General features: G+C 35.0%; 48 protein-coding genes and 3 pseudogenes (2 of these 51 cut by a window edge). 35 read left to right on the top strand and 16 right to left on the bottom strand.

The window, feature by feature from the left end:
* The 7 genes from U860_RS0119185 to U860_RS0119220 form a co-directional block, all read left to right on the top strand.
* On the top strand, window positions 1–478 hold the 3' portion of the coding sequence (locus tag U860_RS0119185) for a DUF1641 domain-containing protein (RefSeq protein WP_025149763.1). It extends 5 nt beyond the left edge of the window; 478 of the gene's 483 nt are visible here — the last part of the coding sequence; its start codon lies off the left edge, out of view; its stop codon occupies window positions 476–478.
* Window positions 479–636: 158 nt separating this feature from the next.
* Window positions 637–2,508 carry a glycerophosphodiester phosphodiesterase gene (locus U860_RS0119190; protein ID WP_025149764.1) on the top strand — a complete coding sequence of 624 codons (1,872 nt, stop codon included), beginning with the start codon at window positions 637–639 and terminating at the stop codon, window positions 2,506–2,508.
* Window positions 2,509–2,877: 369 nt separating this feature from the next.
* Entirely contained in the window at window positions 2,878–4,011 is a 1,134-nt protein-coding gene (ald, locus tag U860_RS0119195; protein ID WP_025149765.1) for an alanine dehydrogenase, read from the top strand.
* 103 nt (window positions 4,012–4,114) lie between these two features.
* Window positions 4,115–5,530, top strand: coding sequence for an amino acid permease (locus U860_RS0119200; protein ID WP_025149766.1), 1,416 nt, complete (start codon window positions 4,115–4,117; stop codon window positions 5,528–5,530).
* Window positions 5,531–5,654: 124 nt separating this feature from the next.
* A complete protein-coding gene (locus tag U860_RS0119205) occupies window positions 5,655–6,206 on the top strand; it encodes a hypothetical protein (protein ID WP_025149767.1) in 552 nt (183 codons plus the stop codon).
* A gap of 367 nt (window positions 6,207–6,573) precedes the next feature.
* On the top strand, window positions 6,574–6,951 hold the full coding sequence (locus U860_RS0119215) for a metalloregulator ArsR/SmtB family transcription factor (protein WP_002174816.1): 378 nt from the start codon (window positions 6,574–6,576) through the stop codon (window positions 6,949–6,951).
* A 20-nt stretch (window positions 6,952–6,971) separates the two neighbouring features.
* Window positions 6,972–9,332 carry a heavy metal translocating P-type ATPase gene (locus U860_RS0119220; protein WP_025149768.1) on the top strand — a complete coding sequence of 787 codons (2,361 nt, stop codon included), beginning with the start codon at window positions 6,972–6,974 and terminating at the stop codon, window positions 9,330–9,332.
* Between the two features lie 146 nt (window positions 9,333–9,478).
* Here U860_RS0119220 and U860_RS0119225 read toward each other — a convergent pair whose 3' ends face one another.
* A complete protein-coding gene (locus U860_RS0119225) occupies window positions 9,479–10,942 on the bottom strand; it encodes a nicotinate phosphoribosyltransferase (protein WP_025149769.1) in 1,464 nt (487 codons plus the stop codon).
* Between the two features lie 199 nt (window positions 10,943–11,141).
* Here U860_RS0119225 and U860_RS0119230 point away from each other — a divergent pair, with 199 nt between their 5' ends.
* The 3 genes from U860_RS0119230 (at window position 11,142) to U860_RS0119240 (ending at window position 14,416) form a co-directional block, all read left to right on the top strand.
* The gene (locus tag U860_RS0119230) at window positions 11,142–12,413 is read left to right on the top strand and encodes a helix-turn-helix transcriptional regulator (protein ID WP_025149770.1); all 1,272 of its coding nucleotides are present in this window, start codon (window positions 11,142–11,144) and stop codon (window positions 12,411–12,413) included.
* Between the two features lie 2 nt (window positions 12,414–12,415).
* Window positions 12,416–12,547, top strand: a complete 132-nt coding sequence (gene nprX, locus U860_RS35670) for a quorum-signaling peptide NprX (RefSeq protein ID WP_002174820.1) — start codon at window positions 12,416–12,418, stop codon at window positions 12,545–12,547.
* A gap of 168 nt (window positions 12,548–12,715) precedes the next feature.
* The gene (locus tag U860_RS0119240) at window positions 12,716–14,416 is read left to right on the top strand and encodes a M4 family metallopeptidase (RefSeq protein ID WP_025149771.1); all 1,701 of its coding nucleotides are present in this window, start codon (window positions 12,716–12,718) and stop codon (window positions 14,414–14,416) included.
* 76 nt (window positions 14,417–14,492) lie between these two features.
* Here U860_RS0119240 and U860_RS0119245 read toward each other — a convergent pair whose 3' ends face one another.
* Window positions 14,493–15,041: a VTT domain-containing protein gene (locus U860_RS0119245; protein WP_025149772.1), complete on the bottom strand. Its 549-nt coding sequence runs from the start codon at window positions 15,039–15,041 to the stop codon at window positions 14,493–14,495.
* A gap of 463 nt (window positions 15,042–15,504) precedes the next feature.
* Here U860_RS0119245 and U860_RS0119250 point away from each other — a divergent pair, with 463 nt between their 5' ends.
* Both U860_RS0119250 and U860_RS0119255 read left to right on the top strand, forming a co-directional pair.
* Window positions 15,505–16,023 (top strand): RNase A-like domain-containing lipoprotein, encoded by a 519-nt coding sequence (locus U860_RS0119250; protein WP_025149773.1) that lies wholly within the window; start codon window positions 15,505–15,507, stop codon window positions 16,021–16,023.
* Window positions 16,024–16,039: 16 nt separating this feature from the next.
* A complete protein-coding gene (locus U860_RS0119255; RefSeq protein ID WP_025149774.1) occupies window positions 16,040–16,312 on the top strand; it encodes a hypothetical protein in 273 nt (90 codons plus the stop codon).
* A 4-nt stretch (window positions 16,313–16,316) separates the two neighbouring features.
* Here the strand turns inward: U860_RS0119255 and U860_RS0119260 are convergent, their stop codons facing one another.
* The 3 genes from U860_RS0119260 to U860_RS0119270 form a co-directional block, all read right to left on the bottom strand.
* Window positions 16,317–17,570 carry a VanW family protein gene (locus tag U860_RS0119260; protein WP_025149775.1) on the bottom strand — a complete coding sequence of 418 codons (1,254 nt, stop codon included), beginning with the start codon at window positions 17,568–17,570 and terminating at the stop codon, window positions 16,317–16,319.
* Between the two features lie 234 nt (window positions 17,571–17,804).
* On the bottom strand, window positions 17,805–18,821 hold the full coding sequence (locus U860_RS0119265; protein WP_025149776.1) for an LCP family protein: 1,017 nt from the start codon (window positions 18,819–18,821) through the stop codon (window positions 17,805–17,807).
* Between the two features lie 186 nt (window positions 18,822–19,007).
* Window positions 19,008–20,186, bottom strand: a complete 1,179-nt coding sequence (locus U860_RS0119270; RefSeq protein WP_025149777.1) for a nucleoside transporter C-terminal domain-containing protein — start codon at window positions 20,184–20,186, stop codon at window positions 19,008–19,010.
* Window positions 20,187–20,277: 91 nt separating this feature from the next.
* Here U860_RS0119270 and U860_RS0119275 point away from each other — a divergent pair, with 91 nt between their 5' ends.
* The 3 genes from U860_RS0119275 (at window position 20,278) to aspA (ending at window position 23,686) form a co-directional block, all read left to right on the top strand.
* A complete protein-coding gene (locus U860_RS0119275) occupies window positions 20,278–20,664 on the top strand; it encodes a VOC family protein (RefSeq protein ID WP_025149778.1) in 387 nt (128 codons plus the stop codon).
* A gap of 108 nt (window positions 20,665–20,772) precedes the next feature.
* Window positions 20,773–22,071 carry a hemolysin family protein gene (locus U860_RS0119280; RefSeq protein ID WP_025149779.1) on the top strand — a complete coding sequence of 433 codons (1,299 nt, stop codon included), beginning with the start codon at window positions 20,773–20,775 and terminating at the stop codon, window positions 22,069–22,071.
* A gap of 181 nt (window positions 22,072–22,252) precedes the next feature.
* Entirely contained in the window at window positions 22,253–23,686 is a 1,434-nt protein-coding gene (gene aspA, locus U860_RS0119285; RefSeq protein WP_002174830.1) for an aspartate ammonia-lyase, read from the top strand.
* A gap of 39 nt (window positions 23,687–23,725) precedes the next feature.
* Here the strand turns inward: aspA and U860_RS0119290 are convergent, their stop codons facing one another.
* Together U860_RS0119290 and U860_RS0119295 are read right to left on the bottom strand one after the other, a co-directional pair.
* Window positions 23,726–25,345 carry a lactate permease LctP family transporter gene (locus U860_RS0119290; protein WP_025149780.1) on the bottom strand — a complete coding sequence of 540 codons (1,620 nt, stop codon included), beginning with the start codon at window positions 25,343–25,345 and terminating at the stop codon, window positions 23,726–23,728.
* Window positions 25,346–25,548: 203 nt separating this feature from the next.
* Entirely contained in the window at window positions 25,549–26,088 is a 540-nt protein-coding gene (locus U860_RS0119295) for a redoxin domain-containing protein (protein ID WP_321203011.1), read from the bottom strand.
* A gap of 386 nt (window positions 26,089–26,474) precedes the next feature.
* On the opposite strand from U860_RS0119295, the gene U860_RS0119300 reads away from it, so the two are divergent.
* Both U860_RS0119300 and U860_RS0119305 read left to right on the top strand, forming a co-directional pair.
* Window positions 26,475–26,762 (top strand): metalloregulator ArsR/SmtB family transcription factor, encoded by a 288-nt coding sequence (locus tag U860_RS0119300; protein ID WP_001075217.1) that lies wholly within the window; start codon window positions 26,475–26,477, stop codon window positions 26,760–26,762.
* A gap of 201 nt (window positions 26,763–26,963) precedes the next feature.
* A complete protein-coding gene (locus tag U860_RS0119305) occupies window positions 26,964–27,143 on the top strand; it encodes an acid-soluble spore protein H (protein ID WP_025149782.1) in 180 nt (59 codons plus the stop codon).
* 41 nt (window positions 27,144–27,184) lie between these two features.
* On the opposite strand, the gene U860_RS0119310 is transcribed toward U860_RS0119305, so the two are convergent.
* Both U860_RS0119310 and U860_RS0119315 read right to left on the bottom strand, forming a co-directional pair.
* Window positions 27,185–28,570, bottom strand: a complete 1,386-nt coding sequence (locus tag U860_RS0119310) for a peptide MFS transporter (protein ID WP_025149783.1) — start codon at window positions 28,568–28,570, stop codon at window positions 27,185–27,187.
* 377 nt (window positions 28,571–28,947) lie between these two features.
* Window positions 28,948–29,913 (bottom strand): iron-siderophore ABC transporter substrate-binding protein, encoded by a 966-nt coding sequence (locus tag U860_RS0119315; protein ID WP_025149784.1) that lies wholly within the window; start codon window positions 29,911–29,913, stop codon window positions 28,948–28,950.
* Between the two features lie 171 nt (window positions 29,914–30,084).
* Between U860_RS0119315 and U860_RS0119320 the strand changes: the two genes are divergently transcribed.
* From U860_RS0119320 to U860_RS0119330, 3 genes are read left to right on the top strand one after another with little or no spacing between them, the layout of a single operon-like run.
* On the top strand, window positions 30,085–31,089 hold the full coding sequence (locus tag U860_RS0119320; RefSeq protein ID WP_025149785.1) for an iron ABC transporter permease: 1,005 nt from the start codon (window positions 30,085–30,087) through the stop codon (window positions 31,087–31,089).
* Entirely contained in the window at window positions 31,086–32,144 is a 1,059-nt protein-coding gene (locus U860_RS0119325; protein WP_025149786.1) for an iron ABC transporter permease, read from the top strand. Before U860_RS0119320 ends, U860_RS0119325 begins: the two co-directional genes overlap by 4 nt.
* 12 nt (window positions 32,145–32,156) lie before the next feature.
* On the top strand, window positions 32,157–32,978 hold the full coding sequence (locus U860_RS0119330; protein WP_025149787.1) for an ABC transporter ATP-binding protein: 822 nt from the start codon (window positions 32,157–32,159) through the stop codon (window positions 32,976–32,978).
* A 30-nt stretch (window positions 32,979–33,008) separates the two neighbouring features.
* On the opposite strand, the gene U860_RS0119335 is transcribed toward U860_RS0119330, so the two are convergent.
* Window positions 33,009–33,740: a class I SAM-dependent methyltransferase gene (locus U860_RS0119335; RefSeq protein ID WP_025149788.1), complete on the bottom strand. Its 732-nt coding sequence runs from the start codon at window positions 33,738–33,740 to the stop codon at window positions 33,009–33,011.
* A gap of 213 nt (window positions 33,741–33,953) precedes the next feature.
* Here U860_RS0119335 and U860_RS0119340 point away from each other — a divergent pair, with 213 nt between their 5' ends.
* From U860_RS0119340 to U860_RS0119350, 3 genes are all read left to right on the top strand, one after another.
* On the top strand, window positions 33,954–35,144 hold the full coding sequence (locus tag U860_RS0119340) for a glycine C-acetyltransferase (protein WP_025149789.1): 1,191 nt from the start codon (window positions 33,954–33,956) through the stop codon (window positions 35,142–35,144).
* Window positions 35,145–35,188: 44 nt separating this feature from the next.
* Window positions 35,189–36,154 (top strand): L-threonine 3-dehydrogenase, encoded by a 966-nt coding sequence (locus tag U860_RS0119345; protein ID WP_025149790.1) that lies wholly within the window; start codon window positions 35,189–35,191, stop codon window positions 36,152–36,154.
* A 63-nt stretch (window positions 36,155–36,217) separates the two neighbouring features.
* Window positions 36,218–36,640 carry an NUDIX hydrolase gene (locus tag U860_RS0119350; RefSeq protein WP_002174839.1) on the top strand — a complete coding sequence of 141 codons (423 nt, stop codon included), beginning with the start codon at window positions 36,218–36,220 and terminating at the stop codon, window positions 36,638–36,640.
* Between the two features lie 38 nt (window positions 36,641–36,678).
* Here the strand turns inward: U860_RS0119350 and U860_RS0119355 are convergent, their stop codons facing one another.
* The 3 genes from U860_RS0119355 to U860_RS0119365 form a co-directional block, all read right to left on the bottom strand.
* Entirely contained in the window at window positions 36,679–38,562 is a 1,884-nt protein-coding gene (locus U860_RS0119355) for a VWA domain-containing protein (protein WP_025149791.1), read from the bottom strand.
* Between the two features lie 3 nt (window positions 38,563–38,565).
* Complete coding sequence (locus U860_RS0119360) at window positions 38,566–39,459, bottom strand: MoxR family ATPase (protein WP_025149792.1); 894 nt, start codon at window positions 39,457–39,459, stop codon at window positions 38,566–38,568.
* Window positions 39,460–39,586: 127 nt separating this feature from the next.
* Entirely contained in the window at window positions 39,587–41,116 is a 1,530-nt protein-coding gene (locus tag U860_RS0119365; protein WP_025149793.1) for a cardiolipin synthase, read from the bottom strand.
* A gap of 358 nt (window positions 41,117–41,474) precedes the next feature.
* On the opposite strand from U860_RS0119365, the gene U860_RS0119370 reads away from it, so the two are divergent.
* Window positions 41,475–41,813: a hypothetical protein gene (locus tag U860_RS0119370; RefSeq protein ID WP_025149794.1), complete on the top strand. Its 339-nt coding sequence runs from the start codon at window positions 41,475–41,477 to the stop codon at window positions 41,811–41,813.
* A gap of 547 nt (window positions 41,814–42,360) precedes the next feature.
* Entirely contained in the window at window positions 42,361–44,064 is a 1,704-nt protein-coding gene (locus tag U860_RS0119375) for an EAL domain-containing protein (RefSeq protein ID WP_025149795.1), read from the top strand.
* A gap of 34 nt (window positions 44,065–44,098) precedes the next feature.
* Here U860_RS0119375 and U860_RS0119380 read toward each other — a convergent pair whose 3' ends face one another.
* Complete coding sequence (locus U860_RS0119380) at window positions 44,099–45,493, bottom strand: amino acid permease (RefSeq protein ID WP_025149796.1); 1,395 nt, start codon at window positions 45,491–45,493, stop codon at window positions 44,099–44,101.
* Between the two features lie 449 nt (window positions 45,494–45,942).
* Between U860_RS0119380 and treR the strand changes: the two genes are divergently transcribed.
* The 3 genes from treR (at window position 45,943) to treC (ending at window position 49,895) form a co-directional block, all read left to right on the top strand.
* Window positions 45,943–46,653, top strand: a complete 711-nt coding sequence (gene treR / locus U860_RS0119385; RefSeq protein WP_025149797.1) for a trehalose operon repressor — start codon at window positions 45,943–45,945, stop codon at window positions 46,651–46,653.
* Window positions 46,654–46,792: 139 nt separating this feature from the next.
* Window positions 46,793–48,220 (top strand): PTS system trehalose-specific EIIBC component, encoded by a 1,428-nt coding sequence (gene treP / locus U860_RS0119390; protein ID WP_025149798.1) that lies wholly within the window; start codon window positions 46,793–46,795, stop codon window positions 48,218–48,220.
* A 13-nt stretch (window positions 48,221–48,233) separates the two neighbouring features.
* Window positions 48,234–49,895, top strand: coding sequence for an alpha,alpha-phosphotrehalase (gene treC, locus U860_RS0119395; RefSeq protein ID WP_025149799.1), 1,662 nt, complete (start codon window positions 48,234–48,236; stop codon window positions 49,893–49,895).
* A gap of 32 nt (window positions 49,896–49,927) precedes the next feature.
* Here treC and U860_RS31775 read toward each other — a convergent pair.
* Both U860_RS31775 and U860_RS31780 read right to left on the bottom strand, forming a co-directional pair.
* Window positions 49,928–50,232 (bottom strand): annotated as a pseudogene (locus tag U860_RS31775) (Ger(x)C family spore germination C-terminal domain-containing protein); the annotation flags it as partial.
* 320 nt (window positions 50,233–50,552) lie between these two features.
* Window positions 50,553–51,593, bottom strand: a pseudogene (locus U860_RS31780) (spore germination protein); the annotation flags it as partial.
* A 151-nt stretch (window positions 51,594–51,744) separates the two neighbouring features.
* On the opposite strand from U860_RS31780, the pseudogene U860_RS33790 reads away from it, so the two are divergent.
* The 7 genes and pseudogenes from U860_RS33790 to U860_RS0119440 all read left to right on the top strand — a co-directional run.
* A pseudogene (locus U860_RS33790) lies at window positions 51,745–52,431 on the top strand (type II CAAX endopeptidase family protein).
* Between the two features lie 23 nt (window positions 52,432–52,454).
* A complete protein-coding gene (locus tag U860_RS0119415) occupies window positions 52,455–53,426 on the top strand; it encodes a phosphotransferase (protein WP_025149801.1) in 972 nt (323 codons plus the stop codon).
* A 158-nt stretch (window positions 53,427–53,584) separates the two neighbouring features.
* Window positions 53,585–55,045 carry an alanine/glycine:cation symporter family protein gene (locus U860_RS0119420; RefSeq protein ID WP_025149802.1) on the top strand — a complete coding sequence of 487 codons (1,461 nt, stop codon included), beginning with the start codon at window positions 53,585–53,587 and terminating at the stop codon, window positions 55,043–55,045.
* Window positions 54,990–55,910 carry an amino acid ABC transporter ATP-binding protein gene (locus U860_RS31790; protein ID WP_033795459.1) on the top strand — a complete coding sequence of 307 codons (921 nt, stop codon included), beginning with the start codon at window positions 54,990–54,992 and terminating at the stop codon, window positions 55,908–55,910. The genes U860_RS0119420 and U860_RS31790 overlap by 56 nt, the downstream gene beginning before the upstream one ends.
* Before the next feature lie 12 nt (window positions 55,911–55,922).
* On the top strand, window positions 55,923–56,753 hold the full coding sequence (gene glnH, locus U860_RS0119430) for a glutamine ABC transporter substrate-binding protein GlnH (protein ID WP_025149804.1): 831 nt from the start codon (window positions 55,923–55,925) through the stop codon (window positions 56,751–56,753).
* A 131-nt stretch (window positions 56,754–56,884) separates the two neighbouring features.
* Entirely contained in the window at window positions 56,885–57,541 is a 657-nt protein-coding gene (locus tag U860_RS0119435) for an amino acid ABC transporter permease (RefSeq protein WP_025149805.1), read from the top strand.
* Window positions 57,542–57,671, top strand: the beginning of a protein-coding gene (locus tag U860_RS0119440; RefSeq protein ID WP_025149806.1) for an amino acid ABC transporter permease. 515 nt of this gene lie beyond the right edge of the window; the window shows 130 of its 645 coding nt (coding positions 1–130); its start codon is at window positions 57,542–57,544; the stop codon falls past the right edge of the window.

A 57,671-nucleotide genomic window follows, 5' to 3' on the forward strand; every position in this document is an offset into this window, starting at 1 on the left:
GAAAGAAATTACGTTAATTCAAAAGAAAGTTGTAACAGAAGAAGAGCAGAAACAACAGTTAGCAGATGAATTGTTAACAGAGTTAGCTCATAACCGTGAGGCAGTAGAAGAGACGATGCAGTTGTTAGTGCAGCTACAAAAAGCGGGGATTTTAGATGCGGCGATTAGTTTACTTGCTGCAAAAGAAGATGTTTCAAAAATAGCTGTTGAACAATTAAATCGTGAACCAGTAAAAAACGCATTAAATAATATGATGGGAGCCGGAGAAGCGTTGTCTTCAGTGGACCCAGAAATAACGAAACAAATAGCATCTAGTTTAGTCACTGGATTACAATTTGCAACGGATGAATTAAATAGTGGAAAAAAAACAAAGGTAATGGATTTCTTTAAGGTATTAAAAGATCCAGATATCAATAGAGCAATTACATTTGGTTTTAGCTTTTTAAAAGCATTCGGGCAAGGGCTAGAGAAAAAATAGAGGGAATGAAAAAAAGTGATGGGAAGTGGCCATCACTTTTTTTCATTGTATGTATAAGAGTGTTCATGTTAAGCGGAATATATTATTATTAAAAAGATGGATTGGAACTGGAAATGTGGAATCCATCTCAAATATCGTTTTAGAATGTGGAGGAATATATGCAACACCGTAAAAGACTATCTATACCAGGGGTAATGAGACATTCCTTTCAAACAGTAAAATTCGCTTTTTGGAATGTGTTAACATTCCAACTCGTTTATAAATTGTTAGCAGCGATTGTGTTTATCCCACTCTTCGGTATTATTTTTAATAAGTTATTGTACTTTGGTGGTTATGCAAATGCGACAAATGATGAGTTATTAGCATTTTTGAAAACACCATACGGAATTTTGGCGATTGTAATTTTATCCATACTAGCATTGTTTCTTATTTTTACAGAGTTTGCAGTGCTTATTATTATTTCATACTTCGCTCATAAAAGACAAAAGGTGAAATTACGCCCGATTTTGTATAAAACGGTAACGTATTTGCCATCTCTTTTCACATATTGCTTACCGGGATTTATTTTATATGCTGTCGTATTGTTACCTCTTTTAAATATGGGATATGAAACGGCATTAATCCCTCAAATTCAAATTCCTAACTTCATTACAGGAGAACTGTTTAAGACAACGATGGGACAAGTTGGTTATTACACGTTCTTTGCTGTAGTTGCGTATTTGAACCTTCGCTGGATTTTTGTTTTACCTATTGTTGTTTTAGAGCAAAAGCCATTTCGCGTGGCAGCACGTAAAAGTGCAACGTTAGTAAAAGAAAGCTTTTTTAAAGTACTATTCTTTTTAGTAGGTTTTTTCATTTCAATAGGAATTGTGTATGTTGTATTTTTTGGAATATATTTATTGTGTCTATGGGGTGTTTATGAATTTACAAATCCGAAAGGAACATTTGCATTATTAGCTGAATCAACAATGTCTGTATTTTTAACGAGCACATTGTATTTATTTAGTTTTATTGTGACGCCATTTTATATTATGGCGATTACGCGATTATATTTGCAAAAGGTTCCGGTTGAAGATGTTTTGCTAGAAGAAGGATTAGATTATTCAAAAACGAAAGCAGATAAATGTTTCTTCAAAAAACATCGTTGGAAGTTTATTGGTGTATATATCGTGGGGATTATTACTGCTGGAATGGTCGTTGCCTTCATTGTAACATTTATTTCAAACTCGTATAAAGAACCTATTATTATGGCGCACCGTGGATATATATCAAAAGGTGTAGAAAATACGAAAGAAGCTGTGCAGGGTGCTATTGATGCAAAAGCAGACTATGCTGAAATAGATGTATTGCAAACGAAAGACGGTGAACTAGCAGTCATACATGATTTGAAGCTAAAACGTCTTGCGAATGCGAATGTGCATGTATCAGATTTGACGATGGATGAGTTAAGGCAGCTTACTCTTAGTCAAGATGGATTTTCAGGACAAATAAGTACGCTTGATGAGATCATTAAGCTTGCAAAGGATAAAATCAAACTCAATATTGAAGTGAAGCTTCATGGGGGCGAGAAAGATTTTGTAAACAAAGTATTAAAAACGATTAAAGATAATGACTTTGAGAAGCAATGTGTAATTCAAACGTTACATTACCCGCTTATTAAAGAGTTTAAGCGTGCAAATCCAGATATAAAAGTAGGATATATACTTTATGCAAGTAGAGCTGACTTAAAGAATGTGAAGGCTGATTTTTATGTAGCAGAAGAATATATGTTAAATAAGAAATTAGTAAAAGAAGCAAGGAAGTTAAATAAGCCAATTTACGTATGGACAGTGAACGATATGGAAAGTTTAAAGGCATATTATAAGTTAAACGTAGATGGTATCATTACCGATTATCCTGAAGATGCACGTGAAACAATTAAGATGTTAAAAGAACAAGAAGCGGAAGAAAGTGATCTGTTTGATAAAATTACAGAAACGACAGAAGATTTATTTTCAAAGTTATTTATAAGTTACCCAGCTGCTGGCTAAATACTAGTAGCTGTTTTTTTGTGAAAAGAATATATTTCTAAAGTATTGTACAAAGTAATAAGTGTATATGTATACGTCATTGCTTAGTTTTTTTACATCGTTACATTATTGTCAAATAATAAATGATTACTGTGCATTTTGAGTGGGTATAATAAAAATAGAGTGATAGATAATGAAATGGTACGAAAGACCCAATAGAATCAATGTTTTATATATTTACACTATTCTAAATATATAAACTTTAAAAAAATAGTATGTTAGCGTTTTCATAACTTTTAAGTTATGCTAGAATAAGGACATAAGTTATTAATTATTAAAAAAAGAAAAAAGAATTCCTTTTTTCTGTTAATTATAAGGGGGCATTTCATTATGCGTATTGGGGTACCAGCAGAAATTAAAAACAACGAAAACCGTGTGGCAATGACACCAGCGGGTGTTGTACATTTAGTTCGTAACAACCACGAAGTATTCATTCAAAAGGGTGCAGGTTTAGGATCTGGTTTCACAGATGCAGAGTATGTTGAAGCGGGAGCAAAAATTGTTGATACAGCTGAAGAAGCTTGGAACATGGATATGGTTATGAAAGTTAAGGAACCAATTGAAAGCGAATACAAACACTTCAGTGAAGGTTTAATCTTATTCACATACTTACACTTAGCTCCAGAACCAGAATTAACAAAAGCTTTAATCGAAAAGAAAGTCGTTGCTATCGCATACGAAACAGTACAATTAGAAAACCGTTCTCTACCATTACTTGCACCAATGAGTGAAGTAGCTGGTCGTATGGCTGCACAAATCGGTGCACAATTCCTTGAGAAGAACAAAGGCGGTAAAGGTATCTTACTTGCAGGTGTTCCAGGGGTTAAACGTGGTAAAGTAACAATTATCGGTGGTGGACAAGCTGGTACAAATGCTGCTAAAATTGCAGTTGGACTAGGTGCGGATGTAACAATCATCGACTTAAGTGCAGAACGTCTTCGCCAATTAGATGACATTTTCGGAAACCAAGTAAAAACTTTAATGTCTAATCCTTACAATATTGCAGAAGCTGTAAAAGAGTCTGATCTTGTAATCGGTGCAGTATTAATCCCAGGTGCAAAAGCGCCAAAACTTGTAACAGAAGAAATGATTAAATCAATGGAAACAGGTTCTGTTGTTGTAGATATCGCGATTGACCAAGGTGGTATTTTCGAAACAACTGACCGTATTACAACTCATGATAACCCAACTTACGAAAAACACGGTGTTGTTCATTATGCAGTTGCAAACATGCCAGGTGCGGTTCCACGTACATCAACTCTTGCATTAACAAACGTAACAGTACCATATGCAGTACAAATTGCTAACAAAGGCTACAAAGAAGCTTGCCTAGGCAACTCTGCATTACTAAAAGGTATTAATACATTAGATGGCTTTGTAACATTCGAAGCAGTTGCAGAAGCTCATGGTGTAGAGTACAAAGGTGCTAAAGAATTATTAGAAGCAGAGACAGTATCTTGCTAATAGAAGCATTATACAAAACAAAATCGAACAATATATAATACAACATGATAAGAGCTAAGAGATAATACCTCTTAGCTCTTCTTGGTAAAAGGGGGCATTCATCGTGGCCAACCTATTTAAAAAGAAATCCGTTACGCAATTGTTAGGGGAAAGTAAAAGTAAAACTTTGACGAAAACGCTAGGGGCATTTGACCTAACAATGCTAGGGATTGGTGCGATAATTGGTACAGGAGTTCTAGTATTAACGGGATTAGTAGCAGCAAGAGATGCTGGTCCGGCGGTTATTTTTTCATTCATGATTGCAGCAATTGTTTGTGGATTTGCGGCTTTATGTTATGCAGAGGTTGCATCTACACTTCCTGTTTCAGGTAGTGTGTACACATATTCCTATGCAACAATTGGTGAGTTTGTAGCTCATTTAATGGGATGGACATTATTGTCAGTATACGTTGTAACGACTGCCGCAGTAGCTGGTGGATGGACAGGTTACTTCCATAACTTAGTAAGTGGATTGGGACTTGAAATTCCAAAAGCATTGTTAACGATTCCAGCGCAAGGTGGTATAGTGAACTTACCCGCAGTTATCGTTACGTTGGTGATAACTTGGTTATTATCACGAGGTACAAAAGAAAGTAAGCGTGTGAATAACATAATGGTATTAATTAAAATTGGTATTGTTGTTTTATTCATTGCAGTTGGTGTATTCTATGTGAAACCAGAAAACTGGATACCATTTGCACCGTACGGCTTAAGTGGAGTCTTTGCCGGAGGAGCAGCAGTATTCTTCGCTTTCTTAGGATTTGATGCATTAGCAACTTCTGCTGAAGAAGTAAAAAATCCGCAACGTGATCTACCGATTGGTATTATTGCTTCATTAGTTATTTGTACAATCATTTATGTTGTAGTTTGTCTTGTTATGACAGGTATGGTTTCTTACAAGGAATTAGATGTACCTGAAGCGATGGCTTATGTACTAGAAGTTGTAGGACAAGATAAAGTGGCTGGTGTAATTGCTATTGGAGCTGTAATTGGTATTATGGCTGTAATTTTCGCATACATCTACGCTACGACACGCGTATTCTTCGCTATGAGTCGTGACGGTTTATTACCAAAATCTTTCGCGAAAATTAACAAGAAGACAGAAGCGCCAACATTTTCAGTTTGGTTAACGGGAATTGGTAGTGCTTTAATTGCTGGATTTATCGATTTAAAAGAATTGTCGAATTTAGCGAATATTGGAGCATTATTAACATTCGCGATGGTTGGTGTAACTGTTATCATTCTTCGCAAAACGCATCCGAAATTACAACGTGGATTTATGGTACCGTTTGTACCGATCTTACCGATTATTTCAGTTGCATGTTGTCTATTCTTAATGGTAAATTTACCGTTAACGACATGGATATACTTCGGTGTTTGGTTAGCACTTGGAGTAGTTGTATACTTTGTATATTCGAAAAAACACAGTCATCTAAAAGAAGATGGAAGTTCGCAAGATAGTTTAGAAAAAGCAAATTAAAGGGATATAAGAAAGTAAGCCTTGTGCGTCTAGGGAGCGCGCAAGGCTTTTTCTTTTGGGGAAATAAAGGAGAACAATGTTACTTTGTCGAATTTTTATGTCGGAATATAGAAGGGGTGGAAAGATGGAAACGAGAGTTGTCGTTGGAGCAGAGGGATATAATAATAACCCAGGTTGGTTACATACGAATGAAGAAGAATTAAATTTATTAAAAAGAGAAACGTGGATTAATAAATTTCAGCCTAATTCTTTATCAGTAATTTTAGCTGAACATGTATGGGAGCATTTATCGTATGAGGAAGGCATAGAAGCAGCTAAAATATGCTATGAGTTTTTACAAGATGATGGTTATATTCGTTGTGCGGTTCCAGATGCGTTTTTTCCTGATGAAGAATATCAGCGAGGTGTACAAGTAGGGGGACCGGGCCCAGTAGATCATCCGGCTGCAAGTCACAAAATCGTTCATAATTATAAAACAATTATGTCTATGTTTGAATCGGCAGGTTTTCGAGTGAAATTGCTAGAGTATTGCGATGAAAGTGGGGAATTTCATTGTAATGATTGGAATGAGCAAGATGGTTTTATTTATCGCTCGAAACGCTTTGACCATAGGAATCAGGATGGAAAGTTAGGCTTTGCTTCTTTAATTGTAGATGCAGTGAAAGTTAAGAAATGAATAAAAGAAAACTGTCCAAAAAGATATTTTGGACAGTTTTCTTTTTTATATAGGTTGCTACTATTATCAATCTTTGTCGGTAAATCGATATTCCTTGTCGAATCGTTGATATCATATCTTTTGTTATGGTATTGCTGTAAATAGAGAGGGATGTACTCTGGCTGAAAGCTCGGCTTATAGGATATCTCTTTTTGTATGAAGAATACAGCAAATGCGGAGAATATTTATATGCCTATTTTGAAATGTGAACGAAATGTTCAAAAAAATATAGCAGATTTTATTGACACATATGAATAGGCGCTCATATAATAAAAGTATAAGATATATGAATGATTGTTCATATGTTCAATTGAAGAGGTGAGCTATGATGGCTGGAAATAAAGTGGAAGCACAACAAGAAATTTGTTCTCAGACAGTAATTCATGAAGAAGTTATTGATCAAGTAAAAGAAACAATTCCGACTGATGAAAGTTTAAGTAAAGTAGCAGAATTGTTTAAAGTATTAGGTGACCGTACACGTACGAGAATATTACATGCGCTATTTGAAGCTGAAATGTGCGTTTGTGATTTAGCTTATTTATTAGGAATGACACAATCCTCAATTTCGCATCAACTTCGTGTATTAAAACAAGCGAAGCTTGTGAAGAACCGTAAAGAGGGAAAGGTTGTTTATTATTCATTAGCTGACCAGCACGTAATTCATATCTTCGAGCAAGCGTTTGAACACGTAAACGAGGAAGAATAAAAACGTGAGGGGGGAGAACGATGGCAGAAGCATTAGTGAAAAAGAAACTTATGCTAGAAGGTTTAGATTGTGCAAATTGTGCAATGAAAATTGAAAAGGGTGTTGGGAATATAGAAGGAGTAACGTCTTGTTCTGTAAACTTCGCAACAAAGACGATGCTTTTAGAAACACCGCAAAATAAAGAAAATCAAGTTGTTACGGAAGCGAAGCAACTTGTTACAAAATTAGAGCCGCACATTAAAGTGCAAGAAGAGCAAAAAACAAAAGCGGCAAAAGAAGTATTTATATTAGAAGGTCTAGACTGTGCGAATTGTGCAATGAAGATTGAAACGAAGGTAAAAGAAATGCCAACAGTTTCAGAAGCAACTGTTGATTTCGTGTCAAAGAAATTAAGAGTAGAAGTTGCAAATAAACGAGAACTTGAATCGACTGTACAGGATATAAAAAATGTCGTTCAAAAGTTAGAACCAGATGTAAAAGTTGTTCGTGAAGAGGAAAAAGGACACGATCACGGTCATGATCATGGTGATGGAAATGTGAAAAAGATGATAGGACGATTAGTAGTCGGTGGAATTTTGACAGGGATTGCTGCGTTAGCCGGATTACCGCAAATGATAACAATTCCATTATTCGTCCTTGCGTATTTATTAATTGGTGGAGATATTGTTTGGAGAGCGGTAAGAAACATAACGCGCGGCCAATTGTTTGATGAAAACTTTTTAATGGCAATTGCAACTTTAGGAGCCTTTGCAATTCAGCAATATCCAGAAGCAGTTGCGGTAATGTTATTCTATCAAGTAGGGGAATTGTTCCAAAGTATTGCAGTAAATCGCTCTCGAAAATCAATTACTTCATTAATGGATATTCGTCCTGATTATGCAAATGTGAAAGTTGGAAATGAAACGAAACAAGTATCACCAGAAGATGTACAAATCGGCGATTATATTATCGTGAAACCAGGTGAAAAAGTACCGTTAGATGGAAAAGTAGTCGAGGGAACATCAATGATGGATACTTCAGCGTTAACAGGTGAATCTGTACCGCGTGAAGTAGAAGTTGGTAATGATGTATTAAGTGGTTTTGTAAACCAAAATGGTGTATTAACAATTGAAGTTACAAAAGAGTTCGGTGAATCTACCGTATCGAAAATTTTGGACTTAGTACAAAATGCAAGTAGCAAAAAGGCACCAACAGAAAACTTTATTACGAAGTTTGCACGTTATTACACTCCGGTTGTAGTTATAACAGCGGCGATTATGGCATTTATTCCACCGCTTATTTTAGAAGGTGCTACGTTCTCAGATTGGATTTATAGAGCGCTAGTATTCTTAGTTATCTCGTGTCCATGTGCGCTAGTTGTATCCATTCCTCTTGGCTTCTTTGGAGGTATTGGTGGGGCATCTAAAAGTGGTATTTTAGTAAAAGGAAGTAACTATTTAGAGGCATTGAATGATGTGAAATATATCGTTTTTGATAAAACAGGAACATTAACAAAAGGTGTCTTTAAAGTTACAAAAATGGAGCCGAGTGAAGGTACTACAAGTGAAGAACTTTTAGAGTATGCAGCGTTTGCTGAAGTGTATTCAAATCATCCGATTGCACAATCTATTCGAACTGCATATGGAAAATCAATCGATGAAAATAGCATTGAAGACTATAGTGAAATTTCTGGTCATGGTACGGTTGTAAAAGTAAAAGGAAAAGAAATTTTCGCAGGTAATGCCAAATTAATGAGAAAAGAAAACATTACATTTAAGCAACCAGATACAGTAGGTACACTAGTTCATGTTGCTGTAAATGGTAAATATGCAGGTTATATTGTTATCTCTGATGAGGTAAAAGAGGATTCAAAACAAGCCATTCAAAAGTTAAAAGAATTAGGTATTAAGAAGACAGTCATGTTAACTGGTGATGCAAAACCAGTTGGTGAAGCTGTTGGTAAGGAATTAGGATTAGACGAAGTTCATGCAGAATTATTACCACAACAAAAAGTAGAAGAAATCGAAAAAATTGCTGCAGCAAAACACGGGAAAGAAAAGGTTGCTTTCGTTGGTGATGGTATTAACGATACACCAGTATTAGCACGAGCGGACGTTGGTATTGCGATGGGTGGTTTAGGATCAGATGCGGCGATTGAAGCTGCTGATATCGTTATTATGACTGATGAACCTTCAAAAATCGCAACAGCTGTAAAAATTGCAAAACGTACACGTAGTATTGTATGGCAAAATATTATATTTGCATTAGGGATAAAAGGGGTAGTGTTATTACTTGGCGCATTTGGTATTGCAACAATGTGGGAAGCGGTCTTCTCAGATGTTGGTGTGACATTACTTGCAGTTTTAAATGCAATGCGTGTACTGAGAGTGAAAGATTTATAAAAATAAGAGAGGGCGCGATTACGCCCTCTCTTATTTTTAGTCTTAGCTATTTTGTTGAAAATGAATCTTGATAAAACAATAACAAGTATTATTTTAATATATTTTATATGGTGTTAAGAAAACAGAGAAGGGGGAAACTTCTCTGTTTATTTTTGTATATTTTTCGCAACCTTTTCTCGAACAGTTTGAATGTAATCCATTTTATGATCCCAACATTCTTGGCTTAAATCTACAGGGTACTCTTCGGGATTTAAAGTTCGCATATATTCTTCCCAAAATAGTGCGAGACTGTTTTCATTATATCTTTGAATATCTAATATGTTTGGTAGTTCATACGCTCTTTTACCGTTAACGAAAATGTCTTTATGCAATTCACGTGCTTCAAAGTTGGTTACGAATTTACTTATATATGTATGAACAGGATGAAACATTTTTAAACGTTCTTCTTTTCCGGGTTCTTCAGAATCTAAAGCAATATAATCGCCCTCTGCATGATCGTTAACCCGATTAATAATACGATAAATTCGTTTAAGTCCTGGAGTTGTAATTTTTTCAGGATTAGATGAAATCTTAATCGTATCATTTAATTTTCCGTCAGCATCTTCAATGGCAACTAGTTTGTAGACGGCGCCTAATGCAGGCTGTTCAAAGGAGGTGATTAGCTTTGTACCAACACCCCATACATCAATTTTCGCCCCTTGAGATTTCAAGTGCATAATCGTATATTCATCTAAATCACTAGAAGCGATAATTTTTGTGTTTGTAAATCCAGCTGCATCAAGTAGTTTTCTTGCTTCTTTTGATAAATAAGCCATATCACCACTATCAAGGCGAATACCATAAAAATCGATACGATCCCCGAACTCTTTTGCAACACGAATCGCATTTGGGACACCGGATTTCAATGTGTCGTATGTATCGACAAGAAATACACATTTTTTATGTGTTTCAGCATATTTTTTAAACGCAACATATTCATCGCGATATGCTTGAACGAAAGAGTGGGCATGTGTGCCAGCTACAGGAATGCCGAAGCGTTTTCCTGCCCGAACGTTACTTGTAGAAGAAAACCCGCCAATAAAGGCAGCGCGTGTCCCCCAAAGAGCAGCATCGAACTCATGAGCGCGCCTTGTACCAAACTCTAAAAGTTCATCATTATTTGCAGCGTGCTTCATACGTGCGGCTTTTGTAGCAATCAATGTTTGGTAATTTACAATGTTTAAGAGGGCGGTTTCAATGATTTGTGCCTCGCCGAGCGGTGCATCAACACGTAATAAAGGTTCGTTATTAAAAACAACTTCACCTTCTTGCATACTACGAACCGTTCCAGTGAATTTCATATTTTGTAAATAATGAAGGAAGTCTTCTTCAAATTGTAGCTCTGCTAAATAAGCGAGATCACTTTCGGTAAAGCTAAAATTTTCTATGTACTCTACAATTTTCTCAAGACCAGCAAAAACAGCATAGCCGTTTTCGAATGGAAGCTTTCGAAAGTATAAATCAAAAACAGAACGGCGATTATGAATACCATCTTTCCAATATGTATAAGCCATGTTGATTTGATATAAATCTGTATGTAAGGCGTAACTATCGTCTTTATAATGATTCATTGCGAAAACACCTCCGTAATTTGGTTATAGTATACCAATTTTCCACCTTTCGTAGCAAAGAAGTAATATGGGTTTGAAGTCAAGAGAGAAAAAAATGAAATAATGCATATTTTTTAGAAAATTTACATTTATCAATTTATATTTCTCTGGATTTTATGTATTATTAGAGTAATGGGGGTAATGAGAATGGAGGAGGACAATGCAACAAACATTAGAAAAAATAGGCAAGCAAGTTTTTTATAAACGGCTACAGCAAAAAATGACACAAGAAGAATTATGTCAGGGCATTTGTTCTGTCTCATACTTAAGTAAGATCGAAAATGGAAAGATAGAAGCATCAGAAGAGATTCTACAATTGCTCTGCACAAGACTAGAAATTGCTGTATCGGATTTGAGAGATGTAGAAGAAGATGTGAAAGTGAAGTTGGATGAGTGGTTGAATGCACTAATTCATTTGGACAAGCAACAGGTAGAACGCATATATGAAGAGTTACAAGGTGAAATGCAGCATGTTTTAGATTTTGAAATTATAAATTATTATAAACTGCTTTATACACGTTATTTAATTATGAAAAGGGATATTTTAGCTCTTGAAGAAGAGTTAGAGAAATTGAAGAAAGTCTACAAAAAGTATTCTCCATTTCAGAAGTTGTTATATATGTATAGTAGAGGGTTATTGTGCTGTTTGCAGTATAGATGGAAGGATGGACTAGACTACTTATTAAAAACAGAAGTAATGGCCAAGGAACAAGGATATCATGAAACGGGTATGTACTATAATATAGCGCTCGCATATACTCATTTAGATATTCATCACCTTGCAATTCATTTTGTAAATATAGCATTAGAAGGATTTCGCAGTGAATATAAGTTTAGAAATATAATTAATTGCCAGATACTTATTGCGGTAAGCTATACAGAAAAAGGTCAGTATGAAGAGGCTTTAAAAATGTATGAGAGTATATTGAGGGAGGCCACATCTTTTGCGGATAAGGATGTACTTTTAGCTATTACTTTAAGTAATATGGGAAGTATATATTATAAAAAAAGTAAATATCAGCAGGCGAAGAAATATTATTTGGATAGTCTACAACTTCAAAAACAAATAGATTTAAACCATCTAGATACAATATATGAAATGGCATTAGTATGCATTAAATTAGAAGAATTAGAAGAGGCAAAGGAATGGATTGATAAGGGAATTGCTGCAGCAAAACAAGAAGAGAGATTTAATGCAAAGTTATATTTGCTTTTGATTCTTAGATATAAATATTTTGAAGAAGCAAAAGATTATAAAGTATTTTTGGAAAATGAGGCTATTCCTTTGTATAAATCTGCAGGAAATAAAATAGAATTAAAGAAAGTATACGTTGAACTTGCAGAACATTTTGCTAGTTTATCGAGGTTTGAAGAAAGTAATCGATATTATAAGTTAGTTATTGATTTAATGAATGATAATAAGGAGGATTAATAATGAAAAAGATGGTATTTGGAGTGTTAGCGTTTATAGTGACTCTTACAGTTGCTGGAGGAATACATCAGTATAGTAGTAAACCGGATATCGTTGGTCAACAAGCTAAAACAGTTCAACAAATTAATTCATAATAAGGAAACCCCTTTCCAATCGGAAAGGGGTTTCTCAATATTTGTTCTCCAAAATTCTACAAAACTTGAGAAAATAATTATTTGAATTTTTAGTATATTAATAGTGGAAACATAATGCTAATATAAAATTACTCTTTTTCAAAAATTTTTTATTAGGGGGAAGGTTATATGAAAAAGAAGAGTTTAGCTTTAGTGTTAGCGACAGGAATGGCAGTTACTACGTTTGGAGGGACAAGCTCTGCATTTGCAGATTCGAAGAATGTGCTCTCTACGAAGAAGTACAATGAAACGGTGCAGTCACCTGAGTTTATTTCTGGTGATCTAACTGGAGCAACTGGTAAGAAAGCTGAATCTGTTGTGTTTGATTACTTAAACGCGGCAAAAGGTGATTATAAGCTAGGGGAAAAGAGTGCGCAAGATTCTTTTAAAGTGAAACAAGTGAAAAAAGATGCTGTAACTGATTCAACAGTAGTACGTATGCAACAAGTTTACGAAGGAGTACCTGTATGGGGTTCTACTCAAGTAGCTCATGTGAGTAAAGATGGTTCTTTAAAAGTATTGTCTGGAACAGTTGCACCTGATTTAGACAAAAAGGAAAAGCTGAAAAATAAAAATAAGATTGAAGGCGCAAAAGCGATTGAAATTGCGCAGCAAGATTTAGGAGTAACACCGAAGTATGAAGTGGAGCCAAAAGCGGACTTATATGTATATCAAAATGGTGAGGAAACAACATATGCATATGTTGTAAATCTAAACTTCTTAGATCCAAGTCCAGGGAACTATTACTATTTCATTGAAGCAGACAGCGGTAAAGTGTTAAATAAATATAATAAACTTGATCATGTAACAAATGAAGATAAGTCGCCAGTTAAGCAAGATGCTCCTAAACAGGATGCAAAAGCAGTAGTAAAACCTGTAACAGGAACAAATAAAGTAGGAACTGGTAAAGGTGTATTAGGAGATACAAAATCTATTAATACAACGTTATCTGGATCGTCTTACTACTTACAAGATAATACGCGTGGAGCAACGATTTTCACATATGATGCGAAAAACCGTTCAACATTACCAGGAACATTATGGGCAGATGCAGATAATGTTTTCAATGCAGCGTATGATGCAGCGGCAGTAGACGCTCATTACTATGCAGGTAAAACATATGATTATTATAAAGCTACATTTAACAGAAACTCTATTAATGATGCAGGAGCACCGTTAAAATCGACAGTTCATTACGGAAGTAATTATAATAATGCCTTCTGGAACGGTTCGCAAATGGTGTATGGTGATGGAGATGGTGTAACATTTACTTCATTATCTGGTGGAATTGATGTTATTGGTCATGAATTAACACATGCTGTTACGGAAAATAGCTCAAATTTAATTTATCAAAATGAATCAGGAGCGTTAAATGAAGCAGTTTCTGATATTTTTGGTACATTAGTAGAGTTTTATGATAACCGTAACCCAGATTGGGAGATTGGTGAAGATATTTACACGCCTGGTAAAGCAGGAGATGCACTTCGCTCTATGAGCGATCCAACGAAATATGGTGATCCAGATCATTATTCTAAGCGTTACACTGGTTCAAGTGATAACGGTGGAGTTCATACAAACAGCGGTATTATTAATAAAGAAGCTTATTTATTAGCAAATGGTGGTACACATTACGGTGTAACTGTAAATGGTATCGGAAAAGATAAATTAGGTGCAATTTACTACCGTGCAAATACACAGTATTTCACGCAATCTACTACATTTAGTCAAGCTCGTGCTGGCTTAGTACAAGCTGCAGCTGATTTATATGGTGCGAATTCTGCTGAAGTAACAGCAGTTAAGCAATCATTTAGTGCTGTTGGTGTAAACTAAGATACTTCTATTCGTAAGAGATATGTATTAATAGAATATACTTCAAAAAAATAAAGAAGGAGCATAAGCTCCTTCTTTATTTTTTTCTCCATTTTTTCCACAAATAAAATAATCCGATACAACCTGCGATTGTTACAATCCACTTCGCTTCATTTGTTCCATTCATAACTTGGTATGCCGAATATACTTCGATCAATAAGGCCGGTATTTTCCCTATTGTACTGGCGATACTGAAGGAGAGTAATGACATATTCCCTAGAGCTGCAAATAAAGTGACGATGCTTGATGGAATGAAAGGTATCAACCGAAACGATAGAACGAGTAGGAAGGCTTCTTTACCTTCTACATAAAGGAGGCGTTCTACTTGTGGGTACTTATTTACTTTATTGTGAGTGAATTTTTGAAGGCCTAAGCGATAAATATAAAACGAGATAATAGCTCCTAACGCTTCGCCAACGATTGAAATAATAGTTCCGTTAGTTAAACCGAAAAGCTGTATGTTAATAGCGGTCAAAAAGATGCTTGGAATAACCCCTAATAAGCTAATAACAACATTGATTAAGAGACTAAGTGGTATTGCAATTGAGTAATATTCCATTAAGAAGTTTTGAATCGTTTCTGCCATAGTTATAAGATCCTTTATCTTTTTTTTGCATTACACCATATTTCTATAGTATAGGCAAGTGGAAATTTACATAATATAGATATTTGTTGATAAAACACCACTCGTATACCTTATAAGGGTATTGGGTATATAAAATAAGGGGTATATTTATTGGTTTTATAAAGTTTGAATAAATCCTTTGAATAAAGGGATTATTGAGTATATATAGGGTGGATTTCTTCGGGAAATAATTTGAAATTCATCGGGGTATATTTTTAAAAAGTGCAAAAACGTTGGATTTGATGAAATTAGGCCAGTGAGTTTAGAAAATGAATGAGAAATTGTAAAAAAGTACAATTGTGTAGTAAAGATGTGGTTTAGTATGTATAGAAATAAGTGTAGATATTTAAAATTTGCATGTTTTTTTCTATGCGAAATTGACTTTTAATGAAGTTACGATAATAATCATGGAAGAGGTGATATGATGAAACGAATAAGCAGTCTTTTCTTGAGTAGTTTATTGGCATTCATGCTGATCTTAAGTGGATGTGCAGGAAAAGAACAAAAAACAGAGAAACAAACAGGGAATCAAGCTACGTCAGTAGAGAAAATTAGTGATAATATTTTAGATCAAATGGAAGGGCCACCTAAAAATGGTCATACGATTGAAAGGCATGTAGGCAAATCAGAAGAAGATTTGAAGAATCGTTTGAAGACAGATAAAGTATCAGCAGCAAGTACATACTATGATAAAGAAACAGCGACGAAAGCTGTAAAAGATAGTTTGAAGCAACACGATAAGGAAATTCAGGATTGGTTGAAAAATTCTAAAGAGGCTCGTCTTGTATTAAATACAACTCATTCATTCCCGGTTGGAAAAACGGTAATAAAGAAAAATATGAATGTAAAAGACAAACTAGTAAAGACTGTAACTGTTTTAGCGAGAGATAAGTCAGGGGAATTAGGATTTAAGATTGTTACTTCTTATCCATCTGACAAATAAGAAGGGGGGAGTAAACATGTATACGACATTACAATACTTTCTCAAATCGTATTGTACGTTAAGCATCCATGAGAATGAAATAGTAAGTGTGATGGAAGAGTTTTTAGAACAAGAAGAAGAAGAAATTGTTTCGAAATTACGAGACGAATTATTATATATGAAGAAAAAGAACGCGTGGGAAGAAGCCTGCGTATTAGCTGCGAAGCAAGGAAATCGTATGTGGTCTTTAGAAGAAACGAAAGATCATCTTGAAAGTTTTATACTATTATTGCAAAAGAAAAAGGCGTGAGTAATCACGTCTTTTTATATACGCTTTTTGAAATTTGTCCATTTGAGATTACTTCACCGTTTTGTGTTACTTTTTTATATGTCACAGCCGTAATTTTATCGCCAGTCTCACTAATCACTTTAGAAGAAACGTCCACATCTTTCCCAGTAGCTGTACCGAAAATGCGTGCAGTAATACTACCTCCATTTGAAAAGGCTTGAATGTAAATATAATTCCCAGTATTGTTTTTAAATTTTAAATCAGGTCCATAATCTGCCACTGCTGCATCTTGGCCAAGTGGTAAGTAATGTACAGGCATAGAATGGTTGCTTCGAGCTACAATTCCTAAGTCAGCTCTTAAAGCTGCGCTATATAATGTGCTACTTACTTGGCAAACTCCCCCGCCAGCACTTTGTATAACTTTACCTTGCAAGTATACAGCTGCGGATTTATACCCATGTGCAGCATCAGTTACGCCAACACGTCCGTTAAAACTAAATGTTTCATCAGGTGCTACAATAGCTCCACTTAAAGTATTAGCTGACTTATTTACGTTAAAAGATTGACTTCCATTACGGCCAGCCATTGGAGTAGAATATTCAGCAATGACTTCTTTAATCCCCATTTTCTGTATATCTTCTGTAGACCGTTCTGGTTTTATTAGTGTAACCGGTAATAAAACATCTGATTTACCAGTAGTAATAGCTTGCTTCGTTAAATCAGTTAATTTTCCTTTATCAATTTTTTCCCCATTTTGACTTTGACTAATATTTACTGTTGAACCTTCCACACTTAATTCTGCATTAACAGGATTTTTTAATGTTTCATTATATTTATCTTTTATAAAGGCTTCATAAGCTGTTGTATTTAATTGTGGTGTTAATTTATAGTCGCGTTTTATTTCCCCATTTTCAGCTTGCTTGCGCATTTTGTAACGATTCATTACGGTTCCTTCTTGTTCTTTAAAGATTTTGTCGACAATATCTTTTTCTTTATAATCTACTCCTAAATCCTTCCATATGTAAGTTTGTTTATCGTTTTGGAATGTGTAGTTAAGAGATTTTTGATTTAATTCATTCACCTTTTGATTAACAATTGCTTGTATATCTGCTTTATTTTTTCCATCAAGAGAAATACCTTCAAATGTAGTGTTTGGTAGTGCAGTTGTATCTAATTGATTATTTAGTTTGGATACATATTGATATCCACCAACGCCACCTACACAAAGTAATATGCCACCAGCAATAGCGGAGCCGATTAGTATTTTGCTTAGCTTCATTTATTTCCCCCCAGAAATTTATGTATAAATATATGTATTACATATTTTGTATAAAAATGATGAAAATAACATTATGTATGTACTAGTATACTATTATTTTTACTGTGTGTGTAATGTTTTCATAAAAAATGTTACACTGTTGTAATAATTGTCTCTTTTTGTCACAATATGCATGCGAAATATGTTGAAAGTTATAATAAAAAGGCTGCTTAGAAAAATCTAGCAGCCTTTTTATTATAATTTTTTATGCTCATTTTTATTCGTAACACCAAGATGTTCTTGTAGTGTTGTCGATATATCCTGAACGCTTTTTTCGTTCGGAACGTAATAATAAATACCACCTATATATTTATCAGTACCTTCTACTTGTAGCTTATCCATTTTTAATTTTGAATCCATTGAATTTTTGGCAATAGCCATCATATCATCAAAAGCTAAATTTGTTTTTAAGTCGTTATCGACAGCATCTAATAAGCTTCCGATTTTATTAATGGAATTGAGCGATAGTGCTTTTTCGGCAATAGCTTCCAAAACAAGTTGTTGTCGTTGACCACGCATATAATCACTATCAATATGACGAGTTCTAGCTAGTGCAAGTGCTTCTTCTCCATTTAAATGTTGGCGTCCTTTTTTGAGGTGAATAGCATTTGCTTCGTCGCTACTATTTTGTTCTGTGCACTCAACTGGAACGTCGACAGTAATACCTCCAAGGGAATCAACAATATTGATAAAGGATTTGAAATTAAATTTTACATAGTAATCAACTGGGACATCTAAAAAATTTTCCACTGTATCAATTGTACTGTCTACACCACCAAATACGTGTGCATGTGTAATTTTATCATATTTATCACGTGACTTAATGTAAACACGTGAGTCACGTGGAATGCTGACAAGTTTAACGGATTTATCATTTTTATTAATTGTTGCAAGTAATAAAGCGTCCGTACGAGTTGCTTTTCCGTAATCTTTTTCCCTGATATCACTTTCATCTACACCCATGATAAGAACAGAAATATTGTCAGTCATAGGTTTAACAGCTTTTTCACGTTTGCTGGATTTATCTCCTCGGCCCAATTCAGAATAGGCGTTGCTTAAGACGGATTTTGCTTTACTATATATGTGGAAGGAGTAACCTCCTGCTCCCATTGCTACAATAAGTAATGGAATAAGAATGAACCAAAGTAGGCGTTTTTTCTTTGAACGTCCTTTTGTGGCTCGAGTTTCTTTGTTCATGTCGGATTTCATCATTTTTTCTCCTTTAAAACAATCAAAGTGTATACATCTAGAAGCGTATTAAAACACATAAAAAAAATTGTACGCTAAATAAAAGGGATTGTACATGTATAAAAAATAGATGTCTTGATTATTTATAAGACACCTATTCGTTATTGTATACAAAAGATAAGAATAAGAAAATGATAAAATTTTACCTAATTACAGCATAATACTTACAATAATCGCAGATAAAATACTAACAAGAGTAGCTCCGTATAATAATTTTAGACCAAATCGGGCAACGACATTTCCTTGTTCTTCGTTTAACCCTTTTACCGCACCTGAGATAATTCCAATGGAAGAGAAGTTGGCAAAAGAAACGAGGAAGACAGAAATAATACCAACTGTACGGATAGAGAGAGTACTGGAAATTTTGCTAAGATCCATCATTGCTACGAATTCATTTGTTACAAGTTTAGTTGCCATAATGCTACCAGCTGTGACAATTTCAGAACTTGGTACGCCGATAAGGAATGCGATTGGAGCGAATACATAACCTATTAGTTGTTGGAAAGTAATGCCGAATATAATGAGGAATAGGTTATTAATGCAACTCATTAATGCGACGAATCCAATAAGCATAGCGCCGACGACAATTGCTACGCGAAAACCATCGAGGATGTATTCTCCAAGCATTTCAAAAAAGCTTTGCTTTTCACCTTTTATTTCCAAAATATCTTCATCATCGTTAACGTCATAGGGGTTAATAATGAGTACGATAATAAAACCGCTAAATAAATTGAGAACGAGTGCGGTTACTACATATTTTGGTTCAATCATCGTCATATAGGCACCGACAATGGACATAGATACTGTGGACATAGCAGAGGCGCAAAGTGTATAAAGTCGATGTTTTGGGATTTGAGCTAATTGTTTTTTTACCGTAATAAAAACTTCTGATTGACCGACAATAGCAGAAGCGATGGCATTGTAAGATTCTAATTTCCCAAGACCATTTATTTTACTGAGAAAGAAACCAATCCAATGAATGAAGAATGGCAGTATTTTGAAATGTTGTAATATACCAATTAAGACGGAAATAAAGACAATCGGTAATAACACGTTAAGGAAAAATGGCATTTCTCCTTTGTTTGCAAGACCGCCAAATACAAAGTTTATACCGGATGCAGCGTAGTCGAGTAACTTTGTAAACAAATTAGAAATTATCGTAATAAGTACGAGGCCGATTTCTGTATTTAATAATAAATAGGTTAAAATTAACTGTATAATAAGCATGATGAAAATTGGTTTGAATTTAATATGTTTTTTATTGTTACTAGCAATATAGGCGAGGAAAAAAACAACGATAAGTCCGACGAAAAAAGTGATAAATTTCATAATAAGCCCCCTAAAAGAGATATTCTGATATATATGTTTTTCAATTAAAGGGAGAATATGCATGTTTAGTAAAGAGAGGAATAAAAGAATCATGAACATATGTAGAGTACATCACGTTGCAATTATTTGTTCAAATTATGAAGTGTCAAAGGATTTTTATACGAGAATATTAGGTTTTAAAGCGATAAATGAAGTATACAGAAAGGAACGAAATTCTTATAAGTTAGATTTATGTGTAGGAGAAGAGTATCAAATTGAATTATTTTCATTCCAAAGTCCACCGAAGCGTCAAAGCTTTCCAGAGGCCGCTGGACTTAGACATTTAGCCTTTGCTGTTACTGATATAGAAGAAGCTGTTAAACATTTAAATCAATGCGGGGTTGAGACAGAATTGATACGTGTTGATGAAATAACGGGAAAAAAATTCGTCTTTTTCCAAGACCCCGACAGTTTACCATTAGAACTGTATGAAAGCTGAAAATTGGTGAATTTTATATGGGGTTGCTTTCAAGTAAATGAAGAAACTAAAGTGAAACTTCTTTTTTAAAGGAGGTGTAACTTTAGCTAAGAAAGCTAAAGGACATACGTGGATATTTTAAAATTATTGATGGTAGCTATTCTTATAGCATTAACAGGTTTCTTTGTTGCTATAGAATTTGCAATTATAAAGGTACGTAGCAGTCGTATCGATCAACTTGTTATTGAAAAAAGACGAGGAGCATTAGCAGCTAAAAAAGTAACTTCAAATTTAGATGAATATTTATCGGCATGTCAGCTAGGTATTACGATTACTGCTTTAGGGCTTGGGTGGTTAGGAGAGCCGACGATTAAACATTTACTCGAACCACTGTTTTTTAAAATGCATCTATCTTCCGCAATTGCAAGTACGATTTCATTTATTATTGCATTTGCAGTTATTACATTTTTACATGTTGTCATTGGTGAACTTGCTCCAAAGACGTTCGCTATCCAAAAAGCAGAGCAAGTTAGTTTATTATTAGCACAACCGCTTATTTATTTTTACCGGGTTATGTATCCATTTATATGGACTTTAAATGGCTCTGCCCGACTTGTGACAGGCTTATTTGGCTTACATCCTGCTTCTGAACATGAAGTAGCGCATTCAGAAGAGGAACTAAGATTAATCTTATCTGAAAGTTATGAGAGTGGTGAGATTAATCAAACAGAATTTAAATATGTAAATAACATCTTTGAATTCGATAATAGAGTAGCAAAGGAAATTATGGTACCTCGTACTGAAGTTGTTGGTCTATATGAGGATGAGCCATTTGAGACACATATTAAAGTAATCGCACAAGAAAAGTACACGAGATATCCTGTACTTGGTGAAGATAAAGATGAAATTATTGGGATGGTTAATGTAAAGGACTTATTTATTCGTTATATGGATGGGAATCGAGATGAAGAGTGCTCAATTACACCGTATACACGGCCGGTTATTGAAGTGTTAGAAAATATCCCGATTCATGATTTATTATTACAAATGCAAAGAAGGCGAATACCACTAGCTGTATTATATGATGAATATGGTGGTACAGCAGGGATTGTCACACTAGAAGATATCTTAGAGGAAATTGTTGGAGAAATCCGAGATGAATACGATGAGGATGAGGCTCCACCTATAGAACATATAAGTGAAGTATGTAAAATCGTAGAGGGGAAAGTACTTATTAGCGAAGTAAATGATTTATTTGGTATACATCTAGTCGCGGATGATGTTGATACAATTGGTGGTTGGATTATGATGCAAAAGCAAATCGTTGCTGAGGGGGACATTATTGAGAAACATGGCATTCAGTTCAAAGTTCTTGAAAAGGATATGCATCAAATTAAGCGAGTGGAAATAAAGAAAGTAGAGGAATGAATGGGCTTTCTATCATGTAGCCTTTAATAAAAGGGATATATAGAAAATTAAATGTTTGCGCTTTCAAAAAAGGTGCTATATAGTGAAGGTGGATGATGATGAATTCTTCTTATAATACTCGTATTTTTATAGGGGGAATTTTCAAATAAGGATTTAGAATGAAAAGTATAGGTGATGAAAAATGATAGCAACGAAGGATATACGTATCGAAAAAGATTTTTTAGGTGAAAAGGAAGTACCGAATGTAGCTTATTACGGCGTACAAACGTTACGTGCTGTAGAGAACTTTCCGATTACAGGGTATCGCATTCATCCGTCACTCATTACAGCGATGGCAATTGTGAAAAAAGCGGCTGCACTCGCAAATATGGACACAGGATATTTAGCTAAAGATATCGGACAAGAAATTGCAGAAGCTGCACAAGAGATTGTTGATGGAAAGTTCCATGATCAGTTTATCGTAGATCCGATTCAGGGCGGGGCAGGGACTTCAATTAATATGAATACAAATGAAGTCATTGCTAACAGAGCGTTAGAGCGTATGGGATATGAAAAAGGTGAGTATACGAAAATTAGCCCAAATACTCATGTGAACATGGCACAATCGACAAATGATGCGTTCCCAACGGGGATTCATATTGCAACTCTTATGATGCTAAAAGAACTACTTGTTACAATGGAAGAACTTCATTCTGCTTTTCGTGATAAGGCAAAAGAGTTTGATCACGTAATTAAAATGGGACGTACACATTTACAAGATGCAGTTCCGATTCGTCTTGGACAAGAATTTGAAGCGTATAGCCGAGTGCTTGAGCGTGATATAAAAAGAATTAAACAGTCTCGTCAACATTTATATGAAGTGAATATGGGAGCGACAGCTGTTGGTACAGGATTAAATGCAAATCCTACTTACATTGAACAAGTGGTAAAACATTTACGAACTTTTAGTGGATTCCCTCTTGTTGGTGCAGAGCACTTAGTTGATGCAACGCAAAATACAGATGCATACACAGAAGTATCTGCAGCGCTAAAAGTATGTATGATGAATATGTCTAAAATTGCAAACGATCTTCGCATTATGGCATCTGGTCCACGTGTTGGATTGGCTGAGATTCAATTACCAGCTCGTCAGCCAGGTTCATCTATTATGCCAGGTAAAGTAAATCCAGTTATGGCAGAAGTAATTAACCAAGTCGCTTTCCAAGTAATCGGAAACGATCATACAATTTGTTTAGCGTCAGAAGCAGGACAATTAGAGTTAAACGTAATGGAGCCTGTACTTGTATTTAATTTAATTCAATCTATCAGTATTATGAATAACGGATTCCGTGTATTCCGTGAATATTGTATTAAAGGAATTACAGCGAATGAAGAGTTGCTGAAGCAATATGTTGAGAAAAGTGTTGGGATTATTACAGCGGTTAATCCTCATATTGGCTATGAAGCAGCATCTCGTATTGCACGTGAAGCAATTGAAACAGGAAAATCTGTTAGGGAGTTATGTTTAGAACATGGTGTACTGACAGCTGAAGAATTGGATATTATTTTGGATCCATATGAAATGACGCATCCTGAAATTGCTGGAGCTTCTTTATTAAAGAATAAAAAAATGTAATGTAAAAAACACCGATCCGTTTGGATCGGTGTTTTATTTTTAAAAGATATTAAATACAGAATTTAATTGAAGTAAGCTAATAATAGCTAAGAAGATTAAACTATATTTCATCACTATTTTAAATAGAGCAGATTCTTTACCAACTAGTCCAACTGCCGCACAAGCAACTGCTACAGATTGTGGTGAAACCATTTTTGCTATTGTACCACCAACTACGTTTAATGAAACGAGAGTAGATGGAACGATGTTTAATTGGTCTGCAGTTACTGCTTGAAGTGGTGCGAATAGTGAACCACTAGATACTACTGAACCTGTAATGAATACGCCAATCCATCCTAAGATTGGAGAAAGAATAGGGAATGCATTTCCAGTAGAAGAGAATGCAAGTCCAAGTGTAGATGACATACCAGAGTAGTTCTCTACATAAGCTAAAGCGATAACGCTACAAATTGTATATACTGGAACTTTTAATTCTTTTATTGTTTCAATCATTAATTCTTTGATCATTTTGCCGTTTACACGGTAGACGATAAGTGAAACGATAATTGCTAATACAATCGCAGTAGTTGTAGAAGAGAATACATCTAGTTTGAAAATAGCTGCGAAAGGTGCATCAGCTTTTGTGATTGGTGCAGTTTTTATAACTTGATTATGAAGACCAGGGAATTGAATGTTAAATACTAAGTTTGCCAATGGACCATCCGGAGCAAATAAAGCTTTAATTGGTTTTAAATTAAAGATTGTTACAAATGCAGTTAAGAATACGAATGGAGACCAAGCATATAAAATTTGATTGAATGTATGAGATTCTTTTTCTTCTTGTTTTTCTTCTTTAGCAGAAGATTTTGGTTGCCAAACACGTAAGAATAATGTAAGAGCGACCATACTTACGACTGCTGCGAAAATATTAGTAAGTTCAGCGCCTAAGAAGTAAGTTACAAGGAACTGAGTAATCGCGAAAGAAACACCACTTACAAGAATACCTTGCCAAGTTTCTTTAATACCTTTAATTCCATCGACCATTGAAACAAGTAAGAATGGTAAAATAACGCTAATGAATGGCAAAATGTAAACTGCTTGACGACCGACAGTTAATGCATCTAGCCCAGTTAATTGTGCAGGTACTGTAACTGGAATACCCATAGCACCCATAGCACCACCAGCGATGTTAGCTACTAAACAAATACCTGCTGCTTTTAATGGATTAAAGCCCATACCTACAAGTAATGCAGCTGTAATAGCAACTGGAACACCGAAACCAGCTGCGCCTTCTAAGAAAGCACCGAAAGAATAAGCGATTAATAATACTTGTAAACGTTGATCATTTGTAATACTTGAAATGCTATCACGAATGACATTGAATTGTTCTGTTTTAACAGTTAATTTGTAAAGGAAGATAGCTGCGATAACGATAGTACAAATTGGATAAAATCCAGATAAAACCCCGAATCCGGCAGATGCTACTGCTGCAGTTGCAGGCATTTTATAAACAAATATTGCAAGGATAATAGCAACAATTACACTGTAAAGACCAGCGATGTAACCTTTCATTTTGAATCCCACTAAACAAATGATGAAGCAGAAAATTGGAAGTGCTGCGATTAGTGCAGATAACCAAATATTGTTTAATGGGTCATAAATTTGTGTCCAAGTACTCATAATAATGACAACTCCTATCTATTATATGTGAAGAAATTCACATTATTTGTGAAACTATTCACAATCAACTTACATGCTTAGTATATTCTCCTTCAACACTATTGTCAACGTAAAAAAGTATAATTATTCCATAATAGTGTTAAAAGTAAAATTTTGTTCATAAAGTAGACAAAAAGCGTACTCAAATCGATTTGAGTACGCTTTTATAAATTATTTGCATATTCTTTCATTTTTTCATATGTCATTGGTCCTACATGCTTATATTGAATGACACCTTTTGTATCAATAATAAAAGATGTTGGAATGCTGATGATTTGATATGCGGCACCTGCTTGTCCTTTCTGATCTAATAGGACGGGGAAAGTGTATTTGTTTTCTTCAAGAAATTGTTTTACATTACTCGGATCTTTTTCAGTAGCTGTTGCATTTACAGCGACAATTTCAATCCCTTTATCCTTTGTATCATGATAAAACTTTTCCATATCAGGCATTTCTATTTTGCACGGACCACACCAACTTGCCCAAAAGTTTAATATTACTTTTTTTCCTCTATAGTCTGTAAGATGAACTTCTTGACCATTTGTTGTTTCTAGGAGGAAATTAGGGGCGATATTACCAATTTCAGTTCCAATTGGAATGTTTGATTCTGAATTTATATCTTCTTTTTTGTCTAATAGGAAGTTATGGATAATAGTCCAGCCAATTGCGATACTAATGAAAATAACAATAAACCATTTTTTAATATTACATCCTCCTCCTTACTTAAATTTCCTTTTTATCGTAACAAAGAGGTTAAATATGGTCAAATTACTTTACGATAGGTTATCAATTATGGACGGTATTTTACAATATCATTACTGTACATTTCAGTAATGTGAAAATATAACAAAAAGGCTGATAAATCAACATTTGCAAGCAAAGTATTACTATCCCTTTGTTTTGCTTTTTCTTTATATCATATAGTATAATATTCAAAATCAGCAGGGGTTTTTTCCTGAACTGTGTGCTGATAAAAGGAGGAAAAATTTTTCAGCATTATAGGTTGATAAAGTTATGTCGTAACAGGAAATATAAGAACAGATATATAAATAAATAATAAGAAAATAAAAACGAAAATGAGGGGAACTTTATGAACCAAAATCAATTTGACTGTCGTATTTCAGAAGAAGACGTACAGATGTTAAGAGCATTAGCTCATCCACTTCGTCTACGTCTAGTAATGGAACTAATGCAACGTGGAACATGTAATGTAACACAATTACAAGAGGTATTAGAAATCCCACAATCAACTGTTTCACAGCATTTAACGAAATTAAAGCAAAATAAAGTAGTGCGCTTTGAGAGACGTGGGTTAGAAGTGTATTATCAAATTCATAACGATAAAGTAAGTGAAGTAGTAAAAACATTATTTTCTTAATTTTTGAATATTATGGAAGAAAGACGTGTGAAATATACGTCTTTTTTTATTTGAAGTAAATAATAATGGTAACGCTTGAGAGAGTAAATGTTAGTACGTGGGGGAAAAGACTACCGATCAAAGTGTTACTTTACGGAATATATTCCAAAGGGAAATGAAAAGATAGAAAGGAGTGTAATAAGTAAAAGGAGGAATAACAGTATGGATGTAAAACGTGTGAAACAGATATTATCTTCTTCAAGTAGAATTGATGTTACATATGAGGGAGTACCAGTATGGATTGAGAGCTGTGACGAGCAGAGGGGAATTGCTCAAGTGTATGATGTATCTAATCCTGAAGAAAGTGTTCACGTGGATGTGACAGCTTTAGAAGAGAAGTAATAGAAAAGACGCTTCTACTAGTAGAAGCGTCTTTTTGTGCGTTATTCCATCATACTCGCAACTTTTTTAGAGAAGAGCAGGAGTACAAGTCCTAAGACGATAACGATAATACCGATACTTGCAAATACTTCAAGGTATCCTAATGATTGTGTAAAGGAAGCAAGTTTACCAGCTAACCAGTTAGCCATACCCGTACCAGCTAACCATACCCCCATTAGTAATGATGCTAATTTTACAGGAGCGATTGCACTTACCATTGATAGACCGATTGGTGATAAGAATAACTCACCAATTGTATGGAAGAGATAAGTGATAACGATGAATAATAAGTTTGCTTTAACAGTTATATCAGCTTCATTACTTCCGGTTTTTAGAACTGCTAATGTTAAAACAAGGTAACCTATACCTAGTAGAATCATACCTAATGCCATTTTTGTTGGTACCTTTAAATCACCGCGTTTTGTTTTAGAAAGTTTTAACCATAGCATAGATACGAATGGTGCAAGTAGCACGATGAATGCTGGGTTAACTGATTGGAACCAAGATGTTGGAACTTCCCATCCAAAAATTGTACGATCAACAAATTTATTTGTATAAAGTGTTAGAGAACTACCAGCTTGTTCAAATCCTGCCCAGAAGAATACTACGAAACAAGTTAAAATTACAATTGCCCAAGTGCGATTTTTTTCTTGTTTTGTTAAAGGTTTCTTTTCGATTGTAGGTTGATTTTTTGATTTTTTACCAACAACTATTGTTCCTGCTTTACCAAGGTAACGAGGAGCTAATAAGTTGAAAACAATTTGTCCAATAATCATACCGATACAAGCTGCTAAGAATCCGTATTTATATCCCATAACAATAACGCCATCAACGCTTGTTTTAAAGAAATCTTCTGCTAAAAATCCACAAATAAGTGGAGCGAAGAAAGCGCCTACGTTAATACCCATATAGAAGATAGTAAATGCACTGTCACGACGTGAATCATTTTCACCATACAATTCACCTAACAGTGTAGAAATATTTGGTTTGAAGAATCCATTACCAATAACTAATAGTATTAATCCAAGGAATAGTCCTGTCTTTGTATTCATTGAGAATAGTACAAAGTTACCGATTGCCATAATAATTCCGCCGAGAGTAATGGCATGACGTCTTGTAATATAATGATCAGTTAGCCACCCGCCTATAATTGGCATGAAATATACCGCCGCTGTAAAAGTACCATATAATTGCACTGCGACTGCCTTATCAAATCCTAACCCGCCACTAACAGCAGCAGTTGTTAAATAAAGAACTAAAAGGCCGCGCATTCCATAATAACTAAATCTTTCCCACATTTCTGTTAAGAACAACAAATACAACCCTGGTGGATGTTTCTTTGGTGATTGTTGCTCTCCAGCTTTGTCTAATTTTAAAGCTGCATCCATTTTTGTTTCCCCCTAATCCTGTATAACGGATATTTATGTAATCATTTTAATTTACAAAATATTTAGAAGTCAATAGAATTATATGGAAATAGAAAGAAAATTTCTGAAATAATTCATTTTTTCTTCAACCGTTATTGTATTTTTCCCTGAAAACTATATAATAAGCGTTTTCAAATGTAGTATTTGAATTCTAAAAGAAAATAAAATAGTGATTAATCAGAAAATTTAGATTAAAATATTTATTCTGATATAAAGAAAATATATTTTATTTACTTTTATAATATAACATATTGGGAATAAAAATACAAAATGAAATAATATGACATTTCAGTGAAATACAAAAACCAGCTCCATAAAAGAAGGAGCTGGTTTTTGTATTATTTAATAAAGCGTTTTTCAATGTCATCTAGCATTAAGTTCGCAGCTATTACACCGCCAGCTGTATTCCAAATTACATCATCAACTTTATATACTTTATTGTTTTTAGAAGCATTTAAATTTTTGAATAGAGGGTCATTTATATAATCTTTCTCTAATTCAGAACCTTTTTTCTCATTACCTTTATCATATGTGAAATAGAAGATGATATCTCCATCCATTGCAGGGATACGCTCTTTAGACACATTACGTTCTGCAAAGTCATTTTTATTTTGATCACCAGGGCGTTTGAAACCAAGCTCTTTTAAAATAACGCCAGAGAATGTATCACCATGGTAAATACGAACATCACCAGGCATGAAGCGAACCATAGAGATTTCCTGATTTACTTGAGCCCCAAGTTTGCCTTTTAAGTCTTTTATACGTTTTTCGTAATCAGCTAAAACCTTTTGACCTTCTGTTTCTTTATTTACTGCTTTTGCATAAAGTTTGAAATTATCCTTCCATTCACCACGAAGTGTTTCTGAAAAGATAGTAGGAGCGATGCCTTTTAACTGCTCGTATACTTTTTCATGGCGAAGTTTGTTACCGATGATTAAGTCAGGTTTTAAAGAAGCGATTGTTTCCACATTAACTTGAAGCTCAGTACCGACAGTTTTTACATCTTTTAGTTTATCCTTTGTATGTGGATACCATGGGTTCCCCGTAGGTGCTTCAGCAGCGCCTACGGGCGTTACACCAAGGGCAAGTAAAGCTTCTGTTCCTTCATTTGTTAAGACAACGATGCGTTTGGGATTAGCAGGAACTTCTGTTTTACCCATTGCATGCTCTACAGTGATTATTTCTTTTTTAGTATCTTTTGTTGCTTCTTCTTTGCTATCTGTTTTTCCACAAGCGCTTAAAAGAAGTGAAAATGCTAGTAAAAATACAAATAATGTAAACGATTTCTTTTGCATGAAATTCATTATGTACCCCCTACATATTGAGAATTTTTTTCAATAGCAAGCATGATATTAAGCCCTTATCTTTTGATTGTCAATATATAAATTGAAAATAATTCTCATTGTCATTGACAATGAGAATTAAGTTGAAATACACTAACAACGTATCATTATACATTGAAGGGGAAACGCTGCATGTTATTAAAAACAAATCAAGCAAAATGGATTGGGTTACTTGTTGGAATCATTGCAGTCATTATTTGTATTTGGGGAAGTATTATTTTCGGATATACAAATACGAGTTGGAAATTAGCGCTAGATGCTTTTTTCCATTTTAATGGTTCAAATGAACATATTATTATTCAAAATGTGCGTTTGCCGAGGGCGTTAATTGCGGCTAGTGTAGGTGCTAGTTTAGCCATTGCGGGTTGTTTGATGCAAACTTTAACAAAGAACCCACTTGCCGCTCCGGATTTTATAGGATTAAATTCAGGTGCTGCTTTCTTCATAGTTGTAGCAATTGTGATTTTTTCCGTTACATCATTATCAGCTTTCACTTGGATTGCCTTTTTAGGAACGGCAGTTGCAGCAGTACTAGTATTTGCTTCTAGTTCTTTAGGAAAAGAAGGGACAACCCCGCTCAAGTTGACATTAGCAGGTGTAGCGATAAGCGCTTTATTTTCATCATTAACACAAGGTTTACTTGTATTAAATGAAAAAGCGCTTGAGGAAGTTTTGTTTTGGCTCGCTGGATCTGTACAAGGGAGAAAGTTAGAAATATTACAATCCGTATTCCCATACTTATTAGTAGGTTGGATTGCATCCCTTATGATGGCAGGGAAAGTAAATACATTGATGATGGGTGAAGATGTCGCAAAAGGGCTCGGACAACGAACTATTTTAATGAAATCATTAGTATTACTTATTATCGTACTGTTGTCAGGTGGCTCAGTTGCGGTTGCTGGTCCAATTGGATTTATTGGTATCGTTACTCCTCATTTTGCAAGAGCTCTTGTTGGGGTAGATCACAGGTGGATAGTACCGTATAGCGGGTTGCTAGGGGCCATACTATTAATATTTGCCGATATAGCGGCACGATATGTTATTATGCCACAAGAAGTACCAGTAGGCGTTATGACAGCATTTATCGGGGCCCCATTCTTTATTTATATTGCACGTAAGAGAGGGCTTAGCAAATGAAGAAGTATATTCCGTTTCGTATAGGAAAAGATGGGCTCTCGTTTTTAATGTATAAACGAGCTGTTCTAGTCTTATTAAGTTTACTAGCTATTTTAATAGGATTATTTTTTGCCAGTGCAGGTATGGGCGATATGAAAATTGCTCCTTATGATGTATGGCAAGCGATTACCGGAAATGGCGATGCGATGTCAAATATGGTTGTAAATAAGTTTCGTATGCCGCGTATTTTAATTGCTATTCTTGTAGGAATCGCGCTTGCTGTAGCGGGTTGTATTTTACAAGGGCTCGTTCGAAACCCACTTGCTTCTCCTGATATCATCGGAATTACAGGTGGAGCAAGTGTTGCAGTTGTACTATTTTTAGCTATATTTAGTGATAAAAACAATGCGCTAACAGTAAGCATTCATTATATGCCGCTAGCAGCCTTTGTTGGGGCAACGATTGTAGCGTTGTTTGTATATTTATTTGCATGGAGAAATGACGGATTATCACTGATTAGCCTTGTTTTAATTGGTGTTGGGTTTTGGGCATTAACGAAAGCAGCAACGACTTTATTTATGTTATTAGCACCTATTTATCAAGCGAGTCAAGCAAATGTATGGATTACAGGTACTGTTTACGGTTCTTCATGGCAAAATGTTATGGTACTAGCGCCGTGGGTTCTTATTTTAACGGTAATATCATTTATAGCGGCTAGACATTTAAATGCTCAAGAGCTAGGGGATGATATTGCAGTAGGACTTGGTATTCCTCTAACAAAGTCGCGCGTATTCATGTTACTACTTAGTACAGCTTTAATTGGTGGAGCAGTTGCCTTTGCTGGAGGAATTGGATTTATCGGTTTAATGGCACCTCATATTTCACGAAGATTAGTTGGGTCTTTATACGGTGCATTACTCCCAGTTGCGGCTATTGTCGGGGCAATTTTAGTACTTGCTGCAGATTTAATTGGGCGTACAATTTTCACACCGCTTGAAATTCCAGCAGGGGTATTTACATCAGCAATTGGTGCACCTTATTTTATTTATTTACTTTATAAAAGTCGGAATTCATAAAGGGAGATGAATATGCAAAAAGCATTGGAGACGAAACGCTTGAGGCTTTCTTATGGTGAAACAATTATTATTGATGAGTTGAATTTAGAAATTCCAAAAGGGGAAATTACAATCTTTATCGGTTCTAACGGTTGTGGAAAATCAACTTTATTACGTTCACTAGCTAGATTATTAAAGCCAACATCCGGTGACATTTTATTAGATAATCAAACGATTCAAAGTATGCAAACGAAGCAAATTGCTCGTCAAATGGCAATCTTACCGCAAGGGCCACAAGCGCCCGAAGGACTTACAGTATTGCAACTTGTAAAGCAAGGGCGATATCCATATCAAACATGGTTGAAGCAGTGGTCAGAAAAAGATGAGGAAATGGTACAAAAAGCGCTTGCTGCAACGGGTATGACAGAATTTGTTGAGCGTGATGTTCATGCCCTTTCAGGTGGACAACGTCAACGCGCTTGGATTGCAATGACTCTTGCACAAGATACAGATATTATTTTACTGGATGAGCCGACTACATATTTAGATATGACTCACCAAATTGAAGTGTTAGATTTATTATTTGAATTAAACGAAACAGAGCAAAGAACGATTGTTATGGTATTGCACGATTTGAATTTGGCATGCCGTTATGCAGCCAACATTGTAGCCATTCAAGATAAGCAAATATATGCACAAGGTAAACCAGAAGAAGTTGTTGATCAGAAGTTGGTTCGTGATGTATTCCGTATGGAGTGTCAAATAAGCACTGATCCGTTATTTGGGACACCACTCTGTATCCCGCATGGAAGAGGAAGACGTATAGTTAAAGAAGCTGTTCAGGCGATGAGATAACCAAAAAACGATGAGTGACTCATCGTTTTTTTATTTTTCACAAGAAAATAATAGAAAGAGGGGAATACGTAAGCGGCGTTCGTATTCTTCTTCACTCTGAAAACAGTTTCGATTTGGTGAAGCTTCTTTTAAGTTTGTAATTGTAAATCCTGCTTTTTGTAATAACGTGAAATATTGTTCCGTTGTACGATGGTATTTAATAACCTCTTGGTCAATCCATGGCTCAACTCGTTTCCCAGTTTTAAAATAATCATCGACGAGCCAGCTAGTTCTTTTACCATCCGTTCGCAAGCTTTCAAATGAAGATGTAATAACAGGGTGTTGAACGCTAAAGGTAAAAGTTCCATTTGGTTTTAAAGTTTGGTATACATTTTGAAAAATAATATCAAGATGTGCAATGTAATGTAAGGCGAGTCTAGATGTCACTAAATCGAAAGTAGAAGGAGGGTATGTATAGTCTTTGAGGTTTATAAAATGAACAGTGCCATTTATATTTTCTAGTTGTTTTCTAGCTTTTTCATACATAAGTTGAGAGCCTTCAATACCGGTGTAAGAGTGGCAACCATTTTCTAATAACTCGATACCAAACTGAGCGTCACCACAGCCTAAATCAAGAATTTGTTTTCCTTGTACATTACCAATGAGCTGAAAGAATGCTGGTTTTTCAATTGATTCATTCGGGCTATTTTCTCGATATTTTCGTTTCATATATTGTTCAAAAAATGATTCGTTATTATATACATCAGATTCTGTAAATGCCATGTTTGAAGCCCCCCTAAATATTTTTTTTATTCTATCAAATATGAAAAGTAAATGATAGATTTCTTGTAATGAATCATATATAATCTAGAATTGTAAGCGGTTTCTTTAAACTATTTTTCTATAATAAATTCTGAAAACGTGTTAAGCTAGTAGAGGGATTATTAGAACTATTAAGATAATAATCCGCTTACATGAACGATGGGAGGCTTCACGATGTCTAGTAAAACACTTGCAAAATTTTTAGAAGAAAATTTAGAGGATTTAAAATCAAAGGGGCTTTATAACGTAATTGATCCGCTTGAAAGTCCAAATGGACCGATTATTACAATTGGCGGAAAAGAATATATTAACTTATCTTCAAACAACTATCTTGGATTAGCGACTGATAATCGCTTACAAGAAGCAGGAATTGGTGCAATTCATAAGTACGGTGTTGGGGCAGGAGCTGTTCGCACAATTAATGGTACTTTAGATTTGCATATTAAATTAGAAGAAACAATTGCAAAGTTTAAACATACAGAAGCAGCAATTGCTTATCAATCAGGATTTAACTGTAATATGGCAGCGATTTCAGCTGTTATGGATAAAAATGATGCAATTCTTTCAGATGAATTAAACCACGCATCCATTATTGATGGTAGTCGTCTATCAAGAGCGAAAATCATCGTTTATAAGCATTCTGATATGGAAGATTTACGCAAAAAAGCAATTGAGGCAAAAGAATCAGGTCTTTACAATAAATTAATGGTTATTACAGATGGTGTTTTCTCAATGGATGGAGATATTGCGAAATTACCAGAAATTGTTGAAATTGCAGAAGAGTTGGATTTAATGACATATGTAGATGATGCACACGGTTCAGGTGTACTTGGTAAAGGTGCAGGCACTGTAAAACATTTCGGCCTTTCTGATAAAGTTGATTTCCAAATTGGTACATTATCAAAAGCAATTGGGGTAATTGGTGGATATGTAGCTGGGAAACAAAACTTAATTGATTGGTTAAAAGTGCGTTCACGTCCATTCTTATTCTCAACAGCTTTAACACCAGCGGATGCAGCTGCTTGTATGAGATCAATTGAAATCTTAATGGAAAGCACAGAGTTGCACGATCGTTTATGGGAAAATGGTCGCTATTTAAAACAAGGGTTAAAAGAACTTGGCTTTAACATTGGAGAAAGCGAAACACCAATTACACCTTGTATTATTGGTGACGAAGTATTAACACAAGAATTTAGTAAACGTCTAAATGAAGAAGGCGTATACGCAAAATCTATCGTGTTCCCAACTGTAGCAAAAGGAACAGGACGCGTTCGTAATATGCCTACAGCAGCTCATACGAAAGAAATGTTAGATGAAGCAATTCGTAAGTATGAAAAAGTAGGGAAAGAAATGGGAATCATTTAAGTAACGGCATCTTTTGAATAGCTTGCAAATGAGGAGTGGGGAAAATGAAAAAAATTCTAGTAACCGGTTCTTTAGGGCAAATTGGTTCTGAACTTGTAATGAAACTTCGTGATGTATACGGTGCATCAAATGTTATTGCAACAGATATTCGTGAAACCGATAGCGATGTAGTAAAGTCAGGTCCATTTGAAACGTTAGATGTAACAGATGGACAAAAGTTACATGATATTGCAAAGCGTAATGAAGTGGATACAGTTATTCATTTAGCGGCTTTACTTTCAGCAACAGCAGAAAAAAATCCGTTATTTGCTTGGAATTTAAATATGGGCGGACTTGTAAATGCATTAGAAGCAGCACGTGAATTAAACTGTAAGTTTTTCACGCCAAGTTCTATCGGTGCATTCGGTCCATCAACGCCAAAAGATAATACACCACAAGATACAATTCAGCGTCCTACTACGATGTATGGGGTAAACAAAGTAGCAGGAGAATTACTATGTGATTATTATCATCAAAAGTTTGGCGTTGATACGCGCGGCGTACGTTTCCCAGGTTTAATTTCTTATGTAGCTCCTCCAGGTGGCGGAACGACTGATTATGCAGTTGAAATTTATTATGAGGCGATTAAAAAAGGAGCATACACCTCATACATTGCAGAAGGAACATACATGGATATGATGTATATGCCGGATGCTTTGCAAGCGATCATTTCATTAATGGAAGCTGATCCAAGTAAACTAGTGCATAGAAATGCGTTCAACATTACAGCAATGAGCTTTGAGCCAGAGCAAATCGCAGCATCAATTCGTAAACACATCCCGAACTTTACAATGGATTACGCAGTAGACCCAGCTCGTCAAACAATCGCTGAAAGTTGGCCAAACTCTATTGACGCAACAGCAGCAATGAAAGAGTGGGGCTTTAAAGCAGAATATGATTTAGACAAAATGACAACTGATATGCTGGCTAAGTTAAAAAAAAAGCTTACAGCTGAGTTAGTGATGAATTAATAGGAAGAGCCGATTCTTAGGAATTGGCTCTTCGTTCTTTTTGAGAGAGGAGAAAAGAGCAACATGCAAAGAGTTGATGTCGTATATGCACTAATACATGACGAAAAAAGAGATAAAATATTAATGGTACATAATGTAGAACAAAATGTTTGGTCACTACCAGGCGGGGCTGTTGAAAAAGGCGAAACATTAAAGCAAGCACTAGTAAGAGAAGTGAAAGAAGAGACAGGGTTAACAGCTGAGCCAGGAGGACTTGTTGCGATCAATGAAAAATTCTTTGAAGAATCAGGGAATCATGCGCTATTTTTTACATTCCAAGTAAATGTAGTAACAGGTGAACTTTGTGCAGAAGATGAAGGAGAAATTTCAGCAATTGAGTGGGTGGATAGAAAAATCGCGAATGAGCGATTCCCATACTACGATGGAGGGTTCGAATTATTATTAGAAGTAGCCATTCCATACAAGTTTCAACCAGAAACAAAGTAAGTGAATAAAGAAAAAGGAGCCAAATGAGCTCCTTTTTTCTATTCAATCGTTTTCAGTAATAGCTTCTTCAATAGTGGTTTAATCTTCAGGCGTAAATCCTCAGCATGATTTGCAACTAGGAAGTGATGATTATAAATGTTTTTCATTAGTTGATAAGTGGCTTCTTTCGCTTCGCCTTCTTCAATAAAGATTCCAATTACTTCCATTCCGCTTTTACGAGCAAGTTTGACAGCTTCATGTGTATCTAAAATTCCGTCTTGTTGATAGTCTAGTGCAGAAGGTTCACCATCTGTAAAGACAAGTAAGAATTTATGCTTTTCTGGTCTTTTCGCAAGCTTTTCAGAAACGATACGAATAATATATCCGTCGCGGTTATCTTCTTCTTCACGAAGCTGCATAATTTCTGGACCGACGTTTGGTAACGTTGAGTTTTTATACGTCACAACCTCATGGATAACGTTCGGTTTATCTTCAGGTTTAGCACTAGAAGCATCTTCCCAAAATCCGCTAATAGCGTGCGGGATTTTTAAAGATTTTAAAGCTTCATGGAATAGTACAACACTCTTTTTCGTTTCTTCCATTTTGTTATACATAGAGCCGGAGCAGTCAACTAATAGTTGGAATGCAACGTCAAGTTCTTGAGATTCTTGTCCCTTTTTATAAAACATGCGTGGCTGTTTTTCTGTATAAATACGAAGGAATTTCTTACGAAGTCTTCCGTAATATTTATCACTATTTGCATTCGTTTTGTTTTCAATCGTTTTTTCGATAATTTTCTTTAATTCTTTTACATCTTTATTAACGACTGATTTGATGACTTGGTAATCTTTTTTCTCATCAGGATTTGGTTTACGAGCTTCTTTAAACGTATGAGAGGCACCGACATTATACTTACCGTATACGCCTTCGTTTTGACTAGAAGCGTGAGATGCTCTTGCTTCTTCTGTATCAGCACCATCGAAGTTAGATTGCGTACTTTTTTGAGAAGTACCTTGTACAGAACCAAGTGCTTGATCACCATCTTCTGATTCGCGTGCAGTATCACCCATCATGTTTGTTTTTGTGCCGCTTTCTAATTCGAAGCGTAAAAAGTTCTCGTTTTCGTTATTTTTATTTTCACGATGCCATGTAGAGAAACTTTCATCCATTTTGTTCTTATTATCGTCATCATCTATGAGCTGCGTATCATCATTTGCTAATTCTTCGACGCGGCAGTTCTTTTCATCTGCAATAACAGATAAATAAAGCGGAGCATGTCCGAAATAGTTGTTAATCATGTCAGTTTCAAGAAGATTCTCTAGGCGATAACGAATTTTTTCAACAACATACATAATATCTTCCGTATTACGAGCTTGGAATGTTTCATGTAAAATCGTTTCAATTTGCTCAAAATATTCATTATTAAACATTTCATATTTATCGCTCGTTAATGAAAGATAGCATAGACAAAATAGACGATCACCATGATAGTTACGAACACGATTTATTTCATTTTGTGAGCTAAAGTAATTGCGGTACATTTCTTTTCGGCGCTTAAAAATATGCTTTGTGCCAGGACGTAAACATTTGACGATTTCCTCGACACGTAAATCTTCTAATAGAACAAATAATTGTGTTAAAAACTTTTTTAGAGGAGATTCTTGTAATTCGATTGCGTAAGAGCGAATTAAAGTCATGTCCGAGTAATGTTTATTGCCAAGTGCTTTTAAAAACACTTCGCTTTTTAATCCGATTACTGTATCCTCTTCTTTGCGATCATCCCAAAAGTGACTAATGACAACCTTTTTTTCAATTTCGTCGTAGTATGCTTTGTAGCCATACTCAAGATAGGCATCGTCTTCTTTTAGAAGGGCATACATTAAGTTTTCCATTTGCAAAAACAGCGACGCATCAATTTTTTTGTCACTAAAAATTTGTCTCATGAATTATCCCTCAAAGAAATAACTTTCTGCTAATTCACGGACAGTCATTTGTTCTGTTTCATCATTTAATTTTGCGATAATGCTACGTTCAATTGCACGCATAACAGGAATATATACACCTAAATCACATGCGTCGATAATACCACGAATACTCGCTGCTTCTTCACTTACACGTCCATCACGAGCTAAAGGCATAAGGTCGCTTGCAAATGCAACGAACTTTTCAATTGTTGCAGTATCTTTTAATTTTGATTCTGCTAATAATAGTTCTTTTAATGTATCACCTTGAATGTAAGGAACTTCAATAATAACGAAACGGTTTTTTAATGCTTCGTTTAGTTCACTTGTCCCAACATAACCTTCGTTAATCGCAGCAATTACGCGATATTCGTTATCACCGTATACAACTTCTTGTGTAAATGGGTTTGTAATCATTTTACGGTAATCTAACGCACCGTGAAGAAGTGGTAATGTTTCAGGTTTTGCCATATTGATTTCATCAATATATAGGAAATGACCGCTCTTCATTGCCTTCATAAGAGGACCGTTAACGAATGTAACTTCAGATGCGCCGTCTTTTGTTTGTAATGTGTTGTATCCTAAAATACCTTCTACATCTAAGTCGACAGAACAGTTAATGCTATGCATTGGTTTTTGGAATAAAGAAGAAAGAGTTTCCGCTAGTACTGTTTTACCACTACCAGTCGGTCCTTTTAATAGAATATTTTTACCAAGTAAAAGTGCTGTAATTGCATCCTCAATAATGCTGTTATCAGATGCTTTATATATTTTACTTCCAATTAAATGTGCATTTTCGCCAGCTTTTTGTTTATTCTTTTCGTGAATTGCTGAAAGCTGTTGTTTTAAATCAGCATGTATATGAAATTGTTCTAACATGTATTTCCCACCTAACATTATTTTCATAAAGTAATACATCTTATGATAACTTGTTTTAATATGGTATGCAAAGAAAAGGAGAGAGGGGAAATGTAAAAGAAAAAGCAATCAATATTATATTGATTGCTTATAGTAAAGGAGAAATGAGTCGCATGAAAGACTCTAATATTCGTTTTTTTATACTTCTTTTTTGGAAAGAGTTCCATTTAATTTCAGTGGAATGCTTAAAGTCTTCTTCAAAATCGTGCTTAATATCATGAACGGTTTCTGATTCATAAAGTACACTAATAATTTCATAATTTAATTCAAAGCTACGCACATCCATATTTGCTGTTCCAATTGTTGCGATCTTATCATCAACGAGTACAATTTTCGCATGCATAAAACCATCTTTATAACTGTAAATGGAAGCACCAGCTTTTAAAAGTGGAGTGAAATAGGATTGAGATGCTTGATCACTAATAATGCTATCACTTTTACCCGGATATAAAATGCGTACATCTATGCCGGATATTGCACTTAAGCGTAATAATGTTAAAGTTTCTTGATCTGGAATAAAGTATGGTGTAGCGATCCAAATAGATTTTTTGGCAGAGCCCATAACAGCTAGTAATGTATTACGAATACTTTTATCATCGGAGCTTGGTCCACTTGCTACAATTTGAACAGCACCTTCTGCATTCGAAATTTCTTTACCAGGGAAGTATTGTCTATTCATAAATTGATCCCAAGAATACGTATTCAAACCACTAGAGGCATAAAGCCAATCTTCTAGAAAGATTGCTTGTAATTTATATAATGCTTTTCCTTCTATTTTTAAATGACTATCACGCCAAACGGGAAATTTCTTTGAACGGCCGAGATATTCGTCACCGACGTTGAGTCCTCCAGTAAACCCAATTTCTCCATCTACAATAACAATTTTACGATGGTTACGATAATTGACCGTTTCAAGTAACCAAGCTGAAAAAATAGGGTCAAATTCTACAATTTCAATTCCAGCTTCTTTCATAGGCTGTAAAAATCGTCTTCTTAACGTGTTACTTCCGAGTCCATCATAAAGGAAGCGTACAATAACACCGTCTTTTGCTTTTTTTATTAAAGCATCTCGAACTTTTGTACCGATCTCATCAGATTTATAAATATAGTATTGAATATGTATATGATGTTTTGCATGCTCGATGGCTTGTAGAATTTCTGAAAATGTTTGATCTCCGTTTGTTAAAAGTTTTGTAGTCGTTCTATCTGCGGCAGGACCGCCTCCGAATTTTTGTACGACTTCTGTTAAATGTGTAGAACGCTCACTTAATGGAACTGTGAGTGATAATTCTAGTCGTCTTCCTTCTAAAATTTCACGGAATAATTTTCTTTGTTCTTCTGAACGATGGAGATGTTTTTTTCTTCTCCAACGGCTACGCCCGAAAACGGAGTATAAAAGCACACCTACAAAAGGGAGAAGTACTAATACTAAAAACCATGCTAAGGTGCTTTGAGGAGACCTGTTTTCGATAAAAATAACGAATGAAATTCCTATGATTGTGATGGACCACAGAGCACCGACAAATGTATATACCGAAATATACGATGTATTTATCAAGAAAAGAACGATAGATACGACTGTAAATATTAATAATAATTGAACGATAGGTTTCTTCATTTCTATAAAATTCCTCTAATCTTTCTGAAATATAGACTTCTTATATAAAAGGTGTAATCCGACATTCTTATTATAAAGTGTTTTGTTTTTTTTACAAAATATAGACATTTTCCCCATGCTTTCCGCATTTGTCCTACATACAGTATATTGTTACGTTTTTATATAGAAAAGGGGATGAATAAAGTTTACAGCCGTCCAGTTGGAGGCTCCGGATGTTCCCCATTTTTTAGAAGAGGATTCTTTCCTGCATTTGGTTATAGCGGATATTGTTATCCATAGTATACGGATTATCAACACTATCCTTACTATTCATACAACACATATTAAAATAAGGAAATTGAAAAGGAGAGGAAGTAAAATGAACTATATAGGAAATGATGGCGGATATTATCGTAATCATCATGGGGGTGGAGGGCATCATCATCATCATGGCGGACATAATTATCACGGAGGACACAACCATTATGATCACCACCATCATCACGGTGGTGGATGGGGCTGGGGTGGCGGCTCGTGGGGAGGAGGAGGATTTTTTCCAGGAAGCTTTGCAGGTGGAGTATTAGGAGGGCTTACGGCTGGAGCATTAACAAGTACAGCTAGTGGTGGATATTATCCAGCGCCATATCCGGTAACTTATCCTGCACCGTACCCAACAACATATCCAGTTTATCAGCAAACATCGTACCCGCATTATTAGACTAAAAAAGAGGATATCCTCTTTTTTAGTCTAATAATGTATTTATTTAAAAAAACTTCCAAAAATAAGGTGGAAATATGTTAATATTTTATTATTGTAATTCAAAAATAAATACCGATATAAATCCACACACGTAATATTTATAAATGGGTATATTTTTATGTTTTAATATTAATTTTGCTATTTGTAGGTAGTTAGATTTATACCTCAATGATTCATGAAAGCATAGGGTTAGGTGATAGGCAGCTAATAAGTAGTAGGGAACGGAAAGTGGTAGGGGTTAAATTTTCACTTTATAAATGAATAGAATGTAAGAAGAATATTGTATAATAAGGTCTGATAATCAGAGAGGAAAGAACTCTCTAATATAATTAAAATAGCACTATATTGCTTTTTCTTATAAATAATATTATGTTATTTTAATCGGCCTATTTTTAAAAAATTGTGATTAATGTAAAGGCATATTAGTTAGAGAATGAAATATCTCTATTTCTATGAAGAGAAACAAGTTGTGTTTTAGCCAGATAGGAAGCAAGGAGAGGTGCGCATGCTAGAACAAAGAGGTCATGCATTATATGACTCTTCATTGCGAGATTTAAAATTAGCATTAGATGAGTCTTCAATTGTTGCTATTACAGATCGAAATGGTCTTATTACATATGTAAATGATAAATTTTGTAAAATCTCAAAATATAAAAGAGAAGAGTTAATCGGAAAAGATCATCGCATTTTGAATTCGGGATACCATCCGAAAGCATTTTTTAAAAATTTATGGAAACGTATTTTGAGTGGAAAAGTCTGGACAGGTGAAATTCGAAATCAAGCAAAAGATGGCACATATTATTGGGTTAAAACAACAATTGTTCCATTTTTAAATGAAACAGGAGAACCTTATCAATTTATTGCGATTCGAAATGATATTAGTAGTAGGAAAGCGACGGAAGAACGGTTACGATTAAGTGAAAGTCGCTATAGGGAACTTGCTTACCATGATGCTTTAACGAGTTTACCAAATCGTTTGCAGTTAATAACGACTGTAAATGAGATGATTGCAGAGAAGCAAGAGTTTGGCATGATTTACTTTGATTTAGATCGTTTTAAATTAGTAAATGATACGTTAGGTCATATGATAGGAGATTTACTTTTAAGTGAGGTGGCCTTACGGTTACATTATGTGTTAGGAGAGAAAGATGTTCTAGCTAGGCTTGGTGGAGACGAATTTGTTCTACTAACAAAAAATCATACACAAGATGAGATGAGACAATTAGCGACATCCGTATTGTCGTGCTTTCAAGCACCATTTATGCTTGAAGGTCATGAAGTATATATTTCTGCTAGCTTAGGACTATGCTCATATCCACAAGATGGAAAAGATGTTGAAACATTATTGAAAAATTCGGATTTAGCCATGTATAGTGCAAAGGAGCAAGGAAGAAATGCAGCGTGCTTCTTTACAGATGAATTACGTGCGAAAATAAACCGTAGAATGAAAATAGAGTTTGCTTTGCAAAAAGCAATTCGTGACGAAGAATTAAAAGTGGTATTACAGCCGATTATTGATTTGAAAACAAAGAAATGTACTGGTGTTGAGGCTTTAGTACGTTGTACGACAGAAGAAGGTTCTATTTCACCAAGTGAATTTATCCCTGTAGCTGAAGAGTGTGGGCTTATTATAAAACTAGGAGACTGGGTATTAGAAAAGTCATGTCGATTGTTTAAAACATTACCAGAGTATCAAGAAGGGCTGAGATTATCTGTTAATTTATCAATACAGCAATTGATGCAAAAGCGTTTTATTTTATCTGTTCGTAGTATATTAAAGCGAACTGGATTTCCACCGAATCGTTTAATATTAGAAATAACAGAAAGTATAGCTGTACGCCATTTTGATTATATTATCGCTACATTACAAGAATTAAGAAGTATGGGAGTTTTAATCGCCTTAGACGATTTCGGAACAGGCTATTCTTCATTATATTATTTAAAACAACTCCCACTTGATATTGTAAAAATCGATCGTAATTTTATTCGGGAGTTTCATTATGATCACGCACAACCAGAGAGAACGATTGTGAAATCCGTTACTGAAATTGCTCATAGTTTAAATTTAGCAGTAGTTGCTGAAGGGGGAGAAACGGTAGAACAAGAAAGCTTATTGAAATCAATGGGGTGTGATTATGTACAGGGGTTTTATTATGCAAAACATTTAACGGTAGGAGAGCTAAAAGAAAAGTTAATAAACGATTTTTAATAAAAAAAGAGAAGCGGAAAGCTTCTCTTTTTTATTAGTTTTTTTGTGGATTTTTCATTAAAACTGGATAAAGAATAAGACCTACTACAAACAAACCAATTCCTAAGAAGAACGTTTTTAAATCAGCAGTTCCTGTTTTAATCACCCAAATGGAATATAAAAATGCTAATGCAGTAATGATTCCATCTTTTACTCGAGATCCAGGCATTATGTCATACGTTTCTCCCGTAATAACTAATTTTAATTGGTACAAGGTAGAAACAAGGTACGGAATTAAATATGCTAATGTTGCTACAACAATAGCGAAATTATATGCTTCTGAAACAGTACCAGAAATTGTTGAAAACAAGAAAATTTGTGTCATCACATTTGTAATAAATAATGATTTTGAAGGACTTCCTTTTTTATTCGTTTTTCCGAAAACCTTAGGGAAAAGTCCATTTTTTGCTGCTTGGTAAGGCACTTCTGAGCTAACAACGATCCAGCCTACAGTAGATCCAAATAAAGATACGAGCGCAAGTAGTGCCATTATATAAGCACCTTTAGTACCAATTGCTAAATTTAATGCATCTACTAATGGCTTTTGAGACTCTTTTAAAGCATCTTGTGGAAGAGCTCCCATTGTAAGTAGAGTAATTGACATGTAAATAAGAAGAGCGATAATTAATCCGAAAATGGTAGCTTTTTTTACATCGCGCTGAGATTTTGCACGGTTAGAAAGCATTACAGCAGATTCAATACCGATAAATGCCCAAAGTGTTGCGATAGCAGCTGAGTTGATTTGTCCACCTAACGAAATTGATTGTCCTGCTTCATTCATAAATGTTTGACCGTCTCCGAAATTAGAGGCATTGAAAATGAATAATGTGATTACAATAAACATTGTAAATCCGATAATCTTTGCAATAGTAGCAAGAAGATTCATATTTCCAGCGCGGTCAATATTTTGAGAAAGAATATATTGAATTCCCCATAACATAAGGCTACATACGAGGAAAGTTAATCCTTTTCCGAGTTCTAGTGAAAATCCGTTCGTTGAAAAGAGAATTTGCTTACTTTGTAAAACTGGAAAGAATGTTGATAAATATCCAGCAAAGGAAATAATAACAGATGCTGTTGCAGCCCAGTTCGCAGCCCAATAGCCCCATGCCATACTGTACCCTGCAACTTTCCCTGCTTTTTTTGAAGGAAACATTGCTTGAGCGTAACTTTGTGGTCCTGCTTTTAATTCTGGTTTTCGGATTGCTAAATTTCCAAATACGAGTGCAATCATAAATACGCCAAGTCCTGTAATACTCCATGCAAGTGTAGAACCCATTGGACCTGATACTTGTGCTAAATTTGCTGGGAGCATAAATACGCCACCGCCAACCATATTTCCAATCACAAAAGCTGTTAAAATCCATAATCCCCATTTTTTCGTTTCCATTTTTGTTAACTCCTTTGTAGTAAGTTTTGCTTAAACATCATTTTTTACTAGCTTTTTGGCAATAAAAAAAGAGCCATGTAGATAAAAAATACCTACATGGCTCTTCGCTTAACGTAGGTACAACGGGAATAACCCTTGTACCTACGCGTAATTTTTCCGCTAGGTTTCAAGGGTTACGTATGATGATGATGTTTTTGTGCAAATGTAACTACAATTGTTGTATAAGTAAGCATAGTTCTTTGCTCCCTTTCTCCTCTGATTTTGAAGTTAGTATACTACATGTTTTTTTGAATGAAAAGAAAAATATAAAAAATTTTATAAAAATACGTTTTAGAGATTAAATATTTACCTGTATTTTTCCTATACTGGAAAATAAGTGAGAGATTGGCAGAAGAGTGTAGCATGGTATAATACATATAGAATTAGAAGGTGACAAGGGGCTATTGTAGATGATGAGTAAGTATGAACAAATTTATACAGCAATCAGCAAGTCTATTGATAATAAACAATTAAAAGAGGGATGCAAAATCCCATCAGAAACTGAATTAATGAAGCAATATGAAGCAAGTCGAGGTACGGTAAGAAAAGCTGTAGATTTATTACAAGAGCGTGGATATGTTCAAAAAATACATGGAAAAGGTGTTTTTGTTTTAAAGCGAAAAAACATTGAATTCAACTTTGGTGGTATTGTAAGTTTCCAAGAAGAAAATGAACGTTTAGGACGCCATTGTATTACAGAAGTCGTGGAAATGGAGAAAGTAAAAGCGACAAAAGAGGTTGCAAAGTTATTAAATGTGAAAGAGAAAACAGAAATAGATCATATTAAACGCGTACGAAATATTGATGGAGAAAAAGTAATTTTGGATATCAATCATTTTGTATCGGAATATATTCCTGGATTAACGAGTGAAATTGCAGCGGAGTCCATTTATAAATACATTGAGAAAGAACTAGGTCTTCATATTAGTTACTCACAGAGGGTAATTGAAGTGCAGCCATGTACAGAGGACGATAGAAAGTATTTAGATTTAAATGGAACAGACTATGTTGTCGTTGTGAAAAACTTTACGCATTTTTATGATGGAAGTCAGTTCGAATATACGGAATCACGCCACCGTCTAGATATTTTTCATTTTTCGGATGTGGCACGGAGGAAGTAAAGAGATGGAACAAACTATTGTTTCATCTCTTTTTTTATAAAAAAACATAAACTCGTATATACGAGTGTTGACTAACTTATATATACGAGTTAATATGTAATTGTAAACGGTATCAAAAAAAGAAAAGAGGGACGGGAATATGGGGAAAGACTATCGTAAAACAGCAGAGGAAGTGTTGCAGTATATTGGTGGGAAAGACAATATTGAACAAGCTGCGCACTGTGTAACGAGACTCCGTATCGCTTTAAAAGATGAAAGTAAAATAGATAACGATAAATTGCAGTCTGTTTCATTAGTGAAGGGAGCGTTTCATAACGCTGGGGTATTTCAAATTGTAATCGGTCCAGGAGATGTTGATCGAGTATATGCCGAATTGATAATGCTTGCAGGTATGAAGGAAGCGACAGTAGCTGACGTGAAAGATTCCGGAAATCAAAAGTTAAATCCAGCTCAAAAGTTTGTAAAAGTATTTTCAGATGTATTTATGCCGATATTACCAGCAATCGTAACAGCTGGTTTACTAATGGGAATTAACAATCTATTAGGGGCGAAGGACTTATTTTTTGAAGGTAAAAATTTATTAGATGTATATCCAAACTTAAGTGGGCTTTGGGATTTAATTAATATGATGGCGAATACAGCATTCGTATTCTTACCAGCACTTGTCGGTTGGTCAGCAACGAAGCGTTTTGGTGGCAGTCCAATATTAGGGATTGTTATGGGATTAATGCTTGTGCATCCGGCCTTATTAAACGCGTGGGATTATGGAAAAGCAGCGACTGGTTTAGATGGACAAAAGATTGAGTACTTCGATATTTTAGGATTATTTCAAATTGAAAAGGTAGGGTATCAAGGTCAAATCTTACCGGTTTTAGTAGCAGCATTCATATTAAGTAAAGTGGAAATCTTCTTAAAGAAACATGTACCAAATGCAATTCAATTATTAGTTGTACCAATTACAACGATTGTCGTAACAGGTGTGTTAGCATTAGGAATTATTGGTCCAGTTACACGTCATATTGGAGATTTATTAACAGCTGGATTAGTAGGTGTATATGAAACAGTACCAGTAGTTGGAGCAATATTGTTTGGAGCATTATATGCACCGCTAGTAATTACAGGTATGCATCATATGTTTATTGCTATCGACTTACAATTAATTGCACAGCACGGTGGTACATTCATTTGGCCAATGATTGCTCTTTCTAACATTGCACAAGGTAGTGCGGCACTTGCGATGTTCTGGATTTCTAAAAATCAAAATGATAAAAGTATGGCATCGACATCAGCAATTTCAGCGTACTTCGGTATTACAGAGCCAGCGATGTTCGGTGTGAATTTACGAAATAAATTCCCGTTCTATGCAGCGATTATTGGCTCTGCTATAGCGGCGATATTCATTACATTAAATGGTGTATTGGCACCGGCTATCGGAATTGGCGGATTACCAGCATTTATTTCTATCATTCCGAAATCGATTCCAATGTTTATTGTCGGAATGATTATCGCGGTTGTAATCCCATTTACGTTAACGTGGTTATTTGCCAAACGAGTAAAACAGAAGTAGGAGGAAGTTAAACATGAAGGATTGGCATAAAAGTGTAGTTTATCAAATTTATCCGAAGAGCTTTAATAGCTATTACAATAAAGAAACCGGTGATATAAAAGGGGTTACAGAGAAACTAGATTATTTAAAAGAACTCGGAGTAGATTATATTTGGTTAACACCGATATACCAATCACCACAAAATGATAATGGATACGATGTAAGTGATTACTACAGTATTGATCCATCTTACGGAACGATGGAAGAGTTTGAAGAGCTTTTAGAAGAAGCAAAGGCACGTAATATTGAAATTATGCTTGATATCGTTGTAAATCATAGTTCGACGGAGCATAAGTGGTTTAAGAAAGCGAAGGAAGATAAAAATAGTCCATATCGTAATTACTATATTTGGCGTGATGAAAAAAATAATTGGCAATCTAAGTTTGGTGGATCTGCTTGGAAATATGATGAGAAGACAGAGCAATATTTTTTACATCTATTTGATGAAACACAAGCTGATTTAAATTGGGAAAATGAAAAACTTCGTGAAGAAGTATATGATATGATGCGTTTTTGGCTGGATAAAGGGGTAACTGGATTCCGCCTTGATGTTATTAACTTAATTTCAAAAGACCAACGTTTCTTAAGCGATGACGGAAGTACTGCGACAAGTGATGGACGTAAATATTATACGGATGGTCCGCGTGTTCATGAATATTTACAAGAGATGAATCGAAATGTATTTGAAGGGAAAGAGGTAATTACAGTAGGAGAAATGTCATCTACGACAATTGATAATTGCATTAAATATTCAAACCCTGGTCGTAATGAACTAAGCATGACGTTTAGTTTCCATCATTTAAAAGTAGATTATCCGAATGGTGATAAGTGGACGAAAGCTGAGTTTGATTTTATTAAATTAAAAGAAATTATGTCCAATTGGCAAATTGAAATGCAAAAGGGCGGAGGATGGAATGCGTTATTCTGGTGTAATCATGACCAGCCCCGCATTGTGTCACGTTTTGGTAACGATGGGAAATACCGAAATGAATCTGCTAAGATGTTAGCGACAGCTATGCATATGTTGCAAGGAACACCTTACATTTATCAGGGTGAAGAAATTGGTATGACGAATCCTAACTTCCATTCTATTGAGCAATATCGTGATGTGGAATCTTTAAATATATATGATATAAAGCAGAAAGAAGGTTTATTAAAAGAAGAGATTATAGAGATTTTAAAACAAAAATCTCGTGATAATTCGCGTACTCCAATGCAGTGGAATGAAGAGGTAAATAGTGGTTTTACAACGAATACACCGTGGATTTCCGTAGCTGAAAATTATAAAGAAATTAATGTGGAAAACGCATTAAATGATAAAGAATCTGTATTTTATCATTATAAAAAGTTAATTGAACTTCGAAAAACATATGATGTCATTACAGAAGGGAAATATGATGTTTTAGATAAGAATCATCCTAAGATTTGGGCATATACACGCACTGTAAATAATGAATTATTACTTGTTATAAATAACTTCTATGGAGAAGAAATAACATATTCTGCACCAGTTCATGTTCAATTAGATAGAATGAAACAAGAAGTATTATTATCAAATTATAAAGATTCAAGCAAGGATATTACAAATCTTAATTTAAGACCCTATGAATCAATTGTATATCGATATACGAAATAAAAGGTTGTATGCCCAAGTGGCATACAACCTTTTTATTTTAAGACACCACTATATAAAATATTTACTTCTACTTCTGGTTTAAACTTCACTTTTGCATAATCTTTATTCCAATTTTTTTTCTTCCATAAATCAGGGTGATAAGCGATAAGATGTCTTCCAATACCGAAAGCATCACAATTAGCTTTTCCGTTATCTTTTTAGCTTCTTTCGTGAGCTGTTTAGACAATTCTTTATTTAGTTTTTTTCTTTCTCCCATTTTTTCGGTTAATAACACGAATAAAACAGCTTGTTTCAGGGGTAAATGTCCAGTTAATTTGTCTTTATTAAATAAAGCTAATCTTGCCTCTCTTAATGGTTCTTGATCCCAACAGCCAGAAAGGAGTGAACTAACACATAAGATTGCACTTAATTTAATTATTTTTTTGTGCATATTGTGCCTCTTTCTTATTTCTGAGTAAGGAATAAAGAAGAAATAAAAAAGGTAAGATTACTATAAAAATATAGGTGAATTTATCAGTAAATTGTGCAAGTACTTTTAATTCTTCCGGTGTATCTACAAATAAAGCGATACTAAACGAAATGATTCCAACAATGGGAACAGCTTTTTTATGATTTCCAAGATTGAATATATGCCCAACTCCTATTGAAGCAGCGCAGTAATAACTCGAAAATCAATTCCATTAAGAGTGCCTCAAAAATCGGAGGGAGTGGTACTTTTTCTAATGAAGCTTTAATTGTATAAACGAGTTCGAGTGGCAATACATCAGGATGAAAGGCGACAGTTGCGATATATATAGCTGGTAAGAGAAAAGCGATTAAGAAACTTACTAAGCGAATCATTCGTACGAAAGAGCCGACAATCCAGCGATTATTATAGTCATCAGGTGATTGATAAAAAGCAAATAATGTAACGGGAACGATAAGTGCTGTTGGATCTCCATGTGATAAAATAGTAACTCGTCCCTCCATTAAATTAGCAGCAGTTCTATCTGGATGCTCTGTATTTAATTGTTGTGGAAATGGTGAGAAAGACGTATCCTCTATAAATTCTTGTATGTATCCTGGAGGCATTAGTGCATCGGTCTTAATCATTTCTAATCTTCTTTTCACTTCTGTGACGAGGTCATCATTAGCTAAATTTTGAATATAAGTAATTGCCACTCTCGTGTGCATTTCTTCACCGATTGTAAAATACTTAACAACTAAATTCGGACTCTTAATGAGTTTACGAATAAAGGCTAAATTAGTTGCTAAATCTTCTACAAAACCAGTATGTGGCCCGCGCACAATCCCTTCATTATCAGGCTCTGTTATATCTCTCTTTAAAGATAAAGCTGTTTCAAAAATACAAAAGTTTTCGACATGCTCATGGAAATATAAAGATTTACCTTGTAATAAAAGTTGCGCACCATAATTTAGATTCGTTTCTTTTTTCATATTCAATATAGAAAAAGCTTTATCTAGTGACAGCTCAGATCGAGTTAATAGTGGCTCAAGAGCTAATTGGTGAATTAAATTTGGATCAGCTAAAGATTCGATATATAAGATCGTTCCTTTTCCATTTTGAAAGGGAACATCTAATTTTTTTATATCATCAGAATGGCAGAGCTTGTTTTCGATGTAATTAATGTTTTCCGAAAGTGATGGAAACATATACTTTTGATTCTTGCTCTTTTGCTGTTCTTCTGGTTGTGTCATAATTTCCACCTCTTTTAGAATAAAATTCCTTCTGTTAATTTTTGTTTTTTATGAGAAATTTATGCTTTTGGGTATTTGAAAAAAAGTAGATTGAAAGTTACGTTGCGTCATCTTTTATACTAAAGAAAATAGAATATAGGGGATGGTATAGATGACTTTGAAACATATGTGGGGATGGAAAGAAATTTTATATTTATTTGTTTTCGTATTTCTGATTGTTCCAGTAACAGTTGAATCTCTTTTTTATGATTATGCTTTAAAAATAATAGGGAACTCATTATATGCTGGAGTATTAATGGGACTTATAATGGCAGTGATATTTACTTTTGTAGTTTATCTTTTTTGCATAAAAAGATATAAACTGTCGTGGAAAGATATTGGAATTCGGAAGCTTTCATGGAAAGATTTATTGTGAACATTTGTAGCGGTTATTTCTTTGATTGTAGTTAGTATTGGTGTATTAATGATAATGGAGAAACTGGGGATTTCTTTTGAAAATAGTAAAACGGAGACGGTCAAAAATGATAAATCAATATATTCGTTCTGCATCGCGGTAATTGGAGCGGCGGTTATATCACCAATCTATGAAGAGATTTTATATCGAGGTGTTTTTTATACGTTTTTTCGTGATAGATATGGCATATGGGGCGGTATGCTTATAAGTTCAATAATATTTACTGTTGTTCATATCCCAACATACAACACATTACCGGTGAATCTTTTAAGCGGAGTAGCATTCGCATGGTTATATGAGAAAACAAATTCTATTTTATCAGCTATGGTTGCCCACGCACTATTTAATTTCATAGCAGTACTTCTCACATTTATGTCGAATTAAGAAGATATATAGGAGGGATACATATGGAAATAGCTGTAGAACGCGTTTTTACGAACGAGATTTTAGCAAGAGCTGCAAGAGTGTTTCATGTGACAGTAGAAGAAAAGCCACTTGGTGATTTTGAGAATTATATTTTTCATGCGAAGGATAGAAATGATGAAGATTACGTATTACGCTTAACACATTCTTCCCATCGTTCTAAAAAAGAGGTAGAGGCCGAACTAGATTTTTTACGGTATGTTGCAGAGCATGGAGCGAAAGCGGCTGGTCCTTATTACTCAATATTTCAAAACCTTGTAGAAGAAATCGGAGCGGAGGATGGTACTTCTTTTTATGCTTCGTTATTTGTATATGCGAAAGGTGAGCAAGTGAAAGGAGACGAATCGCCTTATTGGGGAGATACTTTCTTTGAAGCATGGGGAAAAGCAATTGGACAACTGCATCGTCTGACAATGAATTATCCTAAAACAGATGACCGTGATACGTGGGAAGAGGATGAGAGTGCAATTGTTAACGAATTAGAAGATAAGAAAGTGAAAGAGATTGCAACTGTATTAATGAATGAAATAAAAGCTCTTCCAATCGAAAAAGAGACGTTTGGTCTTATGCATGGTGATATTCATCCAGGTAATTTTCATTATGATGGCAAAGAGTTAACAATCTTTGATTTTGATGATGCGGCTTATAATTACTTTATACATGATGTAGCAATGGTTCTTTATTACTCTGTACTTTTTACAACGTGGACTGCGGATGAGAAGACGGAATTTGCTCGTAAACAGTTACAAGTGTTAAGAAAGGGCTATGAATATGAGCACAGGCTAGCGGATAGCTGGTATGAATCGTTACCGTTATTTTTACGTTTACGTGATATAGGCCTATACGGTACGCTTCAAAAGAAGTTTAAAGGGAAAGATATGTCTGATAATTTCAGAGAATTATCAGAACAACTTTATGAAAGAATTATAAAGAAAGAAGCGATTGTGAATATATAATACATTCATATCAAAACAAAGTATGTAAAATAAATATATACTTTGTTTTTTTATACAAAAATATGTTTGTTTTATTAAAATAATATTGTCATAGATTCGGTATACATTATATAATTTTTATATATTCTGAAAATTCTTTATAAAGAGGAGGGGGAATATTGGAAGCTATCGTAAGTTGGATAAATAATATTGTTTGGAGTCCCGCACTTGTCTATTTATGTTTAGGAGCAGGTCTATATTTTTCCATTCGAACGAGGTTTTTACAAGTAAGACATGTAGGAGAAATGGTGAAGCTTACATTTCAAGGGGAAAAATCGGATGCGGGTGTTTCTTCGTTCCAAGCGTTAGCACTTTCATTATCAGGGCGCGTTGGAACAGGAAATATTGCGGGTGTTGCAACGGCTGTTGCATTTGGTGGTCCAGGAGCTGTCTTTTGGATGTGGGCGGTAGCTTTTCTAGGAGCAGGTTCTGCTTATGTAGAATCGACACTTGCACAAATATATAAGACGAAGCATCAAGGACAATTCCGCGGTGGTCCGGCTTATTACATTGAAAAAGGACTAGGGGTTAAATGGTACGCATTAGTGTTCGTCGCAGCAACGATTCTTGCGACGGGGATGCTGTTACCGGGTGTTCAGGCGAATAGTATTGCTGTAAGTTTGGAAACAGCTTTTGGCATTAATACTTCAGTATCCGGAGCGGTGTTAGTAGTGGCATTAGCACTTATTATTTTTGGTGGAGTTAAGCGAATTGCTAACGTAGCGCAGGTTGTAGTGCCGTTTATGGCGCTTGGTTATATTTTAGTAGCTTGTGTAATTGTAGCTATGAATATTGAAAAATTACCAGACGCTTTCATGTTAATTTTAAAAAGTGCATTTGCATTAGAAGCAGCTTTTGGTGGAATCATTGGTTTAGCAATTTCTTGGGGTGTAAAACGTGGTATTTATTCAAATGAAGCAGGGCAAGGAACTGGGGCCCATGCGGCGGCAGCTGCTGAAGTATCACATCCAGCTAAACAAGGGTTAGTACAAGCATTTTCCGTTTACATTGATACATTATTTGTTTGTTCAGCAACAGCATTTATGATGATTATTACAGGCATGTATAACGTATTTGATGCAAGCGGAAAAAACTTTATCGTCAATAAATTAAATGGTGCACAGCCAGGTCCTGGTTATACACAGGCAGCAGTAGAGTCTGTTTTCCCTGGATTTGGAAACGGTTTCGTGGCAATCTCTTTATTATTCTTCGCATTTACAACAATCATGGCTTATTACTACATTGCAGAAACGAATATAGCTTACTTAAACCGTGATAAAGACCGCCCTTGGATGTCGATCGTACTAAAGTTTGTATTCTTAGGAGTTGTATTCTACGGTTGTGTAAAAACAGCCGCAACAGCATGGGCTTTAGGTGATATCGGTGTAGGAATTATGGCATGGGTTAATATTATTGCGATTCTATTATTACAAAAACCAGCATTGATCGCATTAAAGGATTATGAAAAGCAGAAAAAAGAAGGAAAAGATCCAGTATTCGATCCGCAGCCTTTAGGAATTAAAAATGCAGATTTCTGGGAGCATGAATACGGGAAAGATAAAAAAGAAGAAGTATCTTAATAGAATAGGAATGAAGGAGCAAAGGGAAAGACCTTTGCTCTTTTTTATGTGCAAAATGAGGCTGAAAGTTATTTTTTTGCCTATTTTTGAATATAAAAAGAATGTACATGCTTTGTTAGGGGAAGGGGGGAGTTTATTGATTGAGTTTCGTAATGTAAATAAATATTATGGTAACTTTCAAGTTTTGAAAAATATTAATGTGCAAGTGCAAAAGGGTGAAGTGGTAGTAGTTATTGGACCTTCAGGGTCAGGAAAAAGTACGTTACTTCGGTGCATAAATCAATTGGAGTCAATTACTGATGGAGAATTGATTGTACAAAATACGGAAGTACACAATGCGAAAACAAATATGAATGAATTGCGCCGAAATATTGGGATGGTCTTTCAACACTTTTATTTATACCCACATAAAACAGTACTGCAAAATATTACACTAGCGCCAATTAAAGTAAATAAAGTATCAAAAGAGGAAGCGGAGAAAACAGCGATGTTTTATTTAGAAAAGGTAGGAATCCCGGAGAAGGCCGGCGTATATCCACATCAACTATCTGGAGGACAACAGCAAAGGGTAGCAATTGCAAGAGGGCTTGCGATGCAGCCGAAAATTATGTTGTTTGATGAGCCAACGTCTGCTCTTGATCCAGAGATGATCGGAGAAGTACTTGATGTTATGAAAGCGCTGGCTAAAGAAGGGATGACGATGGTGGTTGTTACACATGAGATGGGATTTGCACGTGAGGTAGCAGATAGGATTTTATTTATGGATGAAGGTCAAATTATTGAAGATACAACACCAGCACAATTTTTTGCAAATCCTGAACAAGAAAGAGCTCGTTTGTTTTTAAGTCGGGTGTTAAATCATTAAAGGAGGAATTTCATGCTTAAAATGAAAAAGTTATTTACTTTAATTGTATTTTCATGCTTATTCGTACTCGTTGTCGCTGGATGTGGAAGTAAAAAAGACGAGGCGAAAGAAACAAATACGAAGCAAGGCGGAGTTGTTGAGCAAATTAAGAAGCGCGGGAAATTAGTAGTTGGGGTGAAAAATGATACGAATTTATTTGGATTGAAAAATCCTTCAACCGGGAAGGTAGAAGGATTTGATATTGATGTAGCAAAGGCGCTTGCGAAAAAGATTCTTGGAGATGAAAATAAATTAGAGCTGAAAGAAGTAACTTCTAAAACACGTATTCCTATGCTGAAAAATGGTGATATTGACGTGATTATCGCAACAATGACGGTTACGGAAGAACGTAAAAAAGAAGTTGATTTTTCAGATGTATATTTTAAAGCGGGGCAATCGTTACTTGTGAAAAAAGGAAGCAATATTAAAAGTATTGATGATGTGAAAAAAGATGTAAAAGTATTGGCTGTGAAAGGCTCAACGTCTACAAATAACATTCGTCAAAAGGCACCGGAAGCGACTGTATTGGAGTTTGAAAATTATAGTGAGGCATTTACAGCGTTAAAAGCAGGCAAAGGAGATGTTTTAACGACAGATAATGCGATATTGTACGGAATGGCAAAGCAAGATGCAAATTATGAAGTTGTTGGGAAAATCTTTACGGATGAACCGTACGGAATTGCAGTTCAAAAAGGTGCGGATGATTTAACGAAAGAGATTAATAGTTTACTAAAAGATATGAAGGCTAATGGGGAATACGATAAATTGTATGAAAAATGGATCGGTCAAAAACAAGAAAAATAAAGTGAAACTGTAATCAGTGGGGGAGGGGTTTACTCCTACTAATTATTAGCCTACACCAATCGGGATAAATAGTAAGAATGAGAGGATGAGGGATGCTCATCCTCTTCTTATAAAGAAAGAGGTGATTGTACTTGCCTGATTTTTCTATTTTGACAAACAACATTGATATGTATTTAGAAGGATTTAAATATACGGTAATGTCTAGTGTAATTGCGCTAATAGGGAGTTTTATTTTAGGGGTTATTATGGCGGTGATGCGTATTGCACCTATCCGTATTTTGAATTGGATCGGATCTGCCTATGTAGAATTTGTTAGAAATATTCCACTCGTATTAATTGCATTCATTTTCTATTTTGCTTTGCCTGTAATAGGAATTACTTTCAATGGTTTTGTAGCAGGGACAGTTGCGCTTACAGTTTATACAGCTGCTTTTATTGCGGAAGTAATTCGTGCGGGTATTTTATCAGTCGCGAAAGGACAAATGGAAGCGGCGCGCTCTTCAGGGCTAACATACGTACAAGCGATGTATTATATTGTTTTACCTCAAGCGATGAAAATCGTAATCCCTCCTTTAGGAAATCAATTTCTCAATTTAGTGAAGAACTCTTCTATACTCGGAATTATTGCTGGGGCGGATTTAATGTATCAAGGAGATTTAATTTCAACGAAGACGTTCGTTACGTTTGATGTATATATATTTGTCGGGATGTTTTATTTAGTATTAACAATTCCGCTAAGTATGCTAGTGCGTTATTTGGAAAGACGCTTGGCAAAGGAGGCGGTGTAAATGGATTTTCAAGGTGCTATTACGGGAGATCATATACTCTTTTTATTAAAAGGATTGCTTATAACGCTAGAAGTCGCTCTTGTAGCGATTGTACTTAGTTTTATTATCGGTAGTGTAATCGGAACTTTGC

This window comes from Bacillus sp. H1a (assembly GCF_000633475.1).
In the GTDB taxonomy this organism is placed as follows: domain Bacteria; phylum Bacillota; class Bacilli; order Bacillales; family Bacillaceae_G; genus Bacillus_A; species Bacillus_A paramycoides.

Excerpts from the sequence above, each read along its gene's own strand:
- U860_RS0119190 (WP_025149764.1), top strand. The coding sequence starts at position 637 with ATGCAACACCGTAAAAGACTATCTATACCAGGGGTAATGAGACATTCC.
- ald (WP_025149765.1), top strand. The coding sequence starts at position 2,878 with ATGCGTATTGGGGTACCAGCAGAAATTAAAAACAACGAAAACCGTGTG.
- U860_RS0119205 (WP_025149767.1), top strand. The coding sequence starts at position 5,655 with ATGGAAACGAGAGTTGTCGTTGGAGCAGAGGGATATAATAATAACCCA.
- U860_RS0119215 (WP_002174816.1), top strand. The coding sequence starts at position 6,574 with ATGGCTGGAAATAAAGTGGAAGCACAACAAGAAATTTGTTCTCAGACA.
- U860_RS0119220 (WP_025149768.1), top strand. The coding sequence starts at position 6,972 with ATGGCAGAAGCATTAGTGAAAAAGAAACTTATGCTAGAAGGTTTAGAT.
- U860_RS0119225 (WP_025149769.1), bottom strand. The coding sequence starts at position 10,942 with ATGAATCATTATAAAGACGATAGTTACGCCTTACATACAGATTTATAT.
- U860_RS0119230 (WP_025149770.1), top strand. The coding sequence starts at position 11,142 with ATGCAACAAACATTAGAAAAAATAGGCAAGCAAGTTTTTTATAAACGG.
- nprX (WP_002174820.1), top strand. The coding sequence starts at position 12,416 with ATGAAAAAGATGGTATTTGGAGTGTTAGCGTTTATAGTGACTCTTACA.
- U860_RS0119240 (WP_025149771.1), top strand. The coding sequence starts at position 12,716 with ATGAAAAAGAAGAGTTTAGCTTTAGTGTTAGCGACAGGAATGGCAGTT.
- U860_RS0119245 (WP_025149772.1), bottom strand. The coding sequence starts at position 15,041 with ATGGCAGAAACGATTCAAAACTTCTTAATGGAATATTACTCAATTGCA.
- U860_RS0119250 (WP_025149773.1), top strand. The coding sequence starts at position 15,505 with ATGAAACGAATAAGCAGTCTTTTCTTGAGTAGTTTATTGGCATTCATG.
- U860_RS0119255 (WP_025149774.1), top strand. The coding sequence starts at position 16,040 with ATGTATACGACATTACAATACTTTCTCAAATCGTATTGTACGTTAAGC.
- U860_RS0119260 (WP_025149775.1), bottom strand. The coding sequence starts at position 17,570 with ATGAAGCTAAGCAAAATACTAATCGGCTCCGCTATTGCTGGTGGCATA.
- U860_RS0119265 (WP_025149776.1), bottom strand. The coding sequence starts at position 18,821 with ATGATGAAATCCGACATGAACAAAGAAACTCGAGCCACAAAAGGACGT.
- U860_RS0119270 (WP_025149777.1), bottom strand. The coding sequence starts at position 20,186 with ATGAAATTTATCACTTTTTTCGTCGGACTTATCGTTGTTTTTTTCCTC.
- U860_RS0119275 (WP_025149778.1), top strand. The coding sequence starts at position 20,278 with ATGAACATATGTAGAGTACATCACGTTGCAATTATTTGTTCAAATTAT.
- aspA (WP_002174830.1), top strand. The coding sequence starts at position 22,253 with ATGATAGCAACGAAGGATATACGTATCGAAAAAGATTTTTTAGGTGAA.
- U860_RS0119290 (WP_025149780.1), bottom strand. The coding sequence starts at position 25,345 with ATGAGTACTTGGACACAAATTTATGACCCATTAAACAATATTTGGTTA.
- U860_RS0119300 (WP_001075217.1), top strand. The coding sequence starts at position 26,475 with ATGAACCAAAATCAATTTGACTGTCGTATTTCAGAAGAAGACGTACAG.
- U860_RS0119305 (WP_025149782.1), top strand. The coding sequence starts at position 26,964 with ATGGATGTAAAACGTGTGAAACAGATATTATCTTCTTCAAGTAGAATT.
- U860_RS0119310 (WP_025149783.1), bottom strand. The coding sequence starts at position 28,570 with ATGGATGCAGCTTTAAAATTAGACAAAGCTGGAGAGCAACAATCACCA.
- U860_RS0119315 (WP_025149784.1), bottom strand. The coding sequence starts at position 29,913 with ATGAATTTCATGCAAAAGAAATCGTTTACATTATTTGTATTTTTACTA.
- U860_RS0119320 (WP_025149785.1), top strand. The coding sequence starts at position 30,085 with ATGTTATTAAAAACAAATCAAGCAAAATGGATTGGGTTACTTGTTGGA.
- U860_RS0119325 (WP_025149786.1), top strand. The coding sequence starts at position 31,086 with ATGAAGAAGTATATTCCGTTTCGTATAGGAAAAGATGGGCTCTCGTTT.
- U860_RS0119330 (WP_025149787.1), top strand. The coding sequence starts at position 32,157 with ATGCAAAAAGCATTGGAGACGAAACGCTTGAGGCTTTCTTATGGTGAA.
- U860_RS0119335 (WP_025149788.1), bottom strand. The coding sequence starts at position 33,740 with ATGGCATTTACAGAATCTGATGTATATAATAACGAATCATTTTTTGAA.
- U860_RS0119340 (WP_025149789.1), top strand. The coding sequence starts at position 33,954 with ATGTCTAGTAAAACACTTGCAAAATTTTTAGAAGAAAATTTAGAGGAT.
- U860_RS0119345 (WP_025149790.1), top strand. The coding sequence starts at position 35,189 with ATGAAAAAAATTCTAGTAACCGGTTCTTTAGGGCAAATTGGTTCTGAA.
- U860_RS0119350 (WP_002174839.1), top strand. The coding sequence starts at position 36,218 with ATGCAAAGAGTTGATGTCGTATATGCACTAATACATGACGAAAAAAGA.
- U860_RS0119355 (WP_025149791.1), bottom strand. The coding sequence starts at position 38,562 with ATGAGACAAATTTTTAGTGACAAAAAAATTGATGCGTCGCTGTTTTTG.
- U860_RS0119360 (WP_025149792.1), bottom strand. The coding sequence starts at position 39,459 with ATGTTAGAACAATTTCATATACATGCTGATTTAAAACAACAGCTTTCA.
- U860_RS0119365 (WP_025149793.1), bottom strand. The coding sequence starts at position 41,116 with ATGAAGAAACCTATCGTTCAATTATTATTAATATTTACAGTCGTATCT.
- U860_RS0119370 (WP_025149794.1), top strand. The coding sequence starts at position 41,475 with ATGAACTATATAGGAAATGATGGCGGATATTATCGTAATCATCATGGG.
- U860_RS0119375 (WP_025149795.1), top strand. The coding sequence starts at position 42,361 with ATGCTAGAACAAAGAGGTCATGCATTATATGACTCTTCATTGCGAGAT.
- U860_RS0119380 (WP_025149796.1), bottom strand. The coding sequence starts at position 45,493 with ATGGAAACGAAAAAATGGGGATTATGGATTTTAACAGCTTTTGTGATT.
- treR (WP_025149797.1), top strand. The coding sequence starts at position 45,943 with ATGATGAGTAAGTATGAACAAATTTATACAGCAATCAGCAAGTCTATT.
- treP (WP_025149798.1), top strand. The coding sequence starts at position 46,793 with ATGGGGAAAGACTATCGTAAAACAGCAGAGGAAGTGTTGCAGTATATT.
- treC (WP_025149799.1), top strand. The coding sequence starts at position 48,234 with ATGAAGGATTGGCATAAAAGTGTAGTTTATCAAATTTATCCGAAGAGC.
- U860_RS0119415 (WP_025149801.1), top strand. The coding sequence starts at position 52,455 with ATGGAAATAGCTGTAGAACGCGTTTTTACGAACGAGATTTTAGCAAGA.
- U860_RS31790 (WP_033795459.1), top strand. The coding sequence starts at position 54,990 with ATGCAGATTTCTGGGAGCATGAATACGGGAAAGATAAAAAAGAAGAAG.
- glnH (WP_025149804.1), top strand. The coding sequence starts at position 55,923 with ATGCTTAAAATGAAAAAGTTATTTACTTTAATTGTATTTTCATGCTTA.